General features: G+C 57.7%; 57 protein-coding genes (2 of these 57 only partly in view). 29 read left to right on the forward strand and 28 right to left on the reverse strand.

Annotated features, from left to right (window positions below):
- On the forward strand, window positions 1-106 hold the final stretch of the coding sequence (locus ACR0AH_RS04845) for an ornithine cyclodeaminase (protein ID WP_480590684.1). 938 nt of this gene lie to the left of the window's left edge; only the last 106 of its 1,044 coding nucleotides appear in the window; its start codon lies off the left edge, out of view; the stop codon is at window positions 104-106.
- 50 nt (window positions 107-156) lie between these two features.
- On the opposite strand, the gene ACR0AH_RS04850 is transcribed toward ACR0AH_RS04845, so the two are convergent.
- Genes ACR0AH_RS04850 through ACR0AH_RS04860 form a run of 3 tightly spaced genes read right to left on the reverse strand, consistent with a single transcriptional unit; the run spans window position 157 to window position 3,269 of the window.
- A complete protein-coding gene (locus tag ACR0AH_RS04850) occupies window positions 157-1,560 on the reverse strand; it encodes a TRAP transporter large permease (protein ID WP_170393344.1) in 1,404 nt (467 codons plus the stop codon).
- Between the two features lie 3 nt (window positions 1,561-1,563).
- Window positions 1,564-2,193 carry a TRAP transporter small permease subunit gene (locus ACR0AH_RS04855; protein ID WP_170393345.1) on the reverse strand — a complete coding sequence of 210 codons (630 nt, stop codon included), beginning with the start codon at window positions 2,191-2,193 and terminating at the stop codon, window positions 1,564-1,566.
- Window positions 2,194-2,252: 59 nt separating this feature from the next.
- Window positions 2,253-3,269 carry a C4-dicarboxylate TRAP transporter substrate-binding protein gene (locus tag ACR0AH_RS04860; protein ID WP_170405200.1) on the reverse strand — a complete coding sequence of 339 codons (1,017 nt, stop codon included), beginning with the start codon at window positions 3,267-3,269 and terminating at the stop codon, window positions 2,253-2,255.
- 408 nt (window positions 3,270-3,677) lie between these two features.
- Here ACR0AH_RS04860 and acs point away from each other — a divergent pair, with 408 nt between their 5' ends.
- From acs to ACR0AH_RS04900, 8 genes are all read left to right on the forward strand, one after another.
- Window positions 3,678-5,642, forward strand: a complete 1,965-nt coding sequence (gene acs / locus ACR0AH_RS04865; RefSeq protein WP_480590686.1) for an acetate--CoA ligase — start codon at window positions 3,678-3,680, stop codon at window positions 5,640-5,642.
- A 7-nt stretch (window positions 5,643-5,649) separates the two neighbouring features.
- Window positions 5,650-6,333 carry an adenylate kinase gene (locus ACR0AH_RS04870; protein ID WP_170393348.1) on the forward strand — a complete coding sequence of 228 codons (684 nt, stop codon included), beginning with the start codon at window positions 5,650-5,652 and terminating at the stop codon, window positions 6,331-6,333.
- Between the two features lie 182 nt (window positions 6,334-6,515).
- Window positions 6,516-6,800 (forward strand): DUF4212 domain-containing protein, encoded by a 285-nt coding sequence (locus ACR0AH_RS04875; RefSeq protein WP_010439512.1) that lies wholly within the window; start codon window positions 6,516-6,518, stop codon window positions 6,798-6,800.
- Window positions 6,801-6,805: 5 nt separating this feature from the next.
- Window positions 6,806-8,590, forward strand: a complete 1,785-nt coding sequence (locus ACR0AH_RS04880; protein WP_170393349.1) for a sodium:solute symporter family protein — start codon at window positions 6,806-6,808, stop codon at window positions 8,588-8,590.
- Window positions 8,591-8,698: 108 nt separating this feature from the next.
- Entirely contained in the window at window positions 8,699-10,522 is a 1,824-nt protein-coding gene (locus tag ACR0AH_RS04885) for a DUF294 nucleotidyltransferase-like domain-containing protein (protein ID WP_480590688.1), read from the forward strand.
- A gap of 27 nt (window positions 10,523-10,549) precedes the next feature.
- Window positions 10,550-11,068 (forward strand): hypothetical protein, encoded by a 519-nt coding sequence (locus tag ACR0AH_RS04890; protein ID WP_170393351.1) that lies wholly within the window; start codon window positions 10,550-10,552, stop codon window positions 11,066-11,068.
- 2 nt (window positions 11,069-11,070) lie between these two features.
- On the forward strand, window positions 11,071-12,483 hold the full coding sequence (locus ACR0AH_RS04895; RefSeq protein WP_480590690.1) for a 3'-5' exonuclease: 1,413 nt from the start codon (window positions 11,071-11,073) through the stop codon (window positions 12,481-12,483).
- A gap of 86 nt (window positions 12,484-12,569) precedes the next feature.
- Complete coding sequence (locus tag ACR0AH_RS04900; protein ID WP_170405186.1) at window positions 12,570-13,070, forward strand: flavin reductase family protein; 501 nt, start codon at window positions 12,570-12,572, stop codon at window positions 13,068-13,070.
- Here the strand turns inward: ACR0AH_RS04900 and ACR0AH_RS04905 are convergent.
- Genes ACR0AH_RS04905 through ACR0AH_RS04915 form a run of 3 tightly spaced genes read right to left on the reverse strand, consistent with a single transcriptional unit; the run spans window position 13,067 to window position 15,299 of the window.
- Window positions 13,067-13,546: a DUF6505 family protein gene (locus ACR0AH_RS04905; protein WP_170393354.1), complete on the reverse strand. Its 480-nt coding sequence runs from the start codon at window positions 13,544-13,546 to the stop codon at window positions 13,067-13,069. The two genes, ACR0AH_RS04900 and ACR0AH_RS04905, sit on opposite strands and share 4 nt — an antisense overlap.
- Window positions 13,543-14,241 (reverse strand): biotin/lipoate--protein ligase family protein, encoded by a 699-nt coding sequence (locus ACR0AH_RS04910; RefSeq protein WP_480590692.1) that lies wholly within the window; start codon window positions 14,239-14,241, stop codon window positions 13,543-13,545. Before ACR0AH_RS04910 ends, ACR0AH_RS04905 begins: the two co-directional genes overlap by 4 nt.
- Window positions 14,238-15,299: an Mrp/NBP35 family ATP-binding protein gene (locus ACR0AH_RS04915; RefSeq protein WP_480590694.1), complete on the reverse strand. Its 1,062-nt coding sequence runs from the start codon at window positions 15,297-15,299 to the stop codon at window positions 14,238-14,240. The genes ACR0AH_RS04910 and ACR0AH_RS04915 overlap by 4 nt, the downstream gene beginning before the upstream one ends.
- Window positions 15,300-15,431: 132 nt before the next feature.
- On the opposite strand from ACR0AH_RS04915, the gene ACR0AH_RS04920 reads away from it, so the two are divergent.
- Window positions 15,432-16,160 carry a cytochrome c family protein gene (locus tag ACR0AH_RS04920; RefSeq protein WP_170405173.1) on the forward strand — a complete coding sequence of 243 codons (729 nt, stop codon included), beginning with the start codon at window positions 15,432-15,434 and terminating at the stop codon, window positions 16,158-16,160.
- Here ACR0AH_RS04920 and ACR0AH_RS04925 read toward each other — a convergent pair.
- Window positions 16,154-18,109: a 4Fe-4S binding protein gene (locus ACR0AH_RS04925; protein WP_480590867.1), complete on the reverse strand. Its 1,956-nt coding sequence runs from the start codon at window positions 18,107-18,109 to the stop codon at window positions 16,154-16,156. The two genes, ACR0AH_RS04920 and ACR0AH_RS04925, sit on opposite strands and share 7 nt — an antisense overlap.
- Before the next feature lie 250 nt (window positions 18,110-18,359).
- On the opposite strand from ACR0AH_RS04925, the gene ACR0AH_RS04930 reads away from it, so the two are divergent.
- The 10 genes from ACR0AH_RS04930 (at window position 18,360) to ACR0AH_RS04975 (ending at window position 27,515) form a co-directional block, all read left to right on the forward strand.
- The gene (locus tag ACR0AH_RS04930; protein WP_480590696.1) at window positions 18,360-18,914 is read left to right on the forward strand and encodes a DUF3305 domain-containing protein; all 555 of its coding nucleotides are present in this window, start codon (window positions 18,360-18,362) and stop codon (window positions 18,912-18,914) included.
- Window positions 18,911-19,492 (forward strand): DUF3306 domain-containing protein, encoded by a 582-nt coding sequence (locus ACR0AH_RS04935; RefSeq protein WP_170510859.1) that lies wholly within the window; start codon window positions 18,911-18,913, stop codon window positions 19,490-19,492. Before ACR0AH_RS04930 ends, ACR0AH_RS04935 begins: the two co-directional genes overlap by 4 nt.
- 4 nt (window positions 19,493-19,496) lie before the next feature.
- Window positions 19,497-20,108 carry a TorD/DmsD family molecular chaperone gene (locus ACR0AH_RS04940; RefSeq protein WP_480590698.1) on the forward strand — a complete coding sequence of 204 codons (612 nt, stop codon included), beginning with the start codon at window positions 19,497-19,499 and terminating at the stop codon, window positions 20,106-20,108.
- A gap of 56 nt (window positions 20,109-20,164) precedes the next feature.
- A complete protein-coding gene (locus ACR0AH_RS04945; RefSeq protein WP_170393361.1) occupies window positions 20,165-20,353 on the forward strand; it encodes a ubiquinol-cytochrome c reductase iron-sulfur subunit N-terminal domain-containing protein in 189 nt (62 codons plus the stop codon).
- Between the two features lie 105 nt (window positions 20,354-20,458).
- A complete protein-coding gene (locus ACR0AH_RS04950; protein ID WP_170393362.1) occupies window positions 20,459-23,353 on the forward strand; it encodes a formate dehydrogenase subunit alpha in 2,895 nt (964 codons plus the stop codon).
- A gap of 11 nt (window positions 23,354-23,364) precedes the next feature.
- A complete protein-coding gene (fdh3B, locus tag ACR0AH_RS04955) occupies window positions 23,365-23,958 on the forward strand; it encodes a formate dehydrogenase FDH3 subunit beta (RefSeq protein WP_037307340.1) in 594 nt (197 codons plus the stop codon).
- A gap of 73 nt (window positions 23,959-24,031) precedes the next feature.
- Window positions 24,032-25,240, forward strand: coding sequence for a formate dehydrogenase subunit gamma (locus ACR0AH_RS04960; protein ID WP_170421178.1), 1,209 nt, complete (start codon window positions 24,032-24,034; stop codon window positions 25,238-25,240).
- The gene (locus ACR0AH_RS04965; RefSeq protein ID WP_170626029.1) at window positions 25,241-26,503 is read left to right on the forward strand and encodes a c-type cytochrome; all 1,263 of its coding nucleotides are present in this window, start codon (window positions 25,241-25,243) and stop codon (window positions 26,501-26,503) included. It abuts the gene before it with no gap.
- A gap of 13 nt (window positions 26,504-26,516) precedes the next feature.
- Window positions 26,517-26,642 (forward strand): hypothetical protein, encoded by a 126-nt coding sequence (locus ACR0AH_RS04970; protein WP_255612119.1) that lies wholly within the window; start codon window positions 26,517-26,519, stop codon window positions 26,640-26,642.
- Window positions 26,643-27,515: a helix-turn-helix transcriptional regulator gene (locus ACR0AH_RS04975; RefSeq protein ID WP_170731931.1), complete on the forward strand. Its 873-nt coding sequence runs from the start codon at window positions 26,643-26,645 to the stop codon at window positions 27,513-27,515.
- Window positions 27,516-27,554: 39 nt separating this feature from the next.
- Here the strand turns inward: ACR0AH_RS04975 and ACR0AH_RS04980 are convergent, their stop codons facing one another.
- From ACR0AH_RS04980 to ACR0AH_RS05025, 10 genes are all read right to left on the reverse strand, one after another.
- Window positions 27,555-28,370: a substrate-binding domain-containing protein gene (locus ACR0AH_RS04980; RefSeq protein ID WP_170731929.1), complete on the reverse strand. Its 816-nt coding sequence runs from the start codon at window positions 28,368-28,370 to the stop codon at window positions 27,555-27,557.
- Between the two features lie 22 nt (window positions 28,371-28,392).
- The gene (locus ACR0AH_RS04985) at window positions 28,393-29,127 is read right to left on the reverse strand and encodes an ATP-binding cassette domain-containing protein (RefSeq protein ID WP_480590700.1); all 735 of its coding nucleotides are present in this window, start codon (window positions 29,125-29,127) and stop codon (window positions 28,393-28,395) included.
- Entirely contained in the window at window positions 29,120-29,833 is a 714-nt protein-coding gene (locus tag ACR0AH_RS04990) for an ABC transporter permease (protein WP_170626032.1), read from the reverse strand. Before ACR0AH_RS04990 ends, ACR0AH_RS04985 begins: the two co-directional genes overlap by 8 nt.
- A 161-nt stretch (window positions 29,834-29,994) precedes the next feature.
- Entirely contained in the window at window positions 29,995-30,984 is a 990-nt protein-coding gene (locus ACR0AH_RS04995) for an ABC transporter substrate-binding protein (RefSeq protein ID WP_170393369.1), read from the reverse strand.
- A 59-nt stretch (window positions 30,985-31,043) separates the two neighbouring features.
- Window positions 31,044-31,889, reverse strand: coding sequence for an ABC transporter permease (locus ACR0AH_RS05000; RefSeq protein WP_480590703.1), 846 nt, complete (start codon window positions 31,887-31,889; stop codon window positions 31,044-31,046).
- Window positions 31,886-32,803 (reverse strand): ABC transporter permease, encoded by a 918-nt coding sequence (locus tag ACR0AH_RS05005; RefSeq protein WP_170405143.1) that lies wholly within the window; start codon window positions 32,801-32,803, stop codon window positions 31,886-31,888. The genes ACR0AH_RS05000 and ACR0AH_RS05005 overlap by 4 nt, the downstream gene beginning before the upstream one ends.
- Window positions 32,800-33,231 (reverse strand): GNAT family N-acetyltransferase, encoded by a 432-nt coding sequence (locus ACR0AH_RS05010; RefSeq protein WP_170405139.1) that lies wholly within the window; start codon window positions 33,229-33,231, stop codon window positions 32,800-32,802. Before ACR0AH_RS05010 ends, ACR0AH_RS05005 begins: the two co-directional genes overlap by 4 nt.
- Window positions 33,231-34,028, reverse strand: coding sequence for an ABC transporter ATP-binding protein (locus tag ACR0AH_RS05015; protein WP_170731926.1), 798 nt, complete (start codon window positions 34,026-34,028; stop codon window positions 33,231-33,233). Before ACR0AH_RS05015 ends, ACR0AH_RS05010 begins: the two co-directional genes overlap by 1 nt.
- 55 nt (window positions 34,029-34,083) lie before the next feature.
- Window positions 34,084-35,538, reverse strand: coding sequence for a dihydropyrimidinase (gene hydA, locus ACR0AH_RS05020; RefSeq protein ID WP_170393377.1), 1,455 nt, complete (start codon window positions 35,536-35,538; stop codon window positions 34,084-34,086).
- Window positions 35,539-35,630: 92 nt separating this feature from the next.
- A complete protein-coding gene (locus tag ACR0AH_RS05025) occupies window positions 35,631-36,881 on the reverse strand; it encodes a Zn-dependent hydrolase (RefSeq protein WP_480590705.1) in 1,251 nt (416 codons plus the stop codon).
- A 171-nt stretch (window positions 36,882-37,052) separates the two neighbouring features.
- Here ACR0AH_RS05025 and ACR0AH_RS05030 point away from each other — a divergent pair, with 171 nt between their 5' ends.
- Together ACR0AH_RS05030 and ACR0AH_RS05035 are read left to right on the forward strand one after the other, a co-directional pair.
- The gene (locus ACR0AH_RS05030; protein ID WP_480590707.1) at window positions 37,053-37,661 is read left to right on the forward strand and encodes a TetR family transcriptional regulator C-terminal domain-containing protein; all 609 of its coding nucleotides are present in this window, start codon (window positions 37,053-37,055) and stop codon (window positions 37,659-37,661) included.
- Window positions 37,662-37,698: 37 nt separating this feature from the next.
- Window positions 37,699-37,920 carry an N-(5'-phosphoribosyl)anthranilate isomerase gene (locus ACR0AH_RS05035; protein ID WP_480438453.1) on the forward strand — a complete coding sequence of 74 codons (222 nt, stop codon included), beginning with the start codon at window positions 37,699-37,701 and terminating at the stop codon, window positions 37,918-37,920.
- Between the two features lie 50 nt (window positions 37,921-37,970).
- Here ACR0AH_RS05035 and preA read toward each other — a convergent pair whose 3' ends face one another.
- The 3 genes from preA to ACR0AH_RS05050 form a co-directional block, all read right to left on the reverse strand.
- Complete coding sequence (preA, locus tag ACR0AH_RS05040) at window positions 37,971-39,275, reverse strand: NAD-dependent dihydropyrimidine dehydrogenase subunit PreA (RefSeq protein ID WP_170731922.1); 1,305 nt, start codon at window positions 39,273-39,275, stop codon at window positions 37,971-37,973.
- 45 nt (window positions 39,276-39,320) lie between these two features.
- Window positions 39,321-40,655, reverse strand: a complete 1,335-nt coding sequence (locus tag ACR0AH_RS05045) for an NAD(P)-dependent oxidoreductase (RefSeq protein WP_480590709.1) — start codon at window positions 40,653-40,655, stop codon at window positions 39,321-39,323.
- Window positions 40,656-40,814: 159 nt separating this feature from the next.
- A complete protein-coding gene (locus tag ACR0AH_RS05050) occupies window positions 40,815-41,447 on the reverse strand; it encodes a cupin domain-containing protein (RefSeq protein ID WP_170731920.1) in 633 nt (210 codons plus the stop codon).
- Between the two features lie 152 nt (window positions 41,448-41,599).
- On the opposite strand from ACR0AH_RS05050, the gene ACR0AH_RS05055 reads away from it, so the two are divergent.
- The 3 genes from ACR0AH_RS05055 (at window position 41,600) to ACR0AH_RS05065 (ending at window position 44,675) form a co-directional block, all read left to right on the forward strand.
- A complete protein-coding gene (locus ACR0AH_RS05055; protein ID WP_170563168.1) occupies window positions 41,600-42,595 on the forward strand; it encodes a hypothetical protein in 996 nt (331 codons plus the stop codon).
- A 72-nt stretch (window positions 42,596-42,667) separates the two neighbouring features.
- Window positions 42,668-43,960, forward strand: a complete 1,293-nt coding sequence (locus ACR0AH_RS05060; protein WP_480590711.1) for an O-acetylhomoserine aminocarboxypropyltransferase/cysteine synthase family protein — start codon at window positions 42,668-42,670, stop codon at window positions 43,958-43,960.
- Window positions 43,961-43,964: 4 nt separating this feature from the next.
- Window positions 43,965-44,675, forward strand: coding sequence for a GNAT family N-acetyltransferase (locus ACR0AH_RS05065; protein WP_170731914.1), 711 nt, complete (start codon window positions 43,965-43,967; stop codon window positions 44,673-44,675).
- Between the two features lies 1 nt (window position 44,676).
- Here the strand turns inward: ACR0AH_RS05065 and ACR0AH_RS05070 are convergent, their stop codons facing one another.
- A complete protein-coding gene (locus ACR0AH_RS05070; RefSeq protein WP_170731912.1) occupies window positions 44,677-45,372 on the reverse strand; it encodes an SIMPL domain-containing protein in 696 nt (231 codons plus the stop codon).
- A gap of 164 nt (window positions 45,373-45,536) precedes the next feature.
- Here ACR0AH_RS05070 and ACR0AH_RS05075 point away from each other — a divergent pair, with 164 nt between their 5' ends.
- A complete protein-coding gene (locus ACR0AH_RS05075; RefSeq protein WP_480590713.1) occupies window positions 45,537-47,423 on the forward strand; it encodes a hypothetical protein in 1,887 nt (628 codons plus the stop codon).
- Between the two features lie 56 nt (window positions 47,424-47,479).
- On the opposite strand, the gene hppD is transcribed toward ACR0AH_RS05075, so the two are convergent.
- Window positions 47,480-48,577: a 4-hydroxyphenylpyruvate dioxygenase gene (gene hppD / locus ACR0AH_RS05080; RefSeq protein ID WP_170393394.1), complete on the reverse strand. Its 1,098-nt coding sequence runs from the start codon at window positions 48,575-48,577 to the stop codon at window positions 47,480-47,482.
- Between the two features lie 99 nt (window positions 48,578-48,676).
- On the opposite strand from hppD, the gene ACR0AH_RS05085 reads away from it, so the two are divergent.
- Window positions 48,677-49,180 carry an Lrp/AsnC family transcriptional regulator gene (locus ACR0AH_RS05085; protein ID WP_370644441.1) on the forward strand — a complete coding sequence of 168 codons (504 nt, stop codon included), beginning with the start codon at window positions 48,677-48,679 and terminating at the stop codon, window positions 49,178-49,180.
- A 20-nt stretch (window positions 49,181-49,200) separates the two neighbouring features.
- The gene (locus ACR0AH_RS05090; protein WP_170393396.1) at window positions 49,201-51,084 is read left to right on the forward strand and encodes a monovalent cation:proton antiporter-2 (CPA2) family protein; all 1,884 of its coding nucleotides are present in this window, start codon (window positions 49,201-49,203) and stop codon (window positions 51,082-51,084) included.
- A 122-nt stretch (window positions 51,085-51,206) separates the two neighbouring features.
- Here ACR0AH_RS05090 and cobT read toward each other — a convergent pair whose 3' ends face one another.
- Window positions 51,207-52,217 (reverse strand): nicotinate-nucleotide--dimethylbenzimidazole phosphoribosyltransferase, encoded by a 1,011-nt coding sequence (cobT, locus tag ACR0AH_RS05095; RefSeq protein WP_170731907.1) that lies wholly within the window; start codon window positions 52,215-52,217, stop codon window positions 51,207-51,209.
- 79 nt (window positions 52,218-52,296) lie between these two features.
- Here cobT and cobS point away from each other — a divergent pair, with 79 nt between their 5' ends.
- Complete coding sequence (cobS, locus tag ACR0AH_RS05100; RefSeq protein WP_480590715.1) at window positions 52,297-53,061, forward strand: adenosylcobinamide-GDP ribazoletransferase; 765 nt, start codon at window positions 52,297-52,299, stop codon at window positions 53,059-53,061.
- Here the strand turns inward: cobS and ACR0AH_RS05105 are convergent.
- From ACR0AH_RS05105 to ACR0AH_RS05125, 5 genes are all read right to left on the reverse strand, one after another.
- A complete protein-coding gene (locus ACR0AH_RS05105; protein ID WP_170406404.1) occupies window positions 53,058-53,819 on the reverse strand; it encodes an ion channel in 762 nt (253 codons plus the stop codon). The two genes, cobS and ACR0AH_RS05105, sit on opposite strands and share 4 nt — an antisense overlap.
- A gap of 124 nt (window positions 53,820-53,943) precedes the next feature.
- Window positions 53,944-54,453, reverse strand: coding sequence for a CarD family transcriptional regulator (locus tag ACR0AH_RS05110; RefSeq protein WP_010439402.1), 510 nt, complete (start codon window positions 54,451-54,453; stop codon window positions 53,944-53,946).
- 284 nt (window positions 54,454-54,737) lie between these two features.
- On the reverse strand, window positions 54,738-55,076 hold the full coding sequence (gene fdxA / locus ACR0AH_RS05115) for a ferredoxin FdxA (protein ID WP_010439399.1): 339 nt from the start codon (window positions 55,074-55,076) through the stop codon (window positions 54,738-54,740).
- 65 nt (window positions 55,077-55,141) lie between these two features.
- Window positions 55,142-55,507, reverse strand: coding sequence for an RNA-binding S4 domain-containing protein (locus ACR0AH_RS05120; RefSeq protein WP_170393403.1), 366 nt, complete (start codon window positions 55,505-55,507; stop codon window positions 55,142-55,144).
- 6 nt (window positions 55,508-55,513) lie between these two features.
- Window positions 55,514-55,857, reverse strand: the final stretch of a protein-coding gene (locus ACR0AH_RS05125) for a helicase-related protein (RefSeq protein WP_480590717.1). The gene runs 2,473 nt beyond the window's last position; the window shows 344 of its 2,817 coding nt (coding positions 2,474-2,817); its start codon lies off the right edge, out of view; the stop codon is at window positions 55,514-55,516.

Here is a 55,857-nt window from a genome sequence, read left to right on the forward strand (position 1 = left end):
CATCAAAAGCGCGATTGAAGGCACTGATTTCTATGAGCCATTGGATATGCTGGCAGACCCTGACGACCCGCGGGATCTGTTCGGGATGTTGATGCGGGCAGGATAAAGAACCCGCACTTCTAAAACTGTGCCCCGGCCTTTGGCCGGGGCTTTTTCTTATCCCGCAAGCGATGGCAGGTATAGAACAATCCCTGGAAAGGCCACCAGCAGTGCGATGGTAAGTGCATCGGCAATGAAGAACGGCGTTACCCCTTTGAAGACATCCTGAACACTAAGATCAGGCCTCACGCCTGCGACAACAAAACAGTTTAGACCAATAGGAGGTGTGATCAGGCAAAACTCGGCCATTTTGACCACCAAGATTCCAAACCAGATCGCACACATCGGCCCGGACATACCAAAGGCGCTGTCTGCTGCGCTGACGGCCTCGCCTCCGTTCAGGGCCATAACGGCGGGATACACGACCGGAAGTGTCAAAAGCAGCATACCGATCGCATCCATGAACATGCCCAGCACTGCATAGGCCAGCAGTATGCAGATCAGGATCAACATAGGTGACATTTCGAGCGAAGTGATCCAGTCGGAAAACGCCCCCGGCAAATCAGCAAATCCTAGAAACCGCACATAGATCAGAACACCCCAGATGATTGCGAAGATCATGGCGGTCAGTTTGGCGGTTTCAAGCAAAGCCGATTTGAATTCAGGCCAGCGCATGCCGTGGATCAGGGCAAAGCAGAACACGATGAAGGCCCCGATGGCCCCGCCCTCGGTCGGGGTGCCCCAAGCCTTGTCGCCGAAGGGGTTATAGACAAAGCAGATTATGATGAGGATCACCGCCACAATGGGCAGTGCGCCCGGAAGAGCAGCAAATCGTTGTTTCCAAGTAAACCCGGTGACCGGTGGTCCGACGGACTTGAAGATCACGGCGATACCGACGATCAGCAAGCCATAGATCACCGCCGAAAACGCGCCGGGGATGAAGCCTGCGAGCAGCAGTTTTCCCACATCCTGCTCGACAATGATGGCGTAAATCACAAGGATCGCAGATGGGGGGATTAGCGAGGCCAAGGTCCCGCCAGCGGCAACCACACCGGCGGCGAAACGTTTATTATACCCGACGGCCAGCATTTCAGGGATGGCGATGCGCGCAAAGACGGCTGATGTGGCGACCGATGCACCTGATACGGCGGCGAAACCGGCGGTCGCAAAAATCGTTGAAACGGCCAACCCGCCAGGCACCCATGCCACCCAGCGTTTTGCCGCCTCAAACAAGGCGCGGGTCAGGCCAGCGTAGTAGGCTAGATAGCCGATCAGGATGAATGTTGGGATCAGGCTCAGCGTATGAGACGCCACCTTGGAATGTGGCACCTGGCCAGCCGTTTTGACGGCCACCGTCAGTGCCTTACCAAACCGCTCGGGATCATACCCAAACTTTGCCCAGAATATCCAAACAAGGCCAACCAACCCTGCCAGACCTGCAGCAAATGCCACCCGCATGCCAGTGACGACAAGAACCAACAGTCCGGCAGTGACCCAAAGGCCGATATCAATCGTGTCCATGGGTCAGTTACGTCCTTCGAATTGTTCGGCCTCGGCTGCAGCCTGTGCGGCGGCATCCTGTATCAGCGGTACGGCCACCGGTGCCTCGAGCCCCAGCATGAAGGCGCGTCCATAGCCCCAGACCTGCAAGATTAGCCGGGCGCACAGCACCGAAAAAGCAACGGGTGCCAGCAGCTTGGCTGGCCAAATAGGAATCCCGATATCAATCGAGCTGTCGCGACTCCACATCGGAGCGCCGAAGTCAAATGAGCGGTCAAAGTGGGACCAACTACCCCAAACCAGCGCCAGCATCAGCAGCAGTATCAACAGAACCGAGATCAGCTCGAACAACCACAGCGCCCGCCCTTTCAGGCGCGAGATAACGATATCCATTCGGATGTGCCCGCCATCACGTTGCACAAACGAGATACCCAGAAACGCGATCAAGGGCATCGCCTGTTCAATCCAGTCAACATATCCGGGCAAAGGCGCGTTTAATGCGTTTCGGCCGCTGACTGACACAACAGCCAGCACCATCAGCCCGAAAACCGCGAATCCGCTGATCAACGCCATAAAACGCTCTAGACGTAACAAACGGTGATCCAACCGGCTTAGAAGACTGCCATCCTCAAGCACCGTGGCATGTCCTGCCATCTCAGCATTCCTTTGATTGAAGGAGATGCCGGGTGCCTAATGACACCCGGCTGTGGCGATCAGTTACCGCCGCGCTGCTGTTGCAGTGTCGATTGCACAAGATCATAAAGATCCTGCGCAGGTAGACCCTGAGCGGTCATGTCTTCGATCCACTTCGCGCGAATCGGATCAGCGGCTTTGGCGCGAAACTCCTCAAGCACGGCATCGTCAATCTCGACCTTTTCAACGCCTTTCTCTGCCAGCACGCCATCCCACTTTTCAAGCAGTCCACCGTAGTTGGCCAGATAGTGATCGATAGCCTCATCAATCGAGCTGTCCAGCGCTTCGCGATGTTCGGCTGGCAGCGCTTCATAAGCGTCGATATTCACCACCACCGGACAGTTTACCGTTCCAGGATTCAGATTGGCCGTCCACCAGTCAGCTTCGTTGATCGTCCCGAATGACAAATGCGCATGCTGAGCGAAGGCCACGGTATCGACCACGCCAGATTCCATCGCATTATAGGCTTCGGTCGCGGGCACGGACGTAGGTACGCCACCAACCGCTTCAAATGCTTGCCCCAAACCGCCAGTGGCGCGTACGCGCATACCGTCGAACTCGGCAAGCTCATCACGAGGGTCACCGGTACCAACAAGGTTATATTGAGGCATCGGTGAAGTCATGATGATGCGCGCGTTCCACTGCGCCATCTCGTCCTTGACTGCTGGATGATCATAGACTGCGTGGCTGACGGCCACCTCTTCATCCAATGTGTTTACGCCAAGGAAGGGCAGTTCCAAAACGGTGATCGCGCGGTTCTTATCGCGGTGATAGCCCGCACAGAACTGCGCCATCTCGAACGCGCCAATCTCGATACCATCCAGGTTTTCCTTGGGCTTCGACAATCCACCATAGCTAACATTGATGGTGAAATCGCCGCCGGTTTTTTCGTTCACCAGTTCAGCCAGTTTCTCAACATGCTCGGTAAATGCGCGGCGCTTACCCCAGACCGAGGCATTCCATTCGGTCGCGGCTGCTTCGGTGACAAACGCCACACTCAGGGCGGCAAAAGCCGCACCGCTCAACATCTTTTTCATAGTGGTATCTCCCTTAGTTGCGCCCCCTATCGGGATGCTTGATTGTGAAGCTAGCGCCAAGTCTAGAAGCTGCCAACCCCTGCGAGGAGAAGTGGTGTTATCGCCACCAGACTTCGAGATTAAAGTGAAGCTATCGGCCAAAGCCCCAGACACATGCCAATGAGCGCTGATGTCATTACAGCTATCTTACTGTTTTAAATTATATTTTACGCATAATTTCAGAGTTGTTTACAATATTAGTGCCGGAAATGAAATTTCTTTACAAAGAAATCCAAGGATTATGGCAATTTATTTATTTCTTTTCTGATCCCCGTATTATTCAACTTGGGGAGGAACCGGATCGACATTGCCTGATCGGCTGGCAAAATCGATCCCATGTAATCCAGTCCAGAGGGAGGAGCCTCAAAGATGACTACCGCTGCCCAGGCAGATGCCAAGACATATCCGCCATCCGCAGAAACTGTCGCCCGTGCGCATGTCGACGCCGACAAATACGCAGATATGTACGCTGCGTCGATCAACAACCCCGAAGCATTCTGGGATGAGCAAGGCAAGCGCGTTGACTGGATCAAGCCTTATACTCAGGTCAAAGACGTCAGCTATGATTTTGGTTCGGTTGGTATCAACTGGTATGCGGACGGCACGCTAAACGTCTCGGCCAACTGCCTTGATCGTCATTTGAATACGCGCGGCGATCAGACAGCGATCATCTGGGAACCGGATGATCCAAACGACGAAGCTCAGCACATTACCTACGCCGAACTGCACCGTCGCACCTGCCGCATGGCCAATATTCTCGAGTCGATGGGCGTGCGCAAAGGTGACCGCGTTGTAATCTATCTGCCGATGATCCCTGAAGCCGCCTATGCGATGCTGGCTTGTGCACGGATCGGAGCAATCCATTCGATTGTATTTGCTGGGTTTTCACCCGATGCGTTGGCAGCCCGAGTCAACGGATGTGATGCCAAGGTCGTCATCACTGCCGATGAGGCACCACGTGGTGGCCGCAAGACTCCGCTGAAGTCCAACGCAGACGCGGCCCTGCTGCACTGCAAAGACAGCGTGAAATGTCTGGTGGTCAAACGCACCGGTGGGCAGACCACTTGGATTGATGGCCGCGACTATGATTACAACGAAATGGCGCTTGAAGCGGATGACTATTGCGCACCCGCCGAGATGAATGCCGAAGATCCGCTGTTCATTCTCTATACTTCCGGTTCGACCGGTCAGCCCAAAGGTGTCGTCCATACGACCGGCGGTTATCTGGTCTATGCCGCGATGACGCATGAGATCACATTCGACTACCATGAAGGCGACGTCTACTGGTGCACCGCCGATGTCGGCTGGGTCACCGGTCACAGCTATATCGTCTACGGACCACTGGCCAACGGCGCGACCACACTGATGTTCGAAGGCGTGCCGACCTACCCGGATGCATCACGCTTCTGGCAGGTGTGCGAAAAGCACAAGGTGAACCAGTTCTACACCGCTCCGACGGCAATTCGCGCTCTGATGGGTCAGGGTACCGAGTTCGTCGAGAAATGCGACCTGAGCGATCTCCGGACGCTGGGCACAGTCGGCGAGCCGATCAACCCGGAAGCCTGGAACTGGTACAATGAAGTTGTTGGCAAAGGTAAATGCCCGATTGTTGACACCTGGTGGCAGACCGAAACCGGCGGTCACCTGATGACCCCCCTGCCCGGTGCGCATGCGATGAAGCCCGGCTCGGCGATGAAACCGTTCTTCGGCATCCAGCCGGTGGTTCTGGACCCGCAATCCGGTGTTGAGATCGAGGGAAATGGCGTTGAGGGTGTTCTGTGCATCAAAGACAGCTGGCCCGGTCAAATGCGCACTGTTTGGGGCGATCATGAGCGGTTCGAGAAGACCTATTTCTCGGACTACAAAGGCTACTACTTCACCGGCGATGGCTGCCGTCGCGATGAGGATGGCGATTACTGGATCACTGGCCGCGTCGATGATGTAATCAACGTCTCCGGCCACCGGATGGGCACGGCCGAGGTGGAAAGCGCGCTGGTCGCCCATGCCGCCGTCGCCGAGGCCGCCGTGGTTGGTTACCCCCATGAAATCAAAGGGCAAGGCATCTATTGCTATGTCACTTTGATGAATGACCGCGAGCCGTCGGATGAGCTGCTGAAAGAGCTGCGCACCTGGGTCCGGACCGAGATCGGCCCGATTGCCTCGCCTGACGTGATCCAGTGGGCCCCCGGCCTGCCCAAGACTCGCTCGGGCAAGATCATGCGCCGAATTCTGCGCAAGATTGCCGAGAACGACTTTGGTTCGCTTGGCGATACGTCGACCCTGGCCGATCCGTCAGTGGTCGAAGAACTGATCGAAAACCGGGCAAACAAGTGAGGATGTGATGGACGCTGCCACGACCATATCCCCCGCTGTTCTGATCCTTCTCGGCCCTCCGGGCGCCGGGAAGGGTACGCAGGCTCGTATGCTTGAAGAGAAGTTCGGGCTTGTACAACTCAGCACCGGTGATCTGCTGCGTGACGCGGTCGCCGCAGGTACCGAGGCTGGTAATGCTGCCAAAGCGGTCATGGAGGCGGGCGATCTTGTTAGCGACGGCATCGTCATCGCGATCCTTCGCGACCGCATGGCGGAACCGGACTGCGCCAAGGGCGTCATACTGGATGGTTTCCCCCGGACCACAGTCCAGGCCGAGGCTCTTGATGGTCTGCTCGCGTCTTCAGATCAGAAGATCAACGCGGCCATCAGCCTTGAAGTTGAAGACGCCGAGATGGTGACGCGGATTTCTGGCCGCTACACCTGCGCTGGATGCGGTGAGGGCTATCACGACACGTACAAGCAGCCCGTCGAAGACGGCAAATGCGACAAGTGCGGACACACAGAATTCAAACGCCGCGCCGACGACAATGCCGAGACGGTCGCGTCGCGTCTGGCGGCCTATCACGCGCAGACCGCACCGCTGATTGACTACTATCAAGCCCAAGGTGTGCTGAAAGGCATCGATGCCATGGGCCAGATCGACGACATCGCGCAAGACCTTCAAGGGATTGTCGGCGAGGTCATGAAATAAGGGGAGGAGATAAGCCCTAGGGCTTTGATCCTAAATCAGAATACTTCAATGGACCCGCCTTGGCGGACCAGAGAAGCTATGCCTGACGTCACGGGGCGTTTGGCACAACCGAGAAGCGGCCCACCGCACTGGAGGAGTTGGGCAATGGGCCGCCAATGAGGGAAGCGAAGGAGGAACCCGCGATGGCGGATCATTCAACAAACTCCGCGCAGACTGCCGAAGCCGACAAGGGCTATTGGCAGGCCAACCTGCGCCTCATCTACATCAGCCTCGCGATTTGGGCGCTGGTGTCGTTTGGATTCGGCATTCTGCTGCGTCCGCTGCTGTCCGGCATCGCCGTTGGCGGTACAGATCTGGGCTTTTGGTTCGCTCAGCAAGGATCGATCCTGGTCTTTCTGGTGCTGATCTTCAACTACGCCTGGCGCATGAACAAGCTCGACGCTGAGCACGGCGTGGACGAGGAGTAATCGGCATGGATCAGTTTACCATCAACCTGCTGTTTGTGGGCGCGTCTTTTGCGCTTTACATCGGCATCGCGATCTGGGCCCGTGCGGGTTCCACATCGGAATTCTATGCCGCCGGTCGCGGCGTTCACCCGGTCACCAACGGTATGGCGACAGCAGCGGACTGGATGTCTGCGGCCTCGTTCATCTCGATGGCGGGTCTGATTGCCTTTACCGGCTATGACAACTCGACCTTCCTGATGGGTTGGACCGGTGGTTACGTGCTGCTGGCTCTGCTGCTTGCTCCTTACCTGCGTAAGTTCGGCAAGTTCACCGTGTCGGAATTCATCGGCGACCGTTTCTACAGCCAGACCGCACGTATCGTGGCGGTTATCTGTCTGATCGTTGCGTCGGTGACCTACGTGATCGGTCAGATGACCGGTGTTGGCGTGGCCTTTGGCCGCTTCCTCGAAGTGTCCAACACTACAGGTCTGCTGATCGGCGCCGGCGTTGTGTTTGCCTACGCAGTGTTTGGTGGGATGAAGGGCGTGACCTACACTCAGGTCGCTCAGTACTGCGTGCTGATCACCGCTTATACCATCCCGGCCATCTTTATCTCGCTGCAGCTGACCGGCACGCCTGTTCCGGCGCTGGGTCTGTTTGGTGACACCGCCAGCGGTGAACCCCTGCTGACCAAGCTGGACGCCATCGTGACCGAGTTGGGCTTCAACGACTACACGGCCCACCACTCGAATACGCTTAACATGGTGCTGTTCACCCTGTCGCTGATGATCGGTACTGCGGGTCTGCCGCACGTCATCATGCGCTTCTTCACCGTTCCCAAAGTGTCTGACGCACGTTGGTCGGCAGGCTGGGCGCTGGTCTTCATCGCTCTGCTGTACCTGACGGCTCCTGCTGTTGGTGCAATGGCGCGCCTGAACATCACCGACATGATGTGGCCCAATGGTGGCATCGAAGGTGGCGCTGTTTCGGTTGAGGAAATCGACAATGATCCGCGTTACGACTGGATGGCCACTTGGCAGAAAACCGGTCTGCTGGATTGGGAAGACAAGAACGGCGACGGCAAGATCCAGTACTACAACGACAAATCCGAGGCGATGACTGCAATCGCCGAAGAAAAAGGCTGGGTCGGTAACGAGCTGACCAAGTTCAACCGCGACATCCTGGTTCTGGCCAATCCTGAGATTGCCAACTTGCCAGGTTGGGTGATTGGTCTGGTCGCTGCTGGTGGTCTTGCGGCTGCTCTGTCAACCGCTGCGGGCCTGCTGCTGGCGATCTCGTCGGCTGTGTCCCATGACCTTGTCAAAGGTGCAATCAACCCGTCGATCTCTGAAAAGGGTGAACTTCTGGCGGCACGGATTGCAATGGCTGTAGCCATCGTTGTTGCAACCTACCTGGGTCTCAACCCTCCGGGCTTTGCGGCACAAACCGTGGCCTTGGCCTTCGGTCTGGCGGCTGCCTCGATCTTCCCGGCGCTGATGATGGGGATCTTCTCGACCCGCATCAACAACACCGGCGCGGTTGCAGGTATGCTGGCTGGTCTGACCGTAACCCTGGTCTACATCTTCCTGCATAAGGGCTGGCTGTTCATTCCGGGCACCAACTCGTTCACCGATGCTGATCCGCTTCTGGGTCCGATCAAGTCGACCTCGTTCGGCGCCATCGGTGCGATGATCAACTTCGGCGTCGCCTACGTCGTTGCCGGTATGACCAAAGAGACTCCGCAGGAGATCAAAGATATGGTCGAAAGCATTCGCATTCCCCGTGGTGCGGGCGCAGCTCAGGATCACTGAGTGTGATGCGGTCGGCGGCTCTTGTCTTCGATCGCATCTTTCGACTTACTGTTCCCGCCCGGCACACCACCGGGCGGGATTTTTTATTCGGAACTCCGGAGAGCGTAAATGCCCCTGTCCCATGACGAAATCACCCGGTTTCTGAAGTCTGTACACCCCTATGACTCGTTGCCCCATGATGCTTTGGACGATCTGGCCAAGCAGATCGAAGTGCGCGAAGTCGATGCCGATGGCAGCATTTACCAGTTGGGCAACGCTCTGCCCGGCGTCTTTGTGATCTATGAAGGACAGGTAGAAATTACCGATGAGAACGGCGCTGTCGTTTCGCATCTGGGATTGCGCAATTCTTTTGGTGAGCGCGGATTGCTGAAGGACGGCAAAGCCGCCACACATGCGCGCGCGCACACGCCGTCAGTGTTGATCGTGTTGCCGCCAGACCTTGTGAAAAACCTGATCGAAGGTCACGATGTGGTGTCCAAGTTCTTTAATCGTTCACGCGGTGGGCGGAGCGGACCGCAAAGCCTGGCTACCAGTGCAATTGATGTGCTGATGGCTCGTGACCCTGCCACCTGCCCGCCCGATACTCCGGTTCAAAACGCCGCGCAGATCATGCGCGACCGCCATATCTCATCGCTTTGCGTGACCGAAGGGGACAGATTATTGGGTATCGCAACCCTCCGCGATATTTCCGGCAAATACGTCGCCGAGGCGATGCCCGCTGACACCGCGGTTTCGGCGATCATGACCGCCGATCCAATCATTCTTGCCCCGACAGATATCGGCTCGGACGTATTACACGTGATGATGGAACGTGGCATCGGTCATATTCCAGTTTCCGAGGCCGGTAAGCTGGTCGGAATCGTAACCCAAACCGACCTCACCCGCTATCAGGCGGTCAATTCTGCCGAGTTGGTAGGACGAATTGCTCGCGCCGACAGCCCGCAAGAGATGGCTCAAGTCACCGCTGAGATACCACAACTGCTGGTCCAACTCGTCGCGGGTGGCAACCGGCACGAGATCGTTACACGGCTGATCACCGACATCGCAGACACTGCGACGCGGCGGTTGCTGGCACTGGCTGAGGCTGAACTGGGTGCACCGCCAGTGCCCTACTTGTGGCTTGCTTGCGGCTCGCAAGGCCGGCAGGAACAGACCGGAGTTTCTGATCAGGACAATTGCCTGATGCTTGATGACAGTGTGGCAGACGGTGATATGGCCTACTTCGCTGCGCTGGCCAAATTCGTCTCAGACGGGCTGGATACCTGCGGTTATTTCTATTGCCCCGGTGACATGATGGCGACCAACCCTCGCTGGTGCCAGCCCGTGCGTGTCTGGCGCGAGTATTTCAATGGCTGGATTGCCAAACCCAACCCCGAGGCGCAAATGCTGGCCTCGGTGATGTTTGACCTGCGGCCCATCGGAGGGTCCTTCGATCTGTTCACCGACCTGCAGGCCGATACGCTGGCGGCAGCCAATGCGAATTCGATCTTTGTCGCGCATATGATTTCGAACTCACTGAAACACACGCCTCCTCTGGGCCTGCTGCGTGGATTCGCCACCATACGTTCGGGTGAGCATCGCAATACGCTCGACCTCAAGCATAATGGCGTGGTGCCTGTCGTGGATCTGGCACGCATCTACAGCCTGCAGGGACAATTAACCGAAGCGAACACCCGCGCCCGTCTTAGCGCCGCCGAGGCTGCGGGTGTGCTCAGCGCGTCTGGCGCACGCGATTTACTGGACGCATATGACCTGATCGCTGAGACCCGATTGGAACATCAAGTGCGTCTGGTCAAATCCGGGGATGCACCGGACAATTACCTGCCGCCCGCTGAATTGTCGGACTTTGAGCGAAGTCATCTCCGCGATGCCTTTGTCGTGGTAAAAACCATGCAATCAGCGGTTGGCCATGGCAAAGGAATGCTGGGTTAAGAAACTGGAAATGAACGGAGAAATCACATGTTTCTGGAACTGATCGGCACGATTTTTGCAGGCTTTGCCTTTGCGGGTGTCGTGATGGTGGTGAACAAGCTGACCGGGGGCCGCTTGCCCAAATGGGCCGCGCCGGTTGCGGCAGGTGCGGGGATGATCGGTATGACGATTACCAGCGAGTATTCTTGGTATGACCGTACGCGCGACCAACTGCCCGACAGCCTCACCATCGTGCAGGAGGTGGAAAGCCGCGCCTTTTATCGCCCTTGGACGTACGCCGTGCCCTTTGTCGACCGCTTTGCTGCGATCGACGCCACATCGGTACGCACCAATGCCAATTTGCCGGACGAGCGTCTGGTCGATCTTTACTTTTTTGGTCGCTGGGCACCGGTCTCGAAGATGCCGGTCGCTGTAAACTGCGCCGAAAACAGCCGCGCCAACTTGGCAGACGGGGCCGAATTCGCCGATGACGGACGTTTGCTGAACGCCAGCTGGATCAAGATCGACGCTGAAGATCCGGTAATCGAGGCAACCTGCGGGGTCTGACTATGTTGAACCATCTGAGCCTGCGCCTGAGGGTGTTCCTGTTCTTCTTATTACTTGCGGCAGGAGGGCTGATCATCAGCACCCTGGCTTTGTGGGTCGGTTATCAGAGGGCAAGTGATCCCGCCCTTATGGATGCGTTCATCTTCGCAGAGATACTGATCGCTTTGGGAATGTTGGCGCTAGTTGCCGGAGTCTGGCTTCTTTTTGATGATAACGTTGCAAAACCGATCGAGCGGCTCTCGGCCCAACTCCGGGCGCGCGCACACGCCGGGGTCAGCACGGATCTGGACCTTCAGGCGGCGCGCTATTTGGGCGATCTGGCCCCCGCCGCCGCTGGACTGGCCGAACAACTGGCTGCCAACGCCATGACCACGGCTGAGGCCGTGGCTGCGGAAACGGCCCATCTGGCCTCGGAAAAACAGCGTCTCACCGCGCTCCTGACCGAGATTCCGGTTGCCATGCTTTTGGCCGGACCGAAGCATCAGATCGTACTATATGACGCGCAGGCGGCTGAGGTTCTGGCACAGATCGCACATCCCCGGTTGAACGCGTCGCTGTTTGACTATCTCGAAGCGACGGGCCTGACGGATTCTTATGCGAAGCTGGTCAAGACCGGGAAAGACGTCCATTGCACGCTGACCAGTGTTGATGGGCGGCAATCCTATTCGGCCCGTATGAAACCCTTGGGCGATGCCCCTGGTTACATGCTGGTTTTCGATGACAGTGCTGCGCAGATCGATCCCGACGCGGCCCGCCCGCTGGTTTACGATTTCGAACTTCTCGACACACCCGGTGACGACGCGTTTGAAGATAGACCCCTGTTGGACCTCTGCTTCGTAGTCTTTGACACCGAAACCACGGGCCTGCTCCCGCATAAGGATGAGATCGTACAGATCGGTGCGGTGCGCGTCGTAAAGGGTAAGATCGTCGAAGGCGAACGGCTGGATACTCTGGTCGATCCCGGCATCCCGATCCCCCCGGCATCGACCAAGGTGCATAAGGTCAGCGACAGGATGGTTCAGGGTGCGCCTGACATTGGCGAGGCCGGTCGAAGCTTTCACCAATTCGCTCGTGATGCGGTCATTGTTGCCCACAATGCACCATTCGACATGGCTTTCCTGCGCCGCCATGCCGAGCGTATGGGGGTGGAATGGAGCCACCCCATTCTGGACACGGTCCTGCTGTCGGCGGTGCTGTTCGGGGCAAGCGAAACGCATACGCTGGACGCGGTCTGCGAACGGCTTGGCATAACAATTCCCGAAGCCCTGCGTCACACGGCCTTGGGTGATGCCGTCGCGACCGCCGAAGTGCTGGTTCGGATGCTACCGATGCTTACGGCCCGTAATTTGGTGACCTTTGGCGACGTCATCACCGAGACTCGCAAACACGGACGGTTGCTTGAAGACCTGAACTGACCAGAAATTGCTAAAACCACCGCAGCTTTCCGTAGACAATTCTGGCGTCGCGTGGCACCTGAGACAGGCCCATGTACGAGCGCGCGATGACTGAAAAGACCTTCATTCCCAGCCCCGAGCAAAGCCTTGCCTTTCGCGAGGCCCTGAGCTGTTTCGGCACCGGCGTCACCGTTGTGACCACAAATACCTCCGAGGGCCCTGCAGCAATCACGGTGAACTCATTTGCGTCTGTATCGCTGGACCCGCCGCTGGTCCTGTGGTGTCTAGATCGGGATTCGAACCGGTACGACGCGTTCCACAACTGCGAATATTATGCGATCCATGTAATGGCGCAGGACCAGCACGACCAAGCATTGCAATTCGCGCGAAACGGGTTCGATTTTTCCCATGCGGATTGGCAGGAGGATGACGCCGGGCGCCCCCGACTTGCAGAATGCCTCGCCCGCTTCGATTGCCGCCTGTCGGCCCGTCATGAGGCAGGTGACCACCTGATCCTTGTTGGTCATGTTGAACAGGTCATGCATCGCCCAGGTCAGGGGCTGATCTTCAAGCGCGGACAATTCGGCGGCTTCGCCGATCTGATCTAATCGTCCAGCGAGCCGTGGACGGCCAACGCTTCAAGTTGCGTCTCTTGCGGGGTGATCACTCGGAATGCCTCGTGCACCCCAGCCCCCGTCAGCTCTCGGGCGACGGTCAGCAATGTGTTCGGGGCATGATCTTCGCACAGCTCGGACATATGTGAGACTTCGGCCTGCGCCACTTCTAACGCGGCTTCAACCGAAGGCGCGCCGTAGAATTGCACGAAATGCTCGGCCAGATATTGCGTGATCTGGTCAATCTCGGCCTGCTCGACTTGTGTGACGGCAACAAATGTAACGCGCCCGAAGGTTTCAAGCCCCAGCCATCCATTGGCAAAGGCCTGACGCGCCTTGCCTTCCAGATCAGCCTCACTCCAGTTCGAAAACTCGAATCCGCCCGAGATGCACCATTCACCGGTTCTTGCGGGTGAATGAAACACGTTCATATCGCTTTCATCAAAATGGATAGCACGGGCGAGTTTCATCTGGCGGTCTCCAATAATTCTGTCAGCGGGCGTATATGTGTGTTCGCGCCGTCGCGGATCAGCATACCGAAGCGCTCATCGGTGCCCAGAAAGACACCCCCTTCTCCAATAGGTTCTCCGACACCGCGCAGCAGCCCCATCCACTCAGCGTGAAGCAGCGCGTTACCGTCCTCGTTCCAGCGGTTCAACCAGGTCAACATGTGACGCGACCAGCTCTCGACCAACTGCGTCGCAGAAACCTCGGCGCATCCTTCATCATAGAGCGAGGTAACATCCGGTGTTTCCCCCGGTGCATCGCTGGTTTGAAGCAAGGCCAGTTCCCAACCAACGATCAGCCAATCGGGAACCTCATCCACCTCGGCAGACGAGGCTGAGACTTTTATTGTCCCACATTTTGCACCGTTTACACAGATCAGCCCATCCCAACCAAAGTGCACCGCGACCTCGGGCGGGGCCAGCGCGCCCAGCGCATTCTGGAACCCAACAACACAAAGCGGCAGCATCGCCATAGCATCCTGCAACGGAACCTCGGGCGCGAATACAATCGCAACGCGCAGACGATCCGCCTGAATATTGTGGACCACAGTTCCCGCGTCACAGCCCAGCGCTGCCATCGCCTGGGCACGCTCGAACGGGTCTTCGCCAGCCTTGGCAGGTTGCCCTTTGAGCAATGGGGGAAAGACCGGCTGGGTCACGCGTTGCCCTTGGTAATCATGTCGCGGGCGATCTTGCGGAAGGCTTCGGCTTGCGGGCTGTCAGGTTTGCTGACAACGATGGGGGCACCCCCGTCGGCGGCAACTCGGATATCCAGATGCAGCGGAATTTCCCCTAGCAATGGCACGCCCAGCGCCTCGGCTTCTGAGGCAACACCGCCATGGCCAAAGACATGTTCTTCGTGTCCGCAATTCGAGCAAATATGCGTCGACATATTTTCGATCATCCCAACAATGGGCGTCTTGAGCTGGTTGAACATATCGATCCCCTTGCGGGCGTCGATCAAAGCCACATCCTGTGGGGTTGAGACGACAATGGCTCCATCCACCTGAAACTTTTGGCTCAGCGTCAGTTGCACATCGCCGGTTCCGGGGGGCAGATCAACGATCAACACATCCAATGCGCCCCATTGCACCTGACTCATCATCTGCTGCAAGGCGCCCATCAGCATGGGGCCGCGCCAGACAACCGCCTGCCCTTCGTTGGTCATTAACCCCATCGACATCATGGTGACACCGTGATTGCGCAGCGGCAGGATCGTCTTGCCATCTGGGCTGGCCGGTCGCCCCGACACACCCAGCATCCGGGGTTGTGAAGGGCCATATACGTCTGCGTCCAACAGGCCTACGCGACGGCCTTCAGCAGCCAGCGCACAGGCAAGGTTGGCCGACACGGTGGACTTGCCCACGCCACCCTTGCCCGACGCAACCGCGATGATCCGGTCCACACCGGGAACGGCCTGCGGTCCGGTTTGTGAGGGCTTGGGCTTGGGCTTCAAATCAGGCGGTGCCTTGTCCGAATGCGCGGTCAACATTGCCGAGACCTTTGAAACACCATCAACCATCTGCGCCGCCTGTTCGGCTGTGGCGCGAACGGGCTCCATCTTCTCGGCCTGTTTGGGATCGATCTCCAGCACAAACCGAACGGTATCGCCTTCAACATTCAATGCACGCACGATACCCGCGCTCACAATATCCTGACCAGAAACCGGATCGGTAATCTTCTTCAAGTTCGCTAGAACTGCATCACGGATGCTCATGCCGTATTCCCCTTGATCCGCCCCACGCTGGGCGCCTTGCGTATCGACAGAATATAGTCGCCGCTCATTGCATGTGTCTCCGTCTCATTTTGTACATTTGACGCATCGGGTCAGCCGCCGTTAGGCTTAACCATGCGCTTTGTCCTGTTGTGCCTGAGCCTGACGCTCACCGCCACCCCCTCTTGGTCGCAAGAGGCATTGGGCCTTGCCGCCCCGGATGAGGTGACAAACTCAGGTCTTTTGCAACATATTCTTCCGCGCTTTTCTCTCAAGACCGGAATACGTGTTGTTGCGGATGAAAGCGGCGTCATGTCACTGGCCCCGAGTTCGCCCGGCGATCCGGTCTTTGCCCGTGACGGGGTGGTCTATCATCTAAGAATCGACGACAGCGCCAAGCAGGTAAGGTTTCGTGAATGGCTACTTTCCGACATTGGCAGACGGACGGTTGAAAACTTCATCCCCGACGAGGGCACGCCCTTTAGCGCAAGTTTCGAAACTGCCACTGTTACCAAAGAGGTCGTGGTCGACGGAAACGCGCTGCTTGGCGAAGATCTGTCGATGACCCATTGTGGCCGGTGCCACGTAATTGGCCCAAAGAATCGGATGAACGGGCTGGGTTCGACCCCGTCTTTCGCAGTGCTGCGCGCAATGCCCGACTGGTCGGAACGGTTTCAGGCGTTCTTTGCCCTGAACCCACACCCAGCTTTCACGCAGATCGAGGGCGTCACCGAACCTTTCCCGCCCGAGCGTCCCTCGCCGATCCATCCGGTCGAGATGAGCCTGGATGACCTCGAAGCAATTCTGGCTTTCGTGACCGCCATGCGCGCCGCCGATCTGGGCGCGCCACTGCAACTTCAGTGATCCTTGCGCTTTGAAAGGTAATCATCCGTTGTGACAACCCGTGGTCTGGGGGCGGATTGAAATGGATTGTCAGCGCTATGGAACTGGGCGTTCACCCGGCAATTGTCGCACATCTGGATCATCCGCGCCTGATCCGAGGTCGCGAACATCGGATGTGTGCCCGACAACTTTTCCATGATCCGCTCAACCGTTGATTTAACGCCAAACGCTGCGCCGCATTCGACGCATTCAAAGGGTTCCTCTTCATTCAGCACCTGTTGTGACAGCGCTTGGTCGCTCAGATCAAGCTGGGGCACTAGTGTGATCGCCTGTTCTGGGCAGATCGTTCGGCAAATCCCGCATTGCAGGCAGGCGTCCTGCTGGAAGTTCAACTGCGGCTTGTCCGGGTTATCGATCAGCGCCCCCGATGGGCAAAGGGACACGCAACTCAGGCACAATGTACAGGTGTCGGTATTCACTGTAATCGCGCCATAAGGCGCGCCCTCGGGCAGGGCCAGCGGCACCTCGACCTCCGGGTTCAAAGCTTGAGCCGCCAGACGCGCTATTTGACGACGATTACCCAGTGGAAGCACCGGATCAGCCAATGGCTGCGGAACATTCTGCGCATAAAGCAGATCTGCCAGCGCATCCGGGTCGGTTTCATCAATCAGAATCAGCGCGTCGTGCATTGCGATAGCCCGAGCCAGCTCTAATTCAAGATCAAGCGCGTCCCGTTCGGTCTTAGGGCTAATCAGGATATCGGCGCGCGCAAAGCCATGCGCCAGCGCTGCGAGCATCTCGGCATGTCCAAAGCCCGAAACCACATTCAGCTCCAGCGGAATGACATCCGCTGGCAGTCCCCGTCCAAACCGGGCCGCCATCCGGATCATCTGCGCCCCATGGGCGTCGTGCACCAGTAATCGCGGTGCAACGCCGCCCGCGCGCCGGAAGGTCCGGGCCAGTATGTGCATCCGCGACAATACCGCCGAGACCGGAGGATCTTCATATGTGATAGCAGTCGACGGGCACAACGCCGAACACTCACCGCACCCAGCGCAAATCATCGGATCAATGGCTACATGATCGCCAGCCGGTGTGATCGCACCGGTCGGGCAGACGTCCAGACAGTTTGAACACCCCGTTTGTTCCGCTCGCGAATGGGCGCAAAGCGTCTCATCCAATCGGACATAGAGCGGTTTTTCAAAGGTCCCGACCAGTTGCACCGCTTCAAAAGCAAGACGCGCGACGGCCACCGCATCGCGGGGATCAGCGCGCAAGTACCCCTCGCGCTTTTCGGGGGCATTTACCAAAGGTGTTGCTCCGGTCAGATCAACGACAATGTCGCAACGCGACGTTGCACCGTCACGGGGTGTGCTCCAACCAAATTCTCCGCGTCCACCGGGCTCTAGTTGCTGCACCTGATCCAGATGCCAAACAAATCCGCCCAGCGCGCCGGTCAGTCTGCGTATTCGTGCGCGCGCTACGTCATAGTTGCGGCTTAGCGGTTCTGCATCGTCAACCACAATTACAGTCACTGCCAACACAGCGGACAGCTGTTCGGCCAACGGAAAGACAACCTCTCCGGGCCCCACAATACAGCAGGTACCTTCACTGATGACATCGAAACTTGGAGTCACTGGCTGCGGCAGTAATGCCTCAGCCGCGAGCGCAGCCATTTTGGGGGTTGCATCGGTCCCCTGTTCGGACCAGCCAGCTCGGTCGCGCAGATCGACAAATCCGGGGGCTTCAACACCCAGTTCCTCGGCAAGCTCGCTAAAAACTGCACCTTCCTGAGCGCAAGCAAACACCACCTGCTCATCGCCCGTCATCAACTCGGCGGCAGTTTGAATCTGGCGCGTACAAAGGGCGGTATGCACCTTCGAGCACTCCGTATCGCAGGCTGCAGAAATACCATCTGCGTTCAGGGACTGCGTCCCCTCGCAATCACACAATATGAGCTTGCTGGCCATTTCCCCTCCCGACGCTGCGTTCTGCCCCATCAGCAGCTTAGACCCAATCCGCGCCGAGGCAATGCGAAGCATCAGAGAAAATCCCGATATGTGCATTATTTTTCATCACAAATCGCCATCAAAACCTGAAGTTGGAAATAAACTCTAAGTGAATGTCTCATATTAGGCGAAACTAGACTTGGCAGGTCGCCAATTTATGTAACATAGTACATCAATGGAAGGCAGGGGAGAGCCTTCCGGGGAGGAGCCAGTGGCCAAGGCCGCAAGCCGGACTGAAATGACAATTGGCGTCGTCGTGCGCAGAACACCCGGGGTGACACGCTGGGCGCGTTGGAACTGGCGCGCGGTCGCTGTTTTGCCAGGTGCAGGGCCTGCCGACTGGCAAGAGTTGCGACGTGAAGGTGAGGCCATCGAATACCATGCAGCCACCCTGCCCCTCGCCCTCTGGGCCGATGAAACCGAAGCCTACATGGTCAACCTGTCGGACGGTCAACCTTCGCTGTACCTGGTTTTGCGGGATGAGCTGAAAGGCGAAACACCCCTGAATGCCGTATTGATCACCGCCTCACCGTTCGAGGGTCAGGATTATGCGGATACCGGCGAAGAGATCGTTGAGAAGATTCCGATGACCGAAGGGTTGATTGCATGGCTCCGCGATTTCACCCTGCAGCATCATCAGGACGAGGTGTTCATAAAACGTAAACGGGACAAGAAACGCACCGATCTGGTGGAAGACGGCAAGGGCGATGCACGAATCCGGCAGGATTCAGATGTCTACCGGGCTCCGCGTCGGGTGCTGCAATGACCCAGACCCGCGATTTCTGGTCCCGCCGCAAGGCCGCCGTTCAGGCCGAGACCGAAGCAGAAGCTCTGGCCGCAGAGGAACAGATCATCACAACGCGGCAAGCTGAGCTGGAGGAAAAAAGCGACGCTGAAATTCTGGCCGAGTTTGATCTGCCCGATCCCGATACACTGGAAGCCGGCGATGATGTCTCGGGCTTCATGGCCAAAGCTGTACCTGACCGTCTGCGCCGCCGCGCCTTGCGGCGCCTATGGCGGTTGAATCCTGTTCTGGCCAATGTCGACGGGCTGGTCGATTACGGCGAGGATTATACCGATGCGGCCTGCGTGATTGAGAACATCCAGACCGCGTATCAGGTTGGCAAGGGTATGTTGGCGCATGTCGAAGCGCTCGCTGCCGAGGCAGAAGTGTCCGAAGCAGAAACAGAAGCTGACATGCCCGAGGCGATCGAGTCAGGTGAAGAACCGATCAACGCCGTCGAACCAGAACCGGAAGCCCCACAGATGGTTGAAATGGAAGAGCCAGAGGAAATCGAACTCACCCCTGCTCCACGCCGTATGAAATTCGAATTCGAAGGATAACTCTATGACCGCAGACAACGCGCAAACATTGGATATCTCAACTGAGGATCGTCTGCGTGCGGATTTCTATAATTTTCTTGGCCTGCTATTGGCCGGTCCACCCGATCAGTTGCTTTTGGATCAGTTGGCCGGGCTAAGCGGTGATGACTCGGATCTAGGTCAGGCCATTCAGGCAATGGCACGGGTGACCAAGGTGACCAAGCCTGCCGCCGCAGAGCGCGAATTCAACGCACTTTTCATCGGATTGGGCCGAGGCGAACTGCTGCCTTATGCCTCTTTCTACCTGACGGGATTTCTGAACGAAAAACCCCTGGCGCAGCTGCGCAATGACATGGCCGCGCGGGGCATCACCCGGGCGCAGAATGTATATGAACCCGAAGACAACATCGCCTCGCTAATGGAAATGATGGCGGGCATGATCGTCGGTCGGTTCGGCGCGCCCGCCACGCTGGAAGATCAAAAGGCGTTCTGGAGCAAACATATTGGGCCCTGGGCCGCGCATTTCTATTCGGATTTGGAAGGTGCCGAGAACTCGGTTCTCTACGCCTCGGTCGGCACGGCTGGTCGGGTGTTCATGGAGATCGAACGTGAAGCCTTTCGAATGACGGCGGCCTAGCCCGCCACTCGCCGGTGCCTTTAGGCACCAAACCGCAATTGGGACAGGAGGAGCCCATGAGCAAGACCAAGGAAGAAGGCGCAACCCGCCGCGACTTCCTGAAACTGGCCGGAACCGCAGCGCCCGCTGCTGTAGCCGCCGCCAGCCTGTCTGGGAAAGCCGAAGCAGCCGAACTGCCGACGGACGAAACCCGGATGCAGGACACCGCGCATACGCGCGCATACCTCGACAGCGCCCGGTTCTGACCCGGACGTAGTCATACCCGACAGACGGTTGCGATTGGCCCTGACGTCGGTTTCGCGAAGTACCAAGCCAGCCATGGGTTACATGGCCAGCAAGGGAGGAAAGAAATGCTTAGGAAAAAGACCAACGGGGTTGCGAGACGCCCCCAGCGGACAAGTATCCTGTCCCAGGTCGGCGAGAAAACCGTCGATCGCCGCGCATTCTTGCGTGGCTCGGGCCTGACGATCGGAGGCCTTGCCGCGATCAGCGCCACGGGTGGAACCGTGACGCCCGCCAGTGCCCAGACAGCGGCAAACACCGCCGTTGAGAATATCAAATCCGTATGCACTCACTGCTCGGTCGGCTGCACGGTCGTTGCCGAGGTACAGAACGGAGTCTGGATCGGGCAAGAACCTGGCTGGGACAGCCCATTCAATCTGGGTGCACACTGCGCCAAGGGGGCCTCGGTCCGCGAGCACGCCCATGGCGAGCGCCGCCTGAAATATCCGATGAAAAAGGAAGGTGGCGAGTGGAAGCGCATCAGCTGGGAAGAGGCGATCAACGAGATCGGCGATGGCATGATGAGCATCCGCGAAGAATCCGGGCCGGACAGCGTGTACTGGCTGGGGTCTGCGAAGCACAATAACGAACAGGCCTATCTGTTCCGCAAGTTCGCCGCCTACTGGGGCACGAACAACGTGGACCATCAGGCCCGTATCTGCCACTCGACCACTGTTGCGGGTGTTGCGAATACATGGGGCTACGGCGCCATGACCAATTCGTACAACGACATGCACAACAGCCGGGCCATCTTCATCATCGGTGGTAACCCGGCCGAGGCGCACCCCGTCTCGCTGCTGCATATCCTGCGCGCGAAAGAGCAGAACAATGCGCCTTTAATCGTCTGCGACCCGCGCTTTACGCGCACCGCGGCCCATGCGGATGAATATGTCCGCTTCCGCCCCGGTACGGACGTCGCTCTGATCTGGGGTATCCTGTGGCACATCTTCGACAACGGCTGGGAGGACAAAGAGTTCATCCGCACCCGTGTCTGGGGCATGGACCAGATCCGCGAAGAGGTTGCCAAGTGGAACCCGGATGAGGTTGAGCGCGTCACCGGTACGCCCGGCTCGCAGCTGCGCCGCGTCGCACGGACCATGGTGAACAACCGCCCCGGTACCGTTGTATGGTGCATGGGTGGTACGCAGCACACCAACGGCAACAACAACACTCGCGCCTACTGCGTGCTTCAGCTTGCGCTTGGCAACATGGGCACCTCGGGTGGTGGCACCAACATCTTCCGCGGCCATGACAACGTGCAAGGCGCGACAGACCTTGGTGTTCTGTCCCATACCCTGCCCGGCTACTATGGCTTGTCAAAAGGCGCATGGGGTCACTGGGCCCGTGTCTGGGGTGAAGAGCCCGAGTGGCTTGCAGGCCAGTTCGCCACGATCAAAGACAAGGAAGGCAAGGATAAACCGCTGCAGAATGAGCGCGGCATCCCGGTCTCCCGCTGGATCGACGGTGTTCTCGAAGATCCGGCCAACATGGATCAGGACAACAACGTCCGCGCCATGGTTCTGTGGGGCCACGCGCCCAACTCGCAGACCCGGATGACGGAAATGAAGACGGCGATGGAGAAGCTGGACATGCTGGTCGTGATCGACCCGTATCCCACCGTCTCGGCCGTGCTGCATGACCGCACCGATGGCGTCTATCTGCTGCCCGCCTGTACGCAGTTCGAAACCCGTGGCTCGGTCACGGCCTCGAACCGATCGCTGCAGTGGCGGGACCGCGTGGTCGAACCTCTGTTCGAAAGCCTGCCGGACGAGGTCATCATGGCCAAGTTCGCCAACAAATTTGGCTGGGCGGATCGGTTCTTCCGCAATATCGAGATGGAAGATCCCGAAACCCCGAATGTTGAAAGCATCACGCGTGAGTTCAACAGCGGCCTTTGGACAATTGGCTATACCGGTCAGTCGCCGGAGCGTCTGAAAAGCCATATGGCCAACCAGCACACGTTCGACAGAACCACGCTGCAAGCCATTGGTGGCCCCAACGACGGCGAGTATTACGGTCTGCCCTGGCCCTGCTGGGGAACGGCTGAGATGGGTCATACGGGGACACCAAACCTGTATGATATGTCCAAACCGGTGGCCGAAGGCGGCCTGACCTTCCGCGCCCGTTTCGGAGTGGAACGTGACGGCGACAACCTGCTGGCCGAAGGGGTCTATAGCGTTGGTTCGGAAATTCAGGATGGTTATCCGGAATTCACGATGCAGATGCTGATGGACCTTGGCTGGGACGGTGATCTGACGGCTGAGGAACGTGCGGCCATCGACGCCGTTGCGGGACCAGAGACCAACTGGAAAACCGACCTTAGCGGCGGTATCCAACGGGTCGCGATTGCCCATGGCTGTGCGCCCTTCGGGAACGCAAAGGCACGCGCGGTCGTATGGACCTTCCCGGATCCGATCCCACTGCACCGCGAGCCGCTCTATACAAACCGGCGCGATCTGGTGGAGGACTATCCAACCTACGATGACCGTCAGGCCTATCGTCTACCTACCCTTTATGCGTCGATCCAAAAGAACGACTTTTCAAAGGATTACCCGATAATCCTCACGTCTGGTCGTCTGGTCGAGTATGAGGGTGGCGGCGATGAGACGCGGTCGAACCCGTGGCTGGCTGAACTCCAGCAGGACATGTTCGTCGAGATCAATCCGCGCGATGCCAACAACCTTGGTATTCGGGACGGATCACAGGTCTGGGTCGAAGGTCCTGAGGGCGGCAAGGTCAAGGTGATGGCGATGCTGACTAACAGAGTCGGCGCCGGTGTCGCCTTCATGCCCTTCCACTTTGGCGGCCATTTCCAGGGCGAAGACCAGCGGCACAAGTATCCTGCTGGTGCAGACCCCTATGTGCTGGGTGAAAGTACCAACACCGCCCAGACCTATGGCTATGATTCAGTGACCCAGATGCAAGAGACCAAAGCGACTCTCTGCAAAATCTGGTCAGCGTAAGGAGGACGATAATGGCTAGAGCAAAGTTTCTCTGCGACGCTGAACGCTGCATCGAGTGTAATGCCTGCGTAACCGCGTGTAAGAACGAGCACGAGGTGCCGTGGGGCATCAACCGCCGCAGGGTGGTGACGATCAATGACGGCAATCCGGGTGAACGCTCGATCTCGGTGGCCTGTATGCATTGTTCGGATGCGCCCTGTATGGCGGTGTGCCCGGTCGACTGCTTCTATCAGAACGAAGAAGGGGTCGTCCTGCACTCCAAGGACCTGTGCATTGGCTGCGGCTATTGCTTCTATGCGTGCCCCTTCGGCGCGCCGCAATACCCGCAGGCGGGCAACTTCGGATCGCGCGGCAAGATGGACAAATGTACCTTCTGTGCTGGCGGCCCCGAGGAAACGCACTCGACCGCAGAGTTCGCCAAATACGGTCGCAACCGGATCGCAGAGGGCAAATTGCCCATCTGCGCCGAGATGTGTTCTACCAAGGCCCTGCTCGCCGGCGATGGCGATGTGGTCTCGGCTATTTACCGCGAGCGTGTCGTCGCGCGCGGATTTGGTTCGGGCGCTTGGGGTTGGGGCACGGCCTACGATCAGAAAGACGGCTGACCCCGTCTACCAAAGCAAAACGGATGACCCGCAGATGTGGGTCATCCTGCATTGGATTTTTATTGAGGTTCCGATGTTGCGCTTATTCATCGCTTTCCTGCTTTCGCTAACGCTGACCCAAGTTGCGGGCGCTCAAACCAGTGAGGGGGCCGCCCCTGCGGATTCGACCGACCGGTCTACAACCGGCGGCGCAACCACGCTTGAGGACATTCTGGCCCGCCAGCGTGGCGAGAAGGTCGACAACAGCTACAGGTCTGAAAACACCGGTCAGGGCAATGTTGAAGGCCTGCTGGGACAGTTCGGCACCCATGGTGTTGCCTCTGACAGTGACGTCTACCGCGCGCTGCGTTACGGATCTGCGGACGTCACCGTTTCATCCCAGGGACCTGCGGACAGCGTGCTGATTCAAGACGGCGGCATGTGGTGGTTGAACTTCCGAACTGGCCCGTTGCGTGAATATGGAACCTACATTCTGGGCGGAATGCTTGCGATCATTGTGCTATTCTTTCTGATCCGAGGAAAAATCCGCATCGACGGAGAAAAAACCGGCCGCACGGTCCTTCGTTTCAACAGTTTCGAACGTTTCGGTCACTGGCTCTTTGCCGGGTCGTTCCTTGTGCTCGGCATTACAGGCCTGCTGACCCTTTATGGCCGCGATTTCTTGATCCCGGTCTTTGGCAAAGAAGGGTTCGCCACTATCGCGCAAGGGTGCAAGTGGCTTCACAACAACCTCGCATGGGCCTTCATGTTGGGTCTAATAATCATCACCATAAACTGGATTGCCCATAACATCCCCAACAAGACCGACCTGAAATGGTTGGCCGCCGGGGGGGGCTTGTTCACCAAAGACAGCCATCCACCAGCCAAGAAATTCAATGCGGGTCAAAAGATAATCTTCTGGGCTTGCATTCTACTGGGTGTCTCTATCAGCCTGTCAGGCCTGTCGCTGCTATTCCCGTTCGAGCTGCCGATGTTCGCCAAAACCTTCTCAATCGCCAATTCGACAGGTATTCCGCAGGCGTTGGGTCTGAACCTGCCAGTGCAGATGTCACCGCAGGAAGAGATGCAATATGCCCAAGTTTGGCATGTCATGGTCGCCTACGTGTTCATCGCCATCATCATCGCCCATATCTACCTTGGCTCGGTGGGCATGGAGGGTGCGTTTGACGCCATGGGCACCGGTGAAGTCGAAGAACAATGGGCACGCGAGCACCACTCGCTGTGGCTGGAAGAGGTGCAAGAAAAAGAGGCCGGCAAGGCAGCGGCCTCACCTGCAGAATAGATGCGCTGGCTCGCTCTTGCGCTTGTTTTGACCCCCCTGCCCGCCTGGTCCGAGTTTTTCACGCTCAAAGGCCATGGCGGGCCGATCATGGGGATCGCTTCGGCGCCGGATGGGCGCATCGCAACGGCCAGTTTCGACAATTCGGTCGGTCTGTGGACCGGACAGACACCGGAATGGCTGGAGGGGCACGAAGCGGCAGTGAACTCGGTCGTTTTCAATGGCACTGCAATCTATTCTGCCGGGGATGACTTCACACTCCGCCGCTGGCCCGGCGGCGATGTAGTCGGGCAGCACAAAGGCAAGATTATCGGCATTGCAGCGTCGAAAACTCATATCGCGACGGCCAGCTGGGATGGCACCATCGGCCTGTGGCCGGTGGACGGGTCCGAGCCGACCCTGCTTGGGCCAATCGGCAGCGGGGTGAATGCAGTTGTTTTTACGCCGGACGGAAAGCAGCTATATTCGGCAGGTGTCGACGGAGCGTTGCGTATCTGGGATGTCGCCAGCGGTCAGGAAACAAATCGCCTGATCGAGCATGGTTTTGGCATCAATGAATTGGTCCTGAACGCACAAGACAACTGGATCGCCTACGGTACCGTCGATGGAGTGACACGCATCCTGAGCCTCACCACCGAAGAAGAACATGACTTTACGTTGGATCGGCGCCCGATCCTCGCCATGGCATTGAGCCCCGATCGCAAGCTGTTGGCTGTCGGCGATGGTGAGGGCTTTATAATGGTCATCGACACGGCTGAATGGCGCATTGCACAAGATTTCCGTGCCACCTTGCGCGGTCCGGTTTGGGCGCTCGCTTTTTCTGCCGATGGTCAAAATCTTCACGCAGGCGGCATTGATGAGGCAATGTACAGCTGGCCCGTTTCAGCACTGGGCGATCGCGAACAGATGGCCGCTGCCGAACCCAGCTTTCTGAAAGACCCAAGCGAGATGGGCAACGGAGAACGGCAATTTGCGCGCAAATGTTCGATCTGTCACAGCCTGACGCCGGATGGGGGTCGACGTGCAGGCCCTACCTTGCACGACATCTTTGGGCGGAAAGCGGGCACATTGCCCGGTTATTTGTACTCGGATACGCTGCAAGACTCTGATATTATTTGGAATGAAGAGACAATAAATGCTCTTTTCGACGAAGGCCCGGACCACTACATTCCGGGGTCAAAGATGCCAATGCAGCGGATCACGCAAGCACAGGACCGGTTAGATCTGGTCGCGTTCCTGCGCAGCGCCACCGCACCGCAGGATTGAGCCGGAGGAGAACATGAAAGCCTTTCTGACCGCCGTCGCCGCGATGGTCGTGATCACTGTCGCCGCTCCTTACACGCTGGATCAATTCGGTTTCAGCGCCGCCGACAAGACGTCCGGTTCGGCTGTACGCCTCGACTGAATGCCGCAATACCTGACCACCCGCGAATTGGCGGATCTGCTGCGCATTGGTGAGCGGAAGGCCTATGATCTGGCATCCTCGGGCGAAATCCCCTGTGTACGCGCCATGGGCAAGCTGTTGTTCCCAAAAGCCGAGATCATAGCGTGGCTCAACGCCTCACGCTCTGGCCCCGATGTCGTCGAACCACCCCTGCCGCCGATCGTGGCAGGTAGCCACGATCCCCTGCTGGACTGGGCTTTGCGGGAAAGCGGCTCTGGGCTTGCGACTTACTATGATGGGTCTTTCGACGGGCTGAATCGTCTTGCGGAGCGCAGCGCACAGGCGGCGGCCTTGCATATCCACGAACCGGAAGGCTTCAACACTCAGACCCTGCGCGACACGATTGGCGAAGCACCTGTGATCCTCTACCAGATTGCCAACCGGCAGCGCGGCCTGTTGCTGGCACCCGGCACTTCGGACATCTCGGGGTTTCAGGATCTGAAAGGCAGACGGATCATTCTGCGGCAAGACAGCGCCGCCAGCCAGCGTCTGTTCGATGCACTGCTCGACGCCCACGGTCTGGATCGTGATGATCTGAACACACTGCCTGTTTGCGCCCGCACAGAAGAAGAGCTGGCCACCGCCCTGCGTGACGGCAAGGCAGAGGTTGGTTTTGGCCTCGGTGCACTGGCGCGCCCGTACAGGCTAAGTTTTGTGCCCACCCATTCCGAGCGTCTGGACCTTGCAATCTGGCGCCGCGCCTTCTTCGAGGTCCCCATGCAGACGCTGACCCAGTTTGTGAAATCCGAGCGTTTTACCGAACGCGCCGATGAACTAGGCGGCTATGACCTCGCAAATCTGGGTCGGATCCACCACAACGGCGCCAGTGGTTGATCTGTCGTCTATTCGCGGTTGCGCTAACCCAAGTCAAACTTACTGTGCGTTTGGAAAAAACAACTGCTCACCATCCAGCGTGTAAGACGCAATCGCCGCCTGTCCATCAGGGCCGATAAGCCAATCGATAAACCTTTGCCCGGCAGCGGCGCGAACGCCGGAGTGCTTTTCAGGGTTCACGAGGATTACACCATATTGGTTAAACAGGCGCGGATCGCCCTCGACCAAGACCTCCAGATTGCCCCGGTTTCCGAAGGATAACCAGGTTGCCCGGTCGGTCAGAGCATACGCGTCCATGCCGCTGGCCACGTTCAGCGTTGCCCCCATCCCCGATCCGGTCTCGCGATACCAAGTCCCCGACGCCGCCGTCGGGTCAACGCCTGTCGCCTCCCAATAGCGCATCTCGGCTTTGTGGGTCCCGCTGTCATCCCCGCGCGAGGCAAAGGGTACCTTCGTTTCGGCCACAGCTGTCAAAGCGGTTGTAATGTCGTTGCCCCCGGCAATTCCGGCCGGATCAGATTTTGGGCCAACCAATACAAAATCATTGTACATGACATCGAACCGTTCGACACCCCAACCGTCTGCTACAAACTGCTCTTCAGCGGGCTTGGAGTGAACCAGAAGAACATCGCCATCGCCGTTGATTGCGTTCCGGATCGCCTGACCGGTCCCGACGGCCACAACCCGTACATCGATACCGGTTTCGGCCTCGAACCCCGGCAGGATATAGTCCAGCAGACCCGAATTCTGCGTCGAGGTCGTTGATTGCACAACGATAAAGGGTTCTTCGGCCAAACCTGCGCCTGCGGTCAGCCCAAGCGCGACAATTGATGCCCGAACGAAATCAGGGATCATTCGAAGTCTCCATCTCTGTTCATCAGGTTACCAGACCGCCAGCCAGATACCGGCGCGACTCGTTGCTTTTGGGGGCTTCCAGAACCTGCTGCGCCCTTCCGTGTTCCACCACACGCCCTGCCTGCATCATCACGATGTCAGATGCCAGGCGCCGCGCCTGCCCGATGTCATGCGTCACCATCACGATGCGCACACCCCGGGCCGAGGCGCGCAAGACCATCCGTTCGATCATCTGCATAGCACTTGGATCCAATGCGCTGGTGGGTTCGTCCAGGAACAAGGTCTTGGGGTCTAAGGCCAACGCGCGCAGGATCGCCAACCTTTGCGCCTCGCCACCAGACAGCGAACGCGCGGATTGACGTGCTTTACCATCCAGTCCTCCTTCGGCCAGCAAAGCTTCGATACGATGCCTGCGCAAGGCACGGGGCATCGATTTCCGCTTTAGCACAAAGTCCAGATTGGCCGCGACCGAGCGGCGCAGCAGCACGGGGCTTTGAAACACCATCGCCTGCCGCGCTTTGTGGGCTGCATTCAACACAACACCGTCCTGACAGACACGCCCGCTGTCGGGTTGAATCAGACCATGCAGACAACGCAGCAACAGACTTTTGCCAGCGCCGTTTGGACCCAAGATCATGGTCGGACCCGGGCCATCCAGGCACAAATGCGGGACATCGAGCAGCACCTTGCCTTCGCGTGCAATGTGCAACCCTTGGACCTCTAACATACCCGGCGCCTCGGTCACGACATCACGCATGGCGCAGCCCTTCCCGCTCGGCCCGCAGGGTCAACGCGCTGACCATCGCGTTTACCGCCACGGCCAAACCGATCAGGATCACACCCAAGGCCAGCGCCAGCGCCAAGTTCCCCTTCGAAGTCTCAAGCGCAATCGTGGTCGTCATCACGCGCGTCACGTGATTGATATTGCCGCCGACGATGATCACTGCGCCTACCTCGGCGATTGCCCGGCCAAACCCGGCCAGTAATGCGGTGACCAGAGCCAAACGCGCGTCCCACAACAGCACCGGGATCGAAGCCAACCGCGATACGCCGAGCGAGCGAAGCTGTTCAGAATACTCTTCGGCCAGCATCTCGACTACCTGCCGGGTAAGTGCGGCCATGATCGGCGTCACCAGCACCACCTGCGCTATGACCATTGCGGTAGGAGTGTAGAGAAGTTCCAGCACCCCCAGAGGACCGGATCGGGACAACATCAGGTAGACCAGCAAACCGACGACGACTGGTGGGAACCCCATCAGAGCGTTCACAAGGATAATCAGCGCCCGCCGTCCCGGAAACCGCGCGACGGCCAAAGCTGCCCCAATAGGCATCCCGATGACCGCCGAAATCAGAACAGCAAAGATCGAAACACGCAGCGACAACAACACAATTGCCCACAGCTCTGCATCCCCTTCGAGGATCAGCGAGAGCGCCTGAGTGAATTCTGATGCAAATCCCTGCATTTTCTACCATTCATGCCGTATGCTGTGACAAAATGCTATGAATTACAGGGAAATACTAAAGGTTCTGGCCAGCAAGTACAGGCACAAATTCGACATTCAAAACTAAGAACGCGGCCCCGTCAGGGCCGCGTTTGATCGGCACGTCTTTTGCTGTAGCTGGTTCAGTTCAGCGCAGCGTCGGTGATCTGATGTGTCCATGCCCCTTCAGGCTTTTTGGTGATAACCGGATCAGATCCACCCGCCAGCAGGGTATCAACCGTGCGGTCGAAATCGGCTGGATCCAGCGCCCCGTTCGACCCTGCGGTCAGCTTGGCAATCTCGCCCATCATCCGCTTTTGATGCTCCTCGGTCTGGGCACCGGTTGCATCGTTTTCGAGAACGATCTCGGCGGCTTCATCCGGGTTCTCTTCGGCGTATTTCCAACCCTTCATCGAGGCACGGACAAACCGTTCCATCTTGTCGGTGAAGGCCGCATCGCTCAAATTTTCTTCAAGCACATATAGACCATCCTCAAGCGTGGCGACGCCCTGATCTTCGTATTTGAAGGTTACCAGTTCTTCAGGCGTGACACCGGCATCAATGACCTGCCAATACTCATTGTAGGTCATGGTGCTGATGCAATCGGCCTGACGCTGCAGCAGCGGGTCGACGTTAAAGCCTTGTTTCAGCACTTCGACACCGCTGTCGCTTTTGCCATCGGTACCGATTCCCAGCTGACTCATCCAGCTCATGAACGGGAATTCGTTGCCGAAGAACCAGACTCCCAGCGTGCGATTTTTGAGATCTTCAGGCGAGGCAATCCCCGCATCTTTCCAGCAGGTCAGCATCATGCCCGAGCTCTTGAAAGGCTGCGCGATGTTCACCAGAGGCAGACCCTTTTCGCGCGCGGCAAGTGCAGCCGGCATCCATTCCACCGTAACGTCTGCTCCACCACCTGCGATCACCTGTGTGGGCGCAATATCAGGACCACCGGGCAGAATGGTGACGTCCAGCCCCTCTTCTTCGTAGAACCCTTTGTCTTTTGCCACATAATAGCCCGCAAACTGCGCTTGCGTGACCCACTTCAATTGTAGTGTCACCTCATCCGCAGCAAGTGTCGCACTGGCTGCCAGGCTAAAGGCCGCAACCGCCCCACTGAGTAGCTTCTTCATCTTCATATCTCCTAGTTGCTTATGTTTGCCCCGTTTATGGGGTCTGTTGAGTTATTCCTTTATCCTCGCTGCGACGGATGCCAGAAGGTCACCGCCTTTTCGATCATCGCCACTACGCCATAGAAGGCCGTCCCCGCCAGCGCGGCCACTACAATCTCGGCCCACACCATATCCAGCGACAATTGCCCGACGCTGGTCGATATCCGAAAGCCCATGCCCAATGTGGGGGAGCCAAAGAACTCAGCCACGATAGCGCCGATCAGCGCCAGAGTGGTAGAAATCTTGAGCCCGTTGAAAATAAACGGCATCGCGGCGGGGAGGCGAAGTTTCAGGAAGCTCTGCCAATAGGTGGCGGCATAGGTCTCCATCAGATCGCGCTGCATCGTTGTGGCTTCGCGCAGCCCTGCCACCGTGTTCACCAGCATCGGGAAGAACACCATCACTACGACGACCGCCGCCTTGGAATGCCAGTCGAACCCGAACCACATCACTAAAATGGGTGCGGTGCCCACGATAGGCAGCGCTGCAACAAAGTTGCCGACGGGAAGAAGCCCGAGGCGCAGGAAATCCCATCTATCCACGGCAATTGCCATGAGAAAGGCCGAACCGCAGCCGATGATGTAGCCGCTGAGTGCTCCCTTGATGATCGTTTGAACAAAGTCAGCCCAAAGTGTTGGCAAACTGTCCCAGAAACGGTCCCAGATGACTGATGGCGCGGGCAGAATGACCAAGGGCACTTCTAGTCCACGCACCACCAGTTCCCAGATGCCAATCACGGTCAGACCGAAGATCAGGGGCGCAAGAAACCGCACCATCCATGTGTCAGAATAGGGTCCGCTGGCCAGACGGCTGTTCAACCACCAACCCAATAACCAGACAGCGATTGCACCAACAATAGGTATCATTGTGCCATCCCCATTCGTTTCAGGACGGTCCGCTCGATCAGCCCCAGCAACCCGACGAGACAGGCGGCGAGAATGGCCGCAGCAAACAGCGCCGACCAGATCTGTACCGTCTGGCCATAGTAGCTACCGGCCAGCAGCCGTGCACCCAACCCGGCAACAGCCCCGGTCGGCAGTTCTCCAACAATGGCCCCGACCAGCGAAGCAGCGACGCCAATTTTCAGCGATGTAAACAGATAGGGCATCGAGGCCGGCAGCCGCAGTTTCCAAAACCCCTGCGAACGGCTGGCATTGTAGGTTCGCAGCAAATCCAACTGCATAGCATCCGGGCTGCGCAGCCCTTTTACCATGCCTACGACGACGGGGAAGAAACTCAGATACGCCGAAATGATCGCCTTAGGAATGATCCCCTGAACCCCAACAGAATACAGAACAACGATGATCATCGGAGCCAGCGCAATGATAGGAATGGTCTGGCTGACGATCGCCCAGGGCATCACCGACAGATCCATCACCCGACTGTGCACGATCCCGACCGCCAGCAGGATGCCCAACCCGGTTCCGATAGCAAAACCCAGCATCGTAGCGCTCAGCGTGACCCAGCCATGATAAATCAGAGAGCGTTTCGAGGTGATTTTTTTCTCAATCGTGGTTTCCCACAACTCAATCCCAACTTGATGGGGTGCAGGCAGGCGGGGGCGGTCCTGCTCCCATGTGGCTGGGATTGCAAACGCGTTGTTCAAAGCCAGACCGATCTCCCCCATGTCCCGGCGATCCTTGGCTGAAGGTGGTTGGACTTCAGCACCCGCGCGCTCCTGTTCGGTCAGAACCCCTTTGATATTCATGGGAATACAGGCCGCGTACCAGACAACGACAATGGCGGCGATCACGGTGAGGACTGCAATGATCTGCTTCATGCGTGCCACTCCATCCGAATGACAGGCACTGTGTCAGGTGGCACCGGAGGCTCTCTTCCCGTCTCAACAAAGCCCTCGCGCCGATAAAACCGTTGCGCGTCGACATTTGGCACATGTGTGGTCAGCCAAAGATGGTCGCGCCCCTCCTTCGCCTTATCCAGCAATTGCTTGCCGATGCCCTGCCCAGTGCGCAAACAATACAGCGCACCAACCTTATGTTCGACCGGATCGACAGACATATAGCAATCAATCGGATCACCTGCGATCCAGATGTCCCTATTCGGAAACGCCTCAAGGATCAGATCCGCCAGCTTTTCTTCTGGCAATTCCTCGGGTATCCAATCGGTCTGGGCGGCCCAGGTCGCGATAATACGCGCGCAATCCCCCACATCTTCGCGGGATGCCCGTCTGATGCCTTTACCCGCCATCACACTTCATCCCCATGACCCGCTCGCAATCCTTCTCGCACTCGGTGGGCGACTTCGATAAACTCGGGCGTGTCACGGATATCCAGAGGCCGCTCTTTCGGCAGAGGGCTATCGATCACATCCGTGATCCGGCCAGGCCGAGGGCTCATCACCACGATCTTGGTGCTGAGATACACCGCTTCGGGGATCGAATGTGTCACGAAACCAATGGTCTTCTCGGTGCGCGCCCATAATGCCAGAAGCTGTTCGTTCAGATGGTCGCGCACGATCTCATCAAGCGCACCGAACGGTTCGTCCATCAGCAGTATATCCGCATCAAATGCCAAGGCCCGCGCAATACTGGCCCGCTGTTGCATCCCGCCCGAGAGCTGCCAGGGGAACTTACCGCCAAATCCATCAAGATCAACAAGTTCCAGAACCTTTCTAACGCGTTCCTCCTGCTCGGCAGAGGAATAGCCCATGATCTCAAGCGGCAGCTTGATGTTCTTTGCAATGGTCCGCCACGGGTAGAGCCCAGCCGCCTGAAACACATACCCATAAGCGCGCTTTCGCCGTGCTTCGTCAGGCGTCATGCCATTCACGGTCAGGGTCCCGCCGGTCGGTGTTTCCAGCGCTGCGATACAGCGCAGGAACGTCGTCTTGCCGCAGCCCGAGGGGCCGATAAAACTAACGAACTCCCCCTTGCCAATCGACAAGTTCACATCTTTCAGCGCATGAATAGGCCCATCATTCGTCTGAAATGTAAGATCCAGCTGCCTTGCCTCAATAACGGGCTGAGTAGTATTTTCTGTATTCATTCCATTGCCTTGAAGAAGCTCAAACCCGGGTCGCCGGAAAGGCGACCCAAGGGGTTTATACACCCGTTGCCGGTATACCTGTCCGCTCAACAGGCCGGGGCGCTGTCAACTCTTTCCAGGTGCTTAGCGCCTTGTTCACATGGGTATTGGCCTCACGCGCCACGAACTTCCCGTGCCCTTCCTGAGTCTGAATCTCGCCATCATGTACGGCCACCGCCCCACGAGTTAGCGTGAACCGGGGCAACCCGCGCACTTCCTTGCCTTCGAACACGTTGTAATCGATCGACGATTGCTGCGTATCGGCCGAGATCACCTTGGCCTTATCCGGATCCCAAACCACCAGATCAGCATCCGCTCCCACGAGAACCGCACCTTTTTTCGGATAACAATTCAATATCTTGGCAATATTAGTTGAAGTCACGGCCACGAACTCATTCGGTGTCAACCTACCTGTATTCACCCCATGTGTCCAAAGCATCGGCATCCGATCCTCCAGCCCTCCGGTCCCGTTCGGAATCTTGGTGAAATCCCCAACGCCATAGCGTTTCTGCTCGGTCGTAAAGGCACAGTGATCCGTGGCCACCACACTCAGTGTTCCGGACTGCAAACCGTTCCACAAGCTATCCTGATGCTGTTTGTTCCGGAACGGAGGGCTCATGACTCGCCGTGCTGCATGCTCCCAATCGTGGTGGAAGTATTCACTCTCATCCAATGTCAGGTGTTGGATCAAAGGTTCGCCCCAAACCCGCTTGCCCTGCATCTTGGCGCGCCGGATGGCCTCGTGCGCCTCCTCACAGGAAGTATGCACCACATAGAGCGGCACACCCGCCATATCTGCAATCATGATCGCCCGGTTGGTTGCCTCACCTTCCACCTGCGGTGGGCGGGAATAAGCATGTGCCTCTGGTCCAGTATTGCCTTCGGCGAGCAGTTTCGCGCTCAGCTCAGCAACCACATCGCCGTTCTCGGCATGCACCATCGCAGTGCCGCCCAGCTCGGCCAAACGCTTGAACGAGGCAAAAAGCTCATCGTCGTTCACCATCAGTGCGCCTTTATAGGCCATGAAATGCTTGAACGTGTTGATGCCGCGCGTCTCGATGACGGTCTTAATGTCATCAAACACCTGCTCACCCCACCAGGTCACCGCCATGTGGAACGAATAATCACAGTTCGCCCGAGTCGATTTGTTGTCCCACCGCTTCAGCGCATCCAACAGGCTTTCACCCGGATTGGGCAACGCGAAATCCACCACCATCGTGGTTCCGCCCGCCAGCGCCGCCCGGGTTCCGCTTTCAAAATCATCGCTGGAGTACGTCCCCATGAACGGCATCTCAAGATGAGTATGAGGATCAATCCCACCCGGCATTACATAACAGCCCGACGCATCCAGTTCCTTGTCACCTCGCAGGTCCGGCCCAATCTCAGTAATCACACCACCTTCTACCTTCACATCCGCCTTGTAGGTCAGATCAGCGGTCACAACGGTTCCGTTCTTGATCACAGTGCTCATGTTAAACTCCCTGATGCGGTCTACGCCGCTTGCTTCATCTGGCTAAATATATCCCGGGGAAGCCGCCCATCGGGCGACGGGGGCAGAGCCCCCTATTCCACAATCTCTGCTGTCTCAACGACCGCATGCAACAGAACATCCGCCCCAGCTGCAGCCCAATCCTTGCTGATCTGCTCAGCTTCATTATGGCTCAACCCATCAACGCATGGGCACATCACCATCGCTGTTGGCGCCACCCGGTTGATCCAGCAGGCATCATGACCGGCGCCCGAGATGATATCCGTATGCGAATACCCCAACCGCTCAGCCGCATCGCGCACCGCCGCCACGCAACCTTCATCAAACTTCACCGGATCAAAACCGCCCACTTTCTCGAATTCGATCTGCAGCCCCATCTCTTCGACGATATCTTCAGCCGCGACTCGCAGACGGTTCTCCATATCAGTGATCACGTCCAACTCGGGCGAGCGAAAATCGACCGTGAACACTGCCTTTCCAGGGATCACATTGCGTGAGTTCGGATAGACATCGATATGCCCCGCCGCACCCACGGCATGAGGTGCATGCGACCATGCAATCTCGTCCACTTTCTCAAGAATACGCGCCATCGCCAGCCCGGCATTCTTGCGCATCGGCATCGGTGTAGACCCAGTATGCGCATCCTTGCCGGTCACGGTAACCTGGGTCCAGCTCAAACCCTGACCATGGGTTACAACGCCAATATCCTTACCCTCAGCTTCCAGAATCGGGCCCTGTTCAATGTGCAACTCAAAGAAAGCGTGCATCTTGCGCGCACCAACCTCTTCATCGCCGCGCCAACCGATGCGGTTCAATTCATCTCCGAACTTCTTTCCTTCGGCATCCTCACGTGCATAAGCCCAGTCCTGAGTGTGCATTCCGGCAAACACCCCCGAAGACAACATCGCCGGGGCATATCGCGTCCCTTCTTCGTTGGTCCAATTGGTGGCCACAATAGGGTGCTTGGTCTTGATGCCTAGGTCATTCAGCGTGCGAATGATCTCCAGCCCACCAAGCACGCCAAGAACGCCATCATACTTGCCACCTGTGGGCTGCGTATCCAAATGCGACCCTACATAAACCGGCAGTGCCTCGGGGTCCGCTCCCTCTCGTCGGGCAAACATGTTGCCCATCTGGTCCAACCCCATCGAGCAACCGGCATCCTCGCACCATTTCTGAAACAGCGCGCGCCCTTCGGCGTCCTCGTCCGTTAGCGTCTGACGGTTGTTGCCACCCGCGACGCCTGGGCCGATCTTGGCCATCTCCATCAGGCTGTCCCATAACCTGTCGCCATTGATCCTGAGATTCTGCGCCGGAGCTGCCATCATGTTCTTCCCTGTTGCTTGCGATTTGGCTCGCTTTTGGTGTCTTGATTTGACCATCTGGTCAAACTCACGCTATCACGGGTTCGACATCAGTCAAGAAATTGCAGTGGCCTGCCGGAATTTTCGACATAATTGACGCCCAACTGGCCGAAAAAAGGACAACAGGTGAACATGCCCAAAGACCGCGCCCCAACCCGGATTCAGCAAAAGAACCGAGCAGCGATTCTCGAGGCGGCCCTGAATGTGTTCTCAGCCCACGGTTTTCGCGGCGCAACCGTCGACCAAATTGCAGCTGAGGCGGGGCTGAGCAAGCCCAACCTGCTCTATTATTTTCCATCGAAAGAAGCGATCCATACAGCCCTGTTGTCGGGACTGCTTGAAGTCTGGCTCGCTCCCCTGCACGCGTTGAATGAGGATGGCGACCCGCTGGAAGAAATACTGTCTTATATCCAACGCAAGCTTGAGATGAGCCGCGACCTGCCTCGCGAGAGCCGCCTCTTTGCCAATGAGCTTGTTCAGGGCGCGCCGCGCATTCATGAAGCTTTGTCCAGCGATCTCAAAAAACTGGTCGATGAAAAAACCACGATTCTGACAAGCTGGATGGCTCAGGGCAAAATTGCACGAGTCCATCCCTATCATCTGATTTTCTCGATCTGGGCACAGACACAGCATTATGCGGATTTCGATGTTCAAGTCCGGGCAATTCTTGGGGAAGAAGACCCTTTCGAAGGCGCGGTTCCGTTCGTGGAAACGCTCTATCGAAAACTGCTTACACCTTAAGAGACGCTTAACCCTATTGAGAAAAGCTCGGAGCATGATGACGTATCGCTCAGATCCCGAGCCTTGGATCACCCAGCTTTTCTCGTCCCGATCTGCTCGAACGGGAGCTGTTGTGCGACGCTTAGTTGCTTGGGTCGAACGCGAGGTTGGTCACGCGGCTTTTCAGGCTGAAGTGAAACGGCGCGGATACCATTTGATCCGCACCGCCAATCAATATGTCATCATCTGCCACAACGGACCCATCGACATTCTGTTCTGAGAAAATTCGCCGAATTTTCTCCGCCAAGATTTTTGACGAAATATCTCTGACTACTCCGCCGCTTTCGCCATGGGGTTGTTGGGGTGTGTCGTCCAATTGGCATATTCAGGATCAACGACCTTGCCTGTGCGCGGATCAACCGCTCCGGCGGCCATCGGCTCCATGGAAATACACCCCTCTACAGGGCACACATCCACGCAAAGATTGCAGGCCACGCATTCCTCGTCGATAACTTCGAACACCCGATCCTCCGACATCGAAATCGCCTGATGGCTGGTGTCTTCACAGGCTGCAAAACAGCGACCGCATTTGATGCACTGATCCTGATCGATCTTCGCTTTGGCGATGTAGTTGAGGTTCAGATATTGCCAATCCGTCACATTGGGCACTGCGCGTCCGATCACTTCGTCGATATTGGCATAGCCTTTCTCATCCATCCATTCCGACAAGCCAGCCGTCAATTCATCGATGATTTTGAACCCGTAGGTCATCGCTGCAGTGCAGACCTGAACATTGCCGCAACCCAGCGAGATAAACTCTGCTGCATCGCGCCAAGTGGTGACGCCACCGATGCCTGAGATCGGCAGCCCATGCGTGGCTTCGGCCCGCGCAATCTCGGATACCATCGACAACGCGATTGGTTTCACCGCCGGTCCGCAGTAGCCACCATGGCTGCCTTTACCGTCAATCGAGGGTTCGGGGCTGAACGTATCCAGATTGACGCTGGTGATCGAGTTAATCGTATTGATCAGCGATACAGCATCCGCACCGCCATTCTTGGCTGCCGCTGCCGGTTTGCGGATATCCGTAATGTTCGGCGTTAGCTTCACGATAACTGGGCGGTCGTAATACTGTTTGCACCAACGGGTCACCATTTCGATGTATTCCGGCACCTGCCCGACGGCAGACCCCATACCCCGTTCACTCATCCCGTGCGGACAGCCAAAATTCAGCTCGATCCCGTCCGCACCGGTTTCAGCAACACGCGGCAGAATGGCCTTCCAAGCAGCCTCCTCACAGGGCACCATGATCGAGGCGATCAGGGCGCGATCTGGATAATCCGCCTTTACGCGGGCCATTTCCTCAAGGTTCACCTCAAGCGGCCGATCTGTGATCAGTTCGATGTTGTTGAGTCCCAACAACCGGCGGTCCGCGCCATAAATCGCGCCATAGCGTGGGCCGTTCACATTCACGACCGGAGGCCCCTCGGCCCCCAAGGTCTTCCACACTACGCCGCCCCATCCGGCCTCGAAGGCGCGGCGAACATTGTACTCCTTATCCGTCGGTGGCGCGGAGGCCAGCCAATACGGGTTCGGGCTAGATATTCCAAGAAAGTTTGATGTTAAATCAGCCATTTATCCGGCCTCCCTGATGCAGCTCTGCATCTTTGTCTTTGAGTTTCACGCGCTCAGAGCAGCGTGGATATCCATCGCGGCATCGCGACCTTCGGCTACGGCGGTCACGGTCAGGTCTTCGCCTCCTGCCGCACAGTCTCCGCCAGCCCACACACCGGTCATTGAAGTGCGTCCCGCCCCGGTCACGGCAATCTTATTGCCATCCAGCGTTAGGCCTTCCGGCGCACCGTCAAGCGTCTGACCGATGGCCTTAAGAACCTGATCGGCCGGCACACGGACCGATTCACCCGTTCCGGTCAGTCGACCATCATGGCTCGCAGTATACTCCAATTCGATCTCTGCTGCGGCACCATTTCCGTGAATAGCCACCGGCTGAACATTGCAGAGAATCCGAACACCATGCGACGCCGCCAAATCCTGTTCGTACCGGCTTGCACCCATCGCGTCGCGACCTCGGCGATAGGCGATGGTGACGTGCTCAGCGCCTAGCAGTTTCGATTTCACTGCCGCATCTACGGCAGTCATACCACCGCCAATCACAACGACATTGCGACCCACAGGTAGATCAACCAGATCGCTGGCCTGTCGCACATCCGAGATAAAGTCGACCGCCGGGCGCACCCCGTCTTTATCGACCCCATCAGCCCGCAGTGCGTTCACCCCCGCAAGTCCTATTGACAGGAAAACAGCGTCATAGTTCTCCTGCAACCCTTCCAGAGAAATCGTCTCTCCCAGAATCGAACCGGTCTCGATCGCGATCCCGCCTATTTTAAGCAGCCAATCGACCTCGGCCTGTGCAAAATCATTGGTAGATTTATACGCCGCAATCCCGTATTCGTTCAGACCGCCTGGCTTGGGCTTGCCTTCGTGGATCACCACATCGTGCCCCTGCATCGCCAGACGATGCGCACAGGCCAGACCGGCGGGCCCTGCCCCAACTACGGCAATTGTCTTGCCGGTTGATGCGGCGCGCTCGAACGGATGCGCACCCGAGGCCATCACATCATCGGTTGCATAACGCTGCAGGCGTCCGATCTCGACCGGCTTGCCTTCGGCCGTCTCACGCACGCAAGCCTCTTCACACAAAGTTTCGGTCGGACAAACCCGGGCACACATGCCGCCCAGAATGTTCTGCTCCAGAATGGTCTGCCCTGCCGCCTGCGGTTGCCCGGCCTGAATCTGGCGAATGAACAACGGAATATCGATATCCGTCGGACAGGCCGTCACACATGGCGCGTCATAGCAGAAATAGCATCGATCGGCGGCCACGGCGGCCTCGTGCGGGGCCAGTGGCGGATGCAGATCGGTGAAATTCGAGGTCAGCTCATCGCTGGAAAGCCGCCCGGAGACGATCCCGGGTGCCATCTGGCCCTGTGCCATCACTCTACTCCCTGTAGATATGTTTGTTATGGACCCCAGCTTGCCACAATCTGATTTTTTATCAATTGGTAAAATTTGCCAAATGGTCAAAAAATGAAAAATCCGGGCGGAATGGTCCGGATTCAGTCAGAAATTGCCTATTTTGTTGGCAGCGGCGGCTCAGACCATCCCACCCAGGTGGCCGGATTTGATCCAAACACGGGCTCCGCCCTCTCCTGCTACAGCAGCAAAGCGTGATCCAGGCGGCAAGCGCAACCAGTCCCAAGTGCCAAATTCTTCGCCCGCCTCGGCAAAGCCACCTTCGATAACAAAGACCTCAAACCCCTTGTCGGCGTCCAATTCAATATGTTCGCCCGCGCCCCAGGTTTGCACCTGGACATCCTCATGCGCATCCTTGAACAAATCGATATCTCCGCCCCCGTTGATCGAGCGCCGAACCTCGGTGCGGTCATCGGGGTCGAACTGATGCAGTTTGACCAGAATAGTCGCGCCTTCGCTGGCCGAAGGTGTATGGGAGGACGTCGGGGGATTGCGTACATAGCTGCCGACAGGGAAATCTCCGGTTTCATCCTGGAACACTCCGTCCAGCACCAGATATTCCTCACCCCCGTCATGAGTATGCGACGAAAACGCGCTGCCGGGGGCAAAGCGCACGATGGTTGTGGCACGCGCCACTTCCTCGCCAATGCGGTCCAGCATCTTGCGTTCGACGCCAGCAGCCGGTGACGCGACCCATTCGGTCTGATCAAAGTGAACGGCGACCCGCTGTGTGAAATCTGCATTGACCCGCATCTGCAATCCTCATGCGTTGCTGTCACATTAGATGGGAGCACGAGCCGGATTTGCAAACCGGTCATGTTTGGGGTTTTGACGCCCTTCACAGCTTGTTGTACTTCCGGTTGAGGCAGCGGCCGAATACCGGCCCGATCAGAAAGCGCAACACGATGCAGGCAAGCCCGGCGACATTCAACATCCTCATCATCGGGCAAAACAACCGGCTGCAATACGAGGCATTGCTTTTCGCCGCCTCGCTGCGCCACAGCTCATCAGGGTTCAAAGGTCGGCTGTTCGTGGGGGTGCCACAGCCCGGCCCTCTTTGGCCTCAGAACCCCAGCATTCAGGATGCCGAAGTTCTTGAAGCCCTGCAGCATCTGGGTGCCGAGATTCTGCCTTTTGAATCTCATGCTTTTGGCTCGAGCTATCCCAATGGCAACAAGATCGAAGCTTTGCTGGCGATGCCAGAGGGTGAGCCCTTTGTCTTTTTCGACTCCGACACTCTGATCACCGGCGAAATTTCCGACGTCCCGTTCGATTTCGAACAGCCCGGCGCCTCACTTCGGGTCGAGGGAACATGGCCCAAACCCACGCTCTACGGCCCAGGATATGAGGGTATCTGGCGCGCACTGTATGACCGGTTCGGGCTGGATTTCGAAAGCTCTCTCGATCCCAGCCAGCCCGAGGGTTATTGGCGGCGCTACCTGTATTTTAACGCCGGTTATTTCTTCTACAAATGCCCCCGCCAATTTGGTGAGCGGTTTATGGGCTATGCCCGCACCATTCGCGACGAGGAAATCCCCGAACTGACCGGGCAAGTTTTGAACCCGTGGCTAGATCAGATCGCCTTGCCGCTGGTCATCCATTCCTTCGGTGGCGGACGGGATGCCCTGCCCGAGGGCCTGCTGGATGGGTCGGTCAGCTGCCACTATCGCCTGTTCCCGATGCTCTACGCCCGCGAAAGCGATCATGTGGTCGAGGTATTGGAAACCGTCGTGGCCCCGAACAAGATCAAAAAAGTGCTCAAAGGCTATGATCCACTGAAGAAGCTGGTGATACAGCGCAAGGGTGCGAAGATCCGGGCATTGTTCGACCGAAACAACCTGCCCGCACGCGAACAGGTCATTCGCAAAACGATCAAGTCCAAGGGGCTTTGGCTGCGGTGACGCGGACATTGTGCCGGGCGAGCCAATGTCCTAGAGATTCAGCAACACACATTCCAACAGGAGATTTCAAAGATGTCTGACGGCCCGACCTACGGTTTTGACACGCTGCAAGTTCACGCCGGGGCCCGCCCTGACCCTGCCACCGGGGCGCGCCAGACGCCGATTTATCAGACCACTGCCTATGTGTTCCGCGATGCCGATCACGCCGCCGCGTTATTCAATCTGCAGGAAGTGGGCTTCATCTATTCGCGCCTGACCAACCCCACTGTTGCGGTGTTGCAGGAACGTGTCGCCACGCTGGAGGGCGGTGTTGGCGCGGTTTGCTGTTCTTCTGGCCACGCAGCACAGATCATGGCGCTGTTCCCGCTGATGGGACCGGGCTGCAACGTTATCGCATCGACCCGTCTGTACGGCGGCACGGTCACCCAATTCAGCCAGACGATCAAACGCTTTGGATGGTCGGCCAAGTTCGTCGACACCGACGATCTGGACGCCGTCAAGGACGCTATCGATGAGAACACCCGCGCGGTGTTCTGCGAATCCATCGCCAATCCGGGCGGCTATGTAACTGATATTCGCGCGCTGGCCGATGTGGCCGATGCCGCAGGAGTTCCGCTGATCGTCGATAACACCTCGGCCACGCCTTACCTCTGCCGTCCGATCGAACATGGCGCAACGCTGGTCGTGCATTCGACAACCAAGTATCTGACCGGGAACGGCACCGTCACAGGCGGATGTATCGTTGACTCGGGCAAGTTCGACTGGTCGGCAAATGATAAGTTCCCATCGCTCAGCCAACCTGAACCTGCCTATCACGGCCTGAAATTCCACGAGACCTTCGGCCCGCTCGCCTTTACATTCCACGGCATCGCGATCAGTCTACGCGATCTGGGCATGACGATGAACCCTCAGGCGGCGCACTACACGCTGATGGGGATAGAAACGCTATCGCTACGGATGGAGCGCCATGTCGAAAACGCGCAGAAAATAGCAGCGTGGCTCGAGGCAGACGACCGTGTGGATTACGTGACATATGCTGGCCTGCCATCCTCGCCCTATAGCGACAGGGTAAAAAAGCACTACCCGCGCGGCGCGGGCGCCCTGTTCACCTTTGCGGTCAAGGGCGGCTATGACGCCTGCGTAAAGCTGGTGAACGCGCTTGAGATCTTCAGCCACGTGGCCAACCTTGGCGACGCACGGTCGCTGATCATCCACTCGGCCTCGACCACACACCGTCAGTTGACGCCCGAGCAGCAGGAAGCTGCAGGCGCAGGCCCTGGAGTGGTGCGCGTGTCCATCGGGATCGAGGATGCAGACGATCTGATCGCTGATCTCGATCAGGCTCTGTCCAAAGCCAGCGCCTGATCCGATGACCGGGCACAACACAAATGAACTGGGTCAACCCATCGGCTTGCCGGTCGCGGGCGAGTTTCCTCGCCCCACCCCGCCTTACACACCGATGCAGGGCCGGTTCTGTTCCGTTGTGCCACTGGATGTAAACAGGCACGCGCCCGGCTTGTACCGGGCGTTTGCCAACGATACGGACGGCCACAATTGGACTTATCTGCCCTACGGCCCGTTCGACTCTGAGGCTGATTTCACCGCATGGGCGCAGTCAAACTGCGTGGATGCGGACCCGATGTTTCATACAGTGCTCGACGCGGATGAGGTACCCGTGGGGATGGCCTCATACCTTCGGGTCGAACCAGCAGCGGGTTCAATCGAGGTAGGCCATATCCACTTCTCTCCCCTGCTCCAGCGCAAACCGCAATCGACCGAGGTTATGTATCTGATGATGCGCCGTGTGTTCGATGAGCTTGGTTATCGCCGCTATGAATGGAAATGCGACGCCCTGAACGCGCCATCAAAACGCGCAGCTGAACGTTTGGGTTTCACGTTCGAGGGCGTCTTCCGGCAGGCGACACATTACAAAGGACGCAACCGGGATACGGCGTGGTTTTCGATTATCGACAGCGAGTGGCCGCGCATTCGCGCGGCATTCGAGAACTGGCTTGCGCCGGGGAATTTCGATGCATCGGGCCGGCAGCGCCAACCGCTGCAAGCCCGGGTTGGATCGTAGATTACTCCGCGATTTCGAACTCCATCGCGATATTGACCGAAACGGAAATCTCTCCGCCTGCGACCGGCACGCCACCGGCGTCCGACATAGCCATCTCGCGCATCTGAGCCATCGGGCGAACACCTCCGCCGTGGTCGTTGATCGATAGGACGGGACCCAGCGTAACCCCGGACGCCTGCGCTAGTTGCTGCGCCTTCTCGGTCGCATCTGCCACAGCCTTGGCCCGTGCTTCAGCCTCAAGCGGTTTGGGCTCTTGCACGCCAAAACTCAGACTGCCGAAATCATTGGCACCGTCCTTGATGACCGCATCCATGATCTGGCCCAGATTATCCAGATCCCGCACGCGTACCGAAACGCGGTTGGACGCGGTGAACCCAGTGATCTTGGGTGGCTCATTGCTGGAATTGCTGCGCCCCGACCAGACCGGTGAAAGCGAAAGATCGCGCGTCTGAACATCGCGCGCCTCCAATCCCATTTCGTCCAGTCGTTTGAGGATCTGCGTCACCGCGTCCGAGGTCGCCTGCATCGCTACCGATGCCTGCGCATCCTGATTGGTCACGCCCAGTGTTATCGTTGCCATATCGGGTGCAACCAGAGCCGTACCGGTCCCGCTGACCGAGATGCGACGTTCTTCCGCATGGGCGGGCAGCGTCGCGGTGGCAGCGGCCATGGCGGCCAAAAAAGCAAGTGTCTTCAAGATGATCCCTCCTTGATGCTTGCCCTCAAGATGGGTGGTCAGGCCCGTACACGGCAAGGGGGAAACGTGCCTTTTTCTTTCCCTCGGCGAGTTCCTGCTCTAATCTCGGCGGGCAGACATCTAAGCGTTTGCATAAAAGCCGACAATTATGGTTCATCGCGATTATGAAACCCGCCTTTGCGCTGTCATTTTCTGAAAACGGCATTTCCTTGCATCATCAGTCGGATGGAGACTGGTACTGCATTGGAACCGTTCCGTTAGATGCGTCGGATTTCGCGGACCAGATGCAGGCCCTTCGGGATCAGGGATTCGCGCTGGAAAATGACCTGAGTTGCAAGCTTGTGATTCCATCCGATCAGGTGCGCCTCTTGGTTGTCGACACCGATGGTTTGGACACCGATGCAGCGGCGAAAAAGGTCAAGGATACGTTGGCCGCAGCCACGCCCTATGAGCTATCAGAGCTGGCTTATGTCGCGGGCGACGTGGGGACTGAGACCCCGGTTGCCGCTGTGGCCCAGCAAACGCTGGACGAAGCCAGCGCATTTGCCACCGATCATGGCTTTATCCCCGAGGCATTCTGGGTCAGCGCAACCGGCAACGATACTTTGGACGCGCCATTTCTGGAACTGCCGATCATTGTGGATGAGGACGCTGTGATTGCGGCCCCCAAACCCGTTGATACGCCGGACATACCGGTTCACGCCATCGCTGAAGATGCAGCCCCCCCTGCATTTGAGCCTGTTACCAAAGCACTGCCCTCATCTGCCAAAACAGGAACGGATCTGAAACGCTTTGCAATTCCTGCGATCGCAGCGTCGGTTGTGGTTGGAATGTTGCTGGGTGTCTGGTCTTACAACAGCTCTGACCCTGAAATTGTCGAGGTGGCCGAGCCGTTGGAGCCCGAGCTGCAGCCAGAGCCAGAAATTGTGACGGCAGAACCGCAGGCACAGCCCGAACCTCAGGAAACCGAGATCGCAAGCCTCCCACAAGAACCTGAAGTGGCAGAGGAAGAACCGGTGCTCACCCCCACGGACGAGGCCATTCTCGAAGCACTGAAGATTGAACCGGAGCCGGTCGAAGACATCGCTGATCTGCCAGAGAGCAGAACCGAGTTTCGTGAGTTTACCGGCACCGCCCCCGTTGAACCTTCAGGCCTGGAGCCAGCGCCTGTGGCTGGCGTGGATAATCAATATCTCACATCGGTCGATCGCTCGGACCTGTCGACCGATTCCGTCGCACTACCCGAACTTGCCAGCCTGGACACAGATGCGTCTTTTGAGTCGATCTCTTTGCCAGGCCACGCGGGGCAGCGGTTCAACCTGGATGAACGCGGACTTGTGACGCCAAGTGCCGAAGGCACGCTGAACCCGGCCGGTGTGATGGTTTATCTGGGTCGTCCCGCATCCGTGCCCCCTGAACCCCCAACCAGGTTCGAAACAGAACCCGTTGTCATAGAAGAGGTCGATGAGAGACTCGCGGCGTTTCGCCCACGGCCACGCCCGGAAAATCTGGTGGATCAATTCGAACGCCAGCAACTTGGCGGTCGATCCCTGCAAGAGCTGGCCTCGGTCCGGCCTAAGCTGCGGCCCGAGTCTCTGCAAACCCCTCCGCAGGTCGATGAAACCCCGACTGCGCTGGCTGTTGTACGGGTACCCCGTCCAAAAATCAGGCCTGCCAGCATCACGGCGCGCGCGACACGGCAACCTAGTTCTGGGAGTGCAGCGCTGGCCTCGACCGCAAATGTGGCCAGTAATGCCGATGAAGTTGGTTCGTTCCAGCCCAGAACGGTCAATCCCAAAATTCCGTCTTCCGCGTCAGTTGCGAGACAAGCAACCATCGACAACGCGATTAACCTGCGCAAGTTGAACCTAATCGGCGTGTACGGCACCCCGGCAAACCGCCGTGCTTTGGTCCGCCTGCCCAGCGGACGCTACAAAAAGCTGAAGGTGGGCGATCGCATCGACGGAGGTAATGTCATCGCCATCGGCGACAGCGAGTTGCGCTATCAGAAGCGCGGCAAGAACATCACGCTCAAGATGCCGCGCGGGTAAAGAAAAAGCGCCATGTCGGTCAGACACGGCGCTCGGTTGATTTCATTGATTCATGTTTAGGCTGCCGAGATTTCACCCGACTCGATCTGCTCACGTTCGATCGATTCAAACAGGGCTTTGAAATTGCCTTCACCAAACCCGTCATCCCCTTTACGCTGAATGAACTCAAAGAAGATCGGGCCAATGACTGTTTTCGAAAAGATCTGCAGCAGAATCTTGGTCTCACCGCCATCAACTACACCTTCACCGTCGATCAGAATGCCGTGCTTCATCATCCGATGCTTGGGCTCATCATGGCCGGACACACGGTCGTAAGACATGTCATAATAGGCCTCGTTCGGACCGGGCATGAACTTCAGACCCTTCTCGGCAATGGCATCGGTCGAGGCGTAGATGTCGTCGCTGCCCACCGCGATATGCTGGATGCCTTCGCCATTGTACTTCTTCAGGTAGGAGACGATCTGTCCGGTCTCGCCACGATCTTCATTGATCGGAATACGGATACGACCACAAGGTGAAGTCAACGCGCGACTGTAAAGCCCGGTGAACTTACCTTGAATGTCGAAAAAGCGGATTTCACGGAAGTTGAACAGGTCGCCGTAGAATTTGAACCACTTGTCCATGTTGCCCTTGAACACGTTGTGGGTCAGATGATCGAGATAGTAGAACCCATCGCCGCGCGGTTTTGACTGCTCCAGCCATTCAAATTCCTCGTTGTAGGGCGAGGTGTCATAATACTGATCGATGAAGTAGATCAGCGAACCACCAATGCCCTTGATCGCCGGAACATTCATGGTCTTGTCTGCGCCATCATAAGGCTCAGCCCCTTTGGCGATCGCGTGCTCATAAGCCTTCTGAGCATCAACAACGCGCCAGCCCATGGCAGGGGCGCAGGGGCCGTGCTCGGCCACGAATTTGGCTGCAAAACTGTCAGGATCCGCGTTCAGGATGTAGGTTACATCACCCTGTTGCCAAAGCTCGACCTTGGGGGTGTTGCGGTGATAGCCGACATAGTCGAAGCCCATTCGCGCAAACAGGTCTCGCAGCTCTTGCGGCTCGGGGTGTGCGAATTCAACAAACTCAAACCCGTCGGTACCGGCTGGGTTTTCTTCGCTGATGACAGATTTCGGGGCGTTATGCGGGAAAGGACCCATGGCGCGTCTCCTCGGAAAACAGGAATTTCTTTGCTGATTCAAAAATACGCCTTAATGAGTGCTGTTTCTGCGCATTGTTTTCGTATAAACTAAGTTTAGATGCGTACTTTCCGCATATTGATTGCAAATCTTGAGGAAACGCCGCACGTGCTGGATCGGATTGATATCGGAATACTCGCAGCTTTGCAGCGCGACGCGCATCTGACGTCGCAGCAATTGGGTGATGTGCTGAATCTATCCGCCAGTCAGGCGGGCCGTCGCCGACAGCGCCTTGAGGCCGAGGGTTATATCACTGGGTACACCGCACGACTGGACCCGCTGAGGCTGGGGCTACAGGTTCAGGGGTTCATTCAGGTGCATCTGGGCACTCATGGTCCCGAACAATCCGCAGGCTTCGCCCGCATGGTCAACACCCGCCCCGAGATCACCAGCGCCTGGACGATGACAGGTGAGGCAGATTATCTGCTTCACGTCTATTGTGACGACTTATCCGCACTCAATACCTTGCTTCACGAAGTGATCCTGCCGCATCCTGCAGTTGCACGGGTGCAAAGCCAGATCGTAATGGACCAATTGAAACGCGACGCGCCGCTCCCGACCTGAGCGGATTTAAGAGGACAATAATGAACGAGTTCCTTTATCAGGCATCGATCTATCTGGCAGCTGCGGTGATCGCGGTGCCGCTTTCCGCCCGTCTGGGTCTGGGATCGGTGCTGGGTTATCTGGCCGCAGGCATCGCGATTGGACCAATTCTGGGGCTAGTTGGCGCAGAGACCGAAAGCCTACAGCATGTGGCCGAATTCGGCGTCGTGATGATGCTGTTCCTGATCGGGCTCGAGCTTGAGCCCCGTGCCTTGTGGGATATGCGGGACAAATTGTTAGGCTTGGGCGGGCTGCAGGTCGGCCTGTCGACCGCCGCAATCGCAGCTGTGGCGTTCTATGCGGGTCATCAGTGGTCGGTGGCGCTGGCGGTTGGATTAACCTTGTCACTTTCTTCCACTGCAATCGTGCTGCAGACCCTGTCCGAAAAGGGCCTGATGCAAACCAACGGAGGTCGAGCGACCTTCTCGGTCCTGCTGACGCAGGACATTGCCGTAATCCCGATCCTAGCTTTCCTGCCGCTGCTTGCCCTGCCCGCAAGCATCCACATCGAAGATGACGGCTCCATCAGCCGTGGCGTAGGCATAGCCAAAGACGCGGATTATCACGCCAAACTCTCGCTGGTCGAAGGTCTGCCCGGCTGGGCCGTTACGCTTGTCACCATTGGCGCCGTCGCGTTTGTCGTATTGGCCGGCATCTACCTGACCCGCCCACTGTTCCGTTTCATCCACGCCACCCACCTGCGCGAAATGTATACGGCACTGGCGCTAATGATCGTGGTCGGCATCTCGTTCCTGATGACCCTTGTGGGCCTGTCGCCCGCTCTTGGCGCGTTTCTCGCCGGAGTGGTTCTGGCCAGTTCGGAATTCCGACACGAAATGGAAAGCGACCTTGAGCCGTTCAAGGGGCTGTTGCTGGGCCTGTTCTTCATCACCGTGGGCGCTGGGATCGATATCGGGTATTTCTTCGCCGACCCGTTTGACCTGATCGGTTTGGCCTTGCTGGTCATACTGGCCAAGGGGATCATCCTGTTCATCGTCGGGCGCGCCTTCAAGCTGCGCGGGCGCGATCACTGGCTGTTCACGCTGGGTTTGGCCCAGGCCGGCGAATTCGGCTTTGTCTTGTTGGCGTTTTCTACGCAGCAGAACGTGATTCCGCCGGGCTTGTCGCAAAAACTGTTGATGATCATCGCGCTGACCATGTTGATCACACCGCTTCTGTTTATCGTCTACGACGTACTTTCGCGCTTTCTCGGCGAGAGCAATCCGCAGGTTGAACCCGATCAGATCGACGAAAAAGGCCCTGTCATCATTGCCGGGATCGGTCGCTTCGGGCAGATCGTCAACCGGCTGGTACAGGCAAGTGGGTTTAAAACAGTTGTTCTGGACCACGATATCGAAACGATCCAGCTGATGCGACGGTTCGGTGTCAAAGGCTTCCTTGGCGACCCCACTCGCCCCGAATTGCTGCGCGCTGCTGGAATCGAAAAGGCAGCGGTCCTTGTCGCGGCCATGGATGACTACAAACAGGTCACCCGTCTCGTCGGATATGCCCGCCGCCAGCGGCCCGATCTGCACATCATCGCCCGCGCCCGCGACCGCAACCATGTCTATGAACTGTATCAGGCCGGGGCCAACGACATTGTCCGCGAGATGTTCGACGGATCGCTACGCGCGGGCCGCTATGTTTTGGAGAATATCGGCCTCAGTGAATACGAGGCCGCACAGGCCGAGCAGACCTTCTATCACCACGACCGGGGATCGGTGCGCGAGCTTGCAGAACTGTGGATCCCCGGCATGCCGACAGCCGAAAACAAGAAATACATCGAGCGTGCGCGGCAACTGGAAAAGGATCTTGAAACCGCCCTGCTGGAATTGGCCGAAGAACATGCCAAGAAATCTGCCTGACCCGCCATTCCGACGGCTTTGCCCCGCAACAGGCAAGCAACCTCCTCCGCGTTCGTCTGTTCCAAAATATTTCGGGTAATTTTTAGCCAGCTACGAAGGGGGCAGCGCCCCCTGCCCCTGCCTTAGGCGTCCGACACACCCGCTTCAGCGAATGTCGCCATGCCGGAATGGCAAGCAACCGCGCTTTTCAGAATGTTGATCGCCAACGCCCCGCCCGAGCCCTCGCCCAAGCGCAAACCTAGGCTCAGCAACGGCTCTTTGCCCAGCTTGTCCAGCATCGCGGCATGTGCGCCCTCTGCACTTTGGTGGCCAGCGACAGTGTGATCCAGCGCTGTTTCCGAAATCTGCGCCAGACAGGCTGCAGCTGCGGTGCAGATGAATCCATCCAGAATAACCGGTATCCGCAATACGCGCGCGGCGGCTATCGCACCAGCCATAGCCGCAATCTCGCGTCCGCCGAGGCACCTTAGAATATGCAGCCCATCGCCCTGACCGTGCAGAGCGACGCCTTCCGCAACAACCCGGGTTTTGTTCGCCAGACCTGCATCATCCACACCGGTCCCGCGGCCAGTCCAGTCGGCAGCATCCCCGCCAAACAGCGCGCAAGCGATGGCTGCAGCCGGCGTGGTATTTCCGATCCCCATCTCTCCAACAACCAGCAGATCGGCCTGCGGATCAACCGCCTGCCATCCTGTGCGCAGTGCGCTTAGAAATTCCTCTTCGCTCATCGCGGGGGCTTGGGTAAAATCTGCGGTCGGACGGTCCAGCTCCAGCGCGTGCACGTCCATCTTCGCGCCCGCAGCCTTTGCCAACTGGTTGATCGCCGCGCCGCCATGTTCGAAATTCATGACCATCTGCACCGTCACTTCGGGCGGGAACGCCGAGACACCTTGAGCAGTTACGCCATGGTTGCCCGCAAACACGATGACCTGCGGCGCATCGATCTGAGGCCGCGCATCCCCGCGCCAACCTGCATACCAGATCGCCAGATCCTCAAGCCGCCCCAACGCGCCGGGCGGTTTGGTTAGTTGACCGTTGCGCTCTTCCGCGCCCTGCTTGGCAGCGGTGTCCGGACCGGGTGCGCCGGTCAGCGCATTGCGGAAACTGTTCAGGTCATTGAGTTCGGGCAGCATGGAAAGCCTCGTTGCATCAGAGTGGTTGTGTGTGTTTAACCAATGCTGGCAAAGCAACAAGACCCGGAAAGGCCTGGGAGTGACCAAAAACGACACCGCCCCGTTTTCCCTGTGGGATATCTCGCTGGCTCTGGTCCTTTTGACGCGCCTGCCCCTGCCACGCCTGCCCGATCAAGCGTTCACCCGCCAGTCGCGTGCGGCTTGGGCCTATCCCCTTGCCGGGCTTGTTGTGGGGGCGCTGGCTTGCGGCGTCGCCTGGATTGCAATCTGGGCGCAGCTGCCAACCCTTGCCACCGCCGCCCTGCTGGTCGCCACGTTGATCATCGCAACCGGAGCGATGCACGAAGACGGGCTAGCCGATACGGCCGACGGGCTTTGGGGCGGCTTCACAACCGAACGTCGACTGGAGATCATGAAGGACAGCCATATCGGCACTTACGGCGTACTGGCCCTGTTGCTGGGCCAACTGCTTCGAATTGCTGCTGTCATGGCACTGATCGGTGCGGGTCTGTTGACGGGCATATTGGCCGCCTGCCTGTTCTCACGCGCCATGATGCCCGTGCTGATGCGCGTGCTACCCAACGCTCGCAAATCGGGGCTGAGCCATTCGGTTGGTGCGCCCCCCTTGTCTGCGGTGCTGGCCAGTATCGTGTTGGCTATCGTCCTGTCGCTATTGCTGCTGGGTGGATCAGCCATCACGCCGATGCTCTGCGCCCTACTTGCAGCGGCTTTTGTCGCTCGCATCGCCAAGACCAAGATCGGTGGCCAAACCGGTGATATTCTGGGGGCCACGCAGCAGGTCTCGGAAATCATCTTCCTCCTGGCGCTAACAGCCTCAATCTAAGACGCCCCACCGGTTTCAATGCGCAGCGTCGCGCCACAGTGTTTGCAATGCACAGCATCCGGATCGTGCCGGAACAGGCCGCAGCTTGGGCATTTGTAGCGCACTTTCTGCGGCATGAAGATCGCCTGCGCCAGACGGACAAACAACGCCACGCCAACAACCATGATGAAAACGGAAAACAGCTTTCCCGCTGGTGTGCCCAGCGTGATATCTCCGAACCCCGTTGTCGTCAGGGTCGCCATAGTGAAATAAAGCGCGTCGATATAGGGGGTCTGCGCATCTTCGGGGACGAAAAAGACCAGTACTGCAGTCGAGGTTGCAAAAACAAAGACCATCAGATTGATCGCCGCAATCACCGCGTCCTCGTGGGTTCGGAAGAAAGGACTATCTCGGCGCAAATCCCGCAGCAGATGATAGGAATGGATCAGCCGCAACGCGCGCAATATCCGAAGAAACGCGAGATTGCCGGTCAGGAACGGGTCAAGCAGCAGCGACACGATCACAACGATGTCTGCCATCGTGTAAATCTGGCGCAGCAGTTTCCAGCGGTCTTTGGAAATCCACATCCGCGCGCAGAAATCCATTAGGATGATCAGCCCGACACCCAAACTTGCCGCCGTCAGCCCAGGCCCATGCGGGATATTCGCCGTGGAGACAAAAAAGATGATCGAGGCGATATCGAACAGGATCAGCCCATAGCGAAACCAGACCGAGACCGGCTCGTGGCTGATGTAGAGAAACTTGACAGTTTGCTTCATCATGTCCCCGTATCTTCCTGCAGTTACAGAAAAATACCCGACACACACCACAAGACCAAGCGCCTAGTCACGAAAAAGGGCCGCCCCGGATATCGGGACGACCCTTAAATTTTCTCGAACGCGATCAGGCTGCGCGTGAGGTCAGAACCTCATCGACCTGTTTGGCAGCCGAAATCTCATCGGCGCCAGAAACCGCGGCCACTTCGCGTGTCAGACGTTCCAGGGCGGCTTCGTAAAGCTGACGCTCGGAATAACTCTGCTCGCGCTGGTCGTCGGTGCGGTGCAGGTCGCGGACCACTTCGGCGATCGAGATCAAGTCGCCCGAGTTGATCTTTTGCTCGTATTCCTGCGCCCGGCGCGACCACATGGCGCGTTTGACCTTGGCCTTGCCTTTAAGCGTCTTCATTGCCTGGCTGATAACATCCGGCGAGCTAAGCGACCGCAGACCGGATTCGGTGACCTTGTTGGTTGGTACCCGCAGGGTCATCTTGTCTTTTTCAAAAGAAATCACGAACAGCTCAAGCGAGAAGCCTGCAACTTCCTGCTCTTCGATTGATACGATCTGACCTACGCCATGAGCCGGGTAGACGACATAATCGTTCGGGCGGAACTCAAGCTTTTTCGATTTCGACATTCATATTCATCCTTCATTTCTGATCGGGATATGAGACGACAAAAGCACCACAGCCGAGGCCCTGCATGGCCCCGTCAGGCGGCTTATTTGTCGTAAATTCAGAACTCCAAAGCGAGCATACTTACGGAGCACATCCCAATCACAGTCATCATTCGGTCCCTAGTATATCACAAATTTGCGACACTCAAAAGACCGCGCCAAGGTAAATGGGAAATTCCCTTTCTACCTCAACTAATTAATGCACAGATTGATGCCAAATGAACGGTAACCGGCTGCCGAATCGGTCAACCGCCCTCGCCGGGGGCTTCCGAGAAATATTTCTCCATCTTGCCTTCTTCGCCGTCGCGTTCCTCGGCCTCGGGCAAGGGGTCTTTTTTGGTCACGATCACCGGCCACATTTCCGAGTATTTCCGGTTGAACTCGACCCACTGCTCCATCCCCGGCTCGGTGTCCGGGCGGATGGCGTCGGCGGGGCATTCGGGTTCGCAGACACCGCAGTCAATGCATTCGTCGGGGTGAATGACCAATGTGTTTTCACCTTCGTAGAAACAATCCACCGGACAAACCTCGACACAGTCGGTGTATTTGCAGCCAATGCAGTTTTCGGTGACAACGTAGGTCATGTTGGATTTCCCGTTTGCGCTTTGGCGACTAGCTAATCCAGTCTGACCGCCGCTTCAAGGTCAGATCACCCCTTTGGGATGCGAGAAAGATCAAGCGCGCGTCTTTCTTTCTTGGTTGGACGACCTTTTCCCTCAAACGCAGGATTCTTGGGCGATACGTCCTGCTTTTCGGTCATATCAAAGTACAAAGCTTGCGCCTCGGGGGCCGGGCCGCGACGCACGCCAAGCGCTTCGATACGTACAACCCGAACAATACGCCCCTGCGGAAAGGTCAGGACATCTCCGGGTGCCACGGCTTGCGCCGGTTTCAGCACCCGATTTCCGTTCAGACGCACATGGCCGCCGCTGACCTGTTTGGCGGCCAGGCTACGGGTCTTGAAGAACCGCGCCTGCCACAACCATTTGTCGATCCGCAGCTTGGCCTCGGCCATCGCGGATCAGTTGCCGTCCTTCAGACCCATCAACGCTGCCGCAAATGGGTTATCGGGATCGATTGCCTTTTCCTTTTTGGGTGGCCGTGACGAGAAGGTCTTGGCGCCCTGAGGCTTGCCCCCCTTCTTGCTATGCGGCTTGCCCTGAGGTTTACCACGCGGCTTGCCCTTGCCCTGCCCCTGCTCGCGACGCGGACCACGGTTTTGCTGACGTTGGCGCCCCCAAGTGAAGGTGTAGAACACCTCAATTTCGGGCTCATCCGATTTGGACTCTGCTGATTTCTCAGTGGCCGGAGCCTCGGTTGCCGCCTCGGTGCTTTCGGAGGCTTCGGCTGCCGTCTCGGCGGTTA

It is taken from the genome of Ruegeria sp. AM5, assembly GCF_056540645.1.

What these genes read in the sequence shown, in the direction of transcription:
- ACR0AH_RS05015 (WP_170731926.1), bottom strand. Translation starts at nt 34,028, where the DNA reads ATGAATACAGAAAATACTACTCAGCCCGTTATTGAGGCAAGGCAGCTG.
- ACR0AH_RS04860 (WP_170405200.1), bottom strand. Translation starts at nt 3,269, where the DNA reads ATGAAAAAGATGTTGAGCGGTGCGGCTTTTGCCGCCCTGAGTGTGGCG.
- ACR0AH_RS04900 (WP_170405186.1), top strand. Translation starts at nt 12,570, where the DNA reads ATGACTGAAAAGACCTTCATTCCCAGCCCCGAGCAAAGCCTTGCCTTT.
- ACR0AH_RS04855 (WP_170393345.1), bottom strand. Translation starts at nt 2,193, where the DNA reads ATGGCAGGACATGCCACGGTGCTTGAGGATGGCAGTCTTCTAAGCCGG.
- ACR0AH_RS04895 (WP_480590690.1), top strand. Translation starts at nt 11,071, where the DNA reads ATGTTGAACCATCTGAGCCTGCGCCTGAGGGTGTTCCTGTTCTTCTTA.
- ACR0AH_RS05010 (WP_170405139.1), bottom strand. Translation starts at nt 33,231, where the DNA reads ATGGCGGGTAAAGGCATCAGACGGGCATCCCGCGAAGATGTGGGGGAT.
- hppD (WP_170393394.1), bottom strand. Translation starts at nt 48,577, where the DNA reads ATGGGTCCTTTCCCGCATAACGCCCCGAAATCTGTCATCAGCGAAGAA.
- ACR0AH_RS04995 (WP_170393369.1), bottom strand. Translation starts at nt 30,984, where the DNA reads ATGAAGAAGCTACTCAGTGGGGCGGTTGCGGCCTTTAGCCTGGCAGCC.
- ACR0AH_RS05000 (WP_480590703.1), bottom strand. Translation starts at nt 31,889, where the DNA reads ATGATACCTATTGTTGGTGCAATCGCTGTCTGGTTATTGGGTTGGTGG.
- ACR0AH_RS04985 (WP_480590700.1), bottom strand. Translation starts at nt 29,127, where the DNA reads ATGCGTGATGTCGTGACCGAGGCGCCGGGTATGTTAGAGGTCCAAGGG.
- ACR0AH_RS04990 (WP_170626032.1), bottom strand. Translation starts at nt 29,833, where the DNA reads ATGCAGGGATTTGCATCAGAATTCACTCAGGCGCTCTCGCTGATCCTC.
- cobT (WP_170731907.1), bottom strand. Translation starts at nt 52,217, where the DNA reads ATGCTGCCCGAACTCAATGACCTGAACAGTTTCCGCAATGCGCTGACC.
- ACR0AH_RS04945 (WP_170393361.1), top strand. Translation starts at nt 20,165, where the DNA reads ATGAGCAAGACCAAGGAAGAAGGCGCAACCCGCCGCGACTTCCTGAAA.
- ACR0AH_RS05055 (WP_170563168.1), top strand. Translation starts at nt 41,600, where the DNA reads ATGCAGGCAAGCCCGGCGACATTCAACATCCTCATCATCGGGCAAAAC.
- ACR0AH_RS04890 (WP_170393351.1), top strand. Translation starts at nt 10,550, where the DNA reads ATGTTTCTGGAACTGATCGGCACGATTTTTGCAGGCTTTGCCTTTGCG.
- ACR0AH_RS05035 (WP_480438453.1), top strand. Translation starts at nt 37,699, where the DNA reads ATGACGTATCGCTCAGATCCCGAGCCTTGGATCACCCAGCTTTTCTCG.
- ACR0AH_RS04875 (WP_010439512.1), top strand. Translation starts at nt 6,516, where the DNA reads ATGGCGGATCATTCAACAAACTCCGCGCAGACTGCCGAAGCCGACAAG.
- ACR0AH_RS05065 (WP_170731914.1), top strand. Translation starts at nt 43,965, where the DNA reads ATGACCGGGCACAACACAAATGAACTGGGTCAACCCATCGGCTTGCCG.
- ACR0AH_RS04975 (WP_170731931.1), top strand. Translation starts at nt 26,643, where the DNA reads ATGCCGCAATACCTGACCACCCGCGAATTGGCGGATCTGCTGCGCATT.
- ACR0AH_RS05050 (WP_170731920.1), bottom strand. Translation starts at nt 41,447, where the DNA reads ATGCGGGTCAATGCAGATTTCACACAGCGGGTCGCCGTTCACTTTGAT.
- ACR0AH_RS05120 (WP_170393403.1), bottom strand. Translation starts at nt 55,507, where the DNA reads ATGGCCGAGGCCAAGCTGCGGATCGACAAATGGTTGTGGCAGGCGCGG.
- ACR0AH_RS05105 (WP_170406404.1), bottom strand. Translation starts at nt 53,819, where the DNA reads ATGAAGCAAACTGTCAAGTTTCTCTACATCAGCCACGAGCCGGTCTCG.
- ACR0AH_RS04905 (WP_170393354.1), bottom strand. Translation starts at nt 13,546, where the DNA reads ATGAAACTCGCCCGTGCTATCCATTTTGATGAAAGCGATATGAACGTG.
- ACR0AH_RS04885 (WP_480590688.1), top strand. Translation starts at nt 8,699, where the DNA reads ATGCCCCTGTCCCATGACGAAATCACCCGGTTTCTGAAGTCTGTACAC.
- fdh3B (WP_037307340.1), top strand. Translation starts at nt 23,365, where the DNA reads ATGGCTAGAGCAAAGTTTCTCTGCGACGCTGAACGCTGCATCGAGTGT.
- ACR0AH_RS05085 (WP_370644441.1), top strand. Translation starts at nt 48,677, where the DNA reads ATGCGTACTTTCCGCATATTGATTGCAAATCTTGAGGAAACGCCGCAC.
- ACR0AH_RS04925 (WP_480590867.1), bottom strand. Translation starts at nt 18,109, where the DNA reads ATGGCCAGCAAGCTCATATTGTGTGATTGCGAGGGGACGCAGTCCCTG.
- ACR0AH_RS05030 (WP_480590707.1), top strand. Translation starts at nt 37,053, where the DNA reads ATGCCCAAAGACCGCGCCCCAACCCGGATTCAGCAAAAGAACCGAGCA.
- ACR0AH_RS04920 (WP_170405173.1), top strand. Translation starts at nt 15,432, where the DNA reads ATGCGCTTTGTCCTGTTGTGCCTGAGCCTGACGCTCACCGCCACCCCC.
- ACR0AH_RS04915 (WP_480590694.1), bottom strand. Translation starts at nt 15,299, where the DNA reads ATGAGCATCCGTGATGCAGTTCTAGCGAACTTGAAGAAGATTACCGAT.
- preA (WP_170731922.1), bottom strand. Translation starts at nt 39,275, where the DNA reads ATGGCTGATTTAACATCAAACTTTCTTGGAATATCTAGCCCGAACCCG.
- hydA (WP_170393377.1), bottom strand. Translation starts at nt 35,538, where the DNA reads ATGAGCACTGTGATCAAGAACGGAACCGTTGTGACCGCTGATCTGACC.
- ACR0AH_RS05110 (WP_010439402.1), bottom strand. Translation starts at nt 54,453, where the DNA reads ATGTCGAAATCGAAAAAGCTTGAGTTCCGCCCGAACGATTATGTCGTC.
- ACR0AH_RS05025 (WP_480590705.1), bottom strand. Translation starts at nt 36,881, where the DNA reads ATGGCAGCTCCGGCGCAGAATCTCAGGATCAATGGCGACAGGTTATGG.
- ACR0AH_RS04980 (WP_170731929.1), bottom strand. Translation starts at nt 28,370, where the DNA reads ATGATCCCTGATTTCGTTCGGGCATCAATTGTCGCGCTTGGGCTGACC.
- ACR0AH_RS04970 (WP_255612119.1), top strand. Translation starts at nt 26,517, where the DNA reads ATGAAAGCCTTTCTGACCGCCGTCGCCGCGATGGTCGTGATCACTGTC.
- ACR0AH_RS04940 (WP_480590698.1), top strand. Translation starts at nt 19,497, where the DNA reads ATGACCGCAGACAACGCGCAAACATTGGATATCTCAACTGAGGATCGT.
- ACR0AH_RS05060 (WP_480590711.1), top strand. Translation starts at nt 42,668, where the DNA reads ATGTCTGACGGCCCGACCTACGGTTTTGACACGCTGCAAGTTCACGCC.
- ACR0AH_RS04880 (WP_170393349.1), top strand. Translation starts at nt 6,806, where the DNA reads ATGGATCAGTTTACCATCAACCTGCTGTTTGTGGGCGCGTCTTTTGCG.
- ACR0AH_RS04850 (WP_170393344.1), bottom strand. Translation starts at nt 1,560, where the DNA reads ATGGACACGATTGATATCGGCCTTTGGGTCACTGCCGGACTGTTGGTT.
- ACR0AH_RS04950 (WP_170393362.1), top strand. Translation starts at nt 20,459, where the DNA reads ATGCTTAGGAAAAAGACCAACGGGGTTGCGAGACGCCCCCAGCGGACA.
- ACR0AH_RS04935 (WP_170510859.1), top strand. Translation starts at nt 18,911, where the DNA reads ATGACCCAGACCCGCGATTTCTGGTCCCGCCGCAAGGCCGCCGTTCAG.
- fdxA (WP_010439399.1), bottom strand. Translation starts at nt 55,076, where the DNA reads ATGACCTACGTTGTCACCGAAAACTGCATTGGCTGCAAATACACCGAC.
- ACR0AH_RS05045 (WP_480590709.1), bottom strand. Translation starts at nt 40,655, where the DNA reads ATGGCACAGGGCCAGATGGCACCCGGGATCGTCTCCGGGCGGCTTTCC.
- ACR0AH_RS04960 (WP_170421178.1), top strand. Translation starts at nt 24,032, where the DNA reads ATGTTGCGCTTATTCATCGCTTTCCTGCTTTCGCTAACGCTGACCCAA.
- ACR0AH_RS05090 (WP_170393396.1), top strand. Translation starts at nt 49,201, where the DNA reads ATGAACGAGTTCCTTTATCAGGCATCGATCTATCTGGCAGCTGCGGTG.
- ACR0AH_RS05075 (WP_480590713.1), top strand. Translation starts at nt 45,537, where the DNA reads ATGAAACCCGCCTTTGCGCTGTCATTTTCTGAAAACGGCATTTCCTTG.
- acs (WP_480590686.1), top strand. Translation starts at nt 3,678, where the DNA reads ATGACTACCGCTGCCCAGGCAGATGCCAAGACATATCCGCCATCCGCA.
- ACR0AH_RS04965 (WP_170626029.1), top strand. Translation starts at nt 25,241, where the DNA reads ATGCGCTGGCTCGCTCTTGCGCTTGTTTTGACCCCCCTGCCCGCCTGG.
- ACR0AH_RS04870 (WP_170393348.1), top strand. Translation starts at nt 5,650, where the DNA reads ATGGACGCTGCCACGACCATATCCCCCGCTGTTCTGATCCTTCTCGGC.
- ACR0AH_RS05005 (WP_170405143.1), bottom strand. Translation starts at nt 32,803, where the DNA reads ATGAAGCAGATCATTGCAGTCCTCACCGTGATCGCCGCCATTGTCGTT.